Here is a 57,671-nt window from a genome sequence, read left to right on the forward strand (position 1 = left end):
GTATTAAAATTCTTTAATACTTTATAAAGATAATTTATTAGTATACTAATAAATTATCTTTATAAAGATAATTTATTAGTATACTAATAAAGTATCTTTATAAAGTATTAAAGAATTTTAATGCACATGATATTAGTATAATATATATAATTTAAAGTATGTTGATCTATATAAATATCGGAATATTAACAAAACTTCTTAATAAAATCTCAAACTTTTATTTTTTAATAATTTTAAAAATATTCATTTTTTTAATAAAAAAATGAATATAAACATTAATTTGAATTAATAATTAAAAATCACATGAACATAAAAACAATAATCCAATTAATGGGGATACATATTTAAAAACTTGCTTTTTAAACTTAGATTGAGCTTTTAAAAAGTCTTCTTTTACTTTAATATTTATCTTCTTAAGCTTCGAGATTTTTAAAAAATTTATTACTAAGTAAACACGCTGATATTAATTTATTATAAATTGCGCTAATATTTTACTTGTCAAAATTTGCTATTAGGAGATAATAAAAATATGAAAAAAATTTTTACATTAATATTAATTTTTGGGCTAACAATACAAATCTTTGCCACAAAAGACACACAAAATAAAATTGAAAAAGGCATTGAAAAAGATATTGAAAGTTCCAATAAAAATGATAAAGAAGATAAAAAAAATAGAATTGAAAAAGGTATTGAAAGTTTTAATACATATGATAAAGAGAAAAAAAATCCAATCGGGCCATTCCTTTTAAATTTATTTTTACCTTTTGGAATAGGATCATTTATCCAAGAAGATTATATTGGTGGAGGCTCAGTGCTTGGGTTTAATTTATTGGGAGCAATCCTCTGGGGAACTGGAATGATTCTTAACTATCGTGAAACACAATTGACCGGATACATACTAATAGGGGTAGGAGCAAGCATGATTTTAACATCCTACACAACTTCACTTATTATTCCATTTACATTTGCAAATAGGCACAATGAAAATCTTAAAAAAAGACTCAGCACTGAGCTTGTGGGCTTTGAACCCAATTTTGATATTGGAATAAATGGATTCCAATTATCGTTTAAAAAAAGTTACTAAATAAATATTGGATAACAATTTTTACGATTTAATTTAAAATTAAAAATAAATTTGCCAACAAAGAAAGTGTTAATTAATATTCTCTCTGTTGGCTTATTAATTGCACTTAAAATATCCTTAAACCACACCCTGAATACTATAAACTCTTTCAATCTTAATACCGTAATATTCAACCTAATTAAGAAATTATTCTTAATGCCAAATTGGTACAATATTTTTAAAAACTAATAATAACAATTATTAATTAAAATGTTCTAAACATATTATTAAAATGCTATAATTACTAATTATTATTAATAATTAAAATACTTTTTAAGGAGACTATTTTGAAAAAAACAATTATTGTATTTATAATATTAGCATTTATGCTTAATTGCAAAAACAAAAGTAATAATGCTGAACCAGCCAACGATCTAGATGAAAAATCTCAATCTAAATCAAATCTAGTTGATGAAGATAGGATTGAATTTAGCAAAACAACACCTTTGGAAAAATTAGTAGGCACATTAAACTTAAACAATACTGAAAAAGAAACGCTAACATTTTTAATAAACCTATTAAAAGAAAAATTAGTAGACCCAAATATTGGCTTACATTTTAAAAATACTGGTGGAGATGAAAGTAAAATAGAAGAGACTGTACAAAAATTTCTATCAGATCTAAAAGAAAATGAAATAAAAGAACTGCTTGCAAAAATTAAAGAAAATAAAGATAAAAAAGAAAAAGATCCTGAAGAGTTAAATACTTATAAAAGCATACTTGCTAGTGGATTTGATGGAATTTTTAATCAAGCAGATTTCAAAACCACACTTAATACTCTTAAAGATACTATATAGCCAAACCAAGTGAAATTTATAATTAATTTAAAAAAGCTAGTGGTTTTAAACTGCTAGCTTTTAAAATAATTTTTTAGTTAATCAACGAATTAAATGCAAAACTTGCTCTTTTTATCTTAGGATATTTTTCAATTATTTTTTTCATAGCAACATTAAAAAGCTGAGAATCAAGTGAAATTCTGTACACCTTTTCACTTTTTGGATGTTTCTTAGACTTAATGGTAATCTCGGCAATCATATCACTCCAAATTCCATTATTATAAAGAGAAACAAAAGCCTCAATCACTTTTTTAGCATCGCTAGAACCAAAAGGATATGCGGTTACAAGCCCAGATTCAACTGATTTTTCAGACATTGGAAGTCCTCCCCCAAAAAACCCACCTTTATTTTCATTAAAATTTATATCATTTCCCTTGCTTATTAATTTAAACCCAGAAACAGAATAAAGCGGATCACTCTCGCTAGTAGTTTCAAAAATTATTAAGGGCATAGCATAAGAAATATAGCTCCCATCAATAGGAGAAACAAGATAAGAATACTTAATCCCCTTAAGCTCATTAATAAAATCTCCGCGCTCCCCAAACAAATCTCTGGCTTTAATTTTCATCCAACGAATATAAACCGGCAAAAGAAAAAAATTTATTGATTTTGTTCCTTCTAAAAACTCTATTTTAGAGTAATCAATAAATTTATTTTTATTCTCAAGAGCTTTTAAAGTCTTATATTCTTGAAAATCATCAACTACACCAGAATCTCCAGAAAAAAGTCCAAAATTCACCTCTCCTAAAGCTCTTTTTTCTTGATCCAGCCTATTTAATCCACTTTCTCTAATAAGCCTACTACTACCCTCTCCCTCCATTTTTGAATTATCATCTAAATTACACCCTAGAATTAAAACCACAACAGATATAATGACTCTTTTCAAAATGCTCCCCCTTTAAAGTTTTAAAGTTTTAAACTTTTATCTAATATTTAAAGTTTTTAAATTAGAGTATTAGAAGCAAATGTAGATCAATTAACAAAAAAATCAAAATAAAAACTTTAACGTCTGCTAATCTCTTTTATCAAACTGTTTAACATGCGATTTATATAATCATAAAGTTTTTTATTCTTGCCAATATTGTTGTAATAAAGCTTAAAAATTTCTAAAAGAGAATTTCTAACTTTAAAAATCAAAACTCTTTTATTTTTATTACTAATAGAACTTAATGCTTGTTTAAAAGATTTGCCTGTTTTTTCCATTTCTTTTAAAACCCTATTAACATCGTAATTTAATATTATTTCTTCTAGCTTTCTCAATATCAACCTAGAATATTCCTTTCCAAGCCTTTTAAATAAATCGTCAAGATTCTCAAAATCTAATTCTCCATCTAACAAAACCCTACAACATTGCAAAGTTTCTTCTTCTTCGTCTGTTAAATTTCGCTTCCAATTCAAATACCAATCAAGCTCTGACTTTGTAGTAAGAGAAAAATTTTTAAATTCAAGAAGCTCTTTACTAACACTACTAATTTGTTGATCGATTGTTTTTTCAAGGGCCACAAGAATGTCTGTGCTTGAACCACCAGCATTAATTTTGGTTAGATAAAATTGTTGACACAGATTCATATCTAGAAGAGAAATTTCATCTTCTCTATCACTTTTATCAGAATAATTTTCAATCAATCGCACTAAAGTGCTCATTTTAGAAGACAAATCTCCCCACCGCTTTTTCCCTATATCAATCAAAAAATGATTAACGTCTTTTTCGCTGTACCTATATTTTGCCAGCACTTCATCATTATTTAAAAGCCACCCACCAAGAGCATATCTATTCTCATCATTTTGCAAAGATTTCTTGAAAAACTCAAAATTTTTGACCTCTTCCAAATTTAAATGGGAAATCCAAATCTCATCATGAGTATTTTTCAGCAAAGCTTTGCCGTATTTTGACTTGTTAATATTCTGATTTGAAGAGGGTTTTTGCAAAGACCCTGAATTATCTAAATTGTCAAAATTATTACTCGACTGATCCGGATTTTTAGACATTAAATTTTCAGAATTCTTTAAAGTTTGCAAATCCTTTTTGGTGCCCTTAGATTCTCTTAAGCTTATTTGAACATTCTTTTTGCTTTTTAAATTACTTAAACTAGAATCTTTAAGTCTATTGTTACTAGAATCTAAAGATTTTTTTTCATTGCTTATTAAATTTTGCTTATTGCCAGAATTGGTACTTTTTAAATCTTCTTCTAAAGATTTGCTATTACAATTAACAATTAACATAAAGCTAATAAATGCAATTCCTATTTTATTCATAAATTAAATTTCCCCTATTTAATTATTGGTTTAAATAAAAATATAGCTCACTTTACATACACTAAATGTATACATTACATTATTTCTTATTACAAAAAGAATTAGGCTTGATGTTGTTTTAATAATTTATTTTTTAAAACAAAAAACCTAGTTAAAATAACTTAAATAAGTTATTAAGCATAAATTAACCAAACCAATGCCTTTTAAAGCAAAAAGTATTAATAATCTGAGTTATTTAACAATATATAAATTACACATATAAATTAAAATTATTAACATCGGCCTAAATCACAGAAATTTAAATTTTCAAATCCAGATATATTTGCAACAAAATAAATAAACATAAACAAAAAGATTAACTCTTAACATAAGAGCTAATCTAGGGTTAATTAAAATATAAAAAAGTTAAAACGAAGCAGATGCATCGTAATTTTTAACAAGATTACAAGCCTCTTCAATGTTTTTAGTAGTCATAAAAGATTGTCGCAAATTATCTATGTAAGTTTTTTCAACCTGTAACAGCTGATGCTTAGCATTGGCAACATTTGGATCATTTGATTTCTCAAGATCCATTTTGGCCTTTCTTTTGGCCTGTAAACACTTAACAACAGTAGCAAGCATTTCTTTTATTTTCTTTTCATTTAAATTAAAAATTTGATTAAACTTACCTGGATTACTATCAAGAACTACCTGCTCAAGAAAAAACAAAGCTTCTTTTTGGTCATCATTTAAAGAATCTACAAAAGACATTTTAAGTTCTTGATTTGCTATGCTATTAGAAGAATTTAAAAGCTTTGAAGACCTTCTCCTAATATCAGAATAATTAAATTCTTTACAAGAAAAGAATAATAAAATAATAAATAATAAAATATTTTTCATACAGTCTCCCACACTGCGATTACGCAAATATTTAAATTAAAAAATTAAATAACCTTTTTTAAAAAAAATATAAATTATAATATATCTCAACATTTAAAATAATAAACATTTTGTAAAACTTTATAGAAATATCAAATAAAATATGTTAAAATTATTTTGGTAGTTAAAAATGGAAATTAAAATTGATGAAAAATTTAATATAGTATTTAACAACGATCTTAAATTAATAGAAAACATTGAAGAGCAAAAACAGCGTTTGTTTTTTTACCTTAAGACCCCAAAAGGCAGCTTAAAAGAAAATCCAAATTATGGGCTTGACTACGGCTTTTACTTTAAGCTTTGCAAAGCTAATAAACTAGAATCTATTAAAACCTTTTTTTTAAACCTTTCAAGAGAGCTTAAAATAGACCTTATTAACGTAAAACCAAGCATTAAAAATAAAACGATAACAATAAATTTTTTCTTTTTAGGAAAAGACACTTTAAAAATGGATTTTAAAATATGAGTATAATTTTTGATAAAAACTTAGGAATATTGGAAAAAACAATAGAAGAAATTCAAAATGAAAAAAAACATATACTTAGAACAAAATACGGCATAAACATTAAAGATAATTCAATTTACGACATAATAAACTTTCCAAGCTCAAGTATTGACAAGCAAATATCAGAAGTCTTAAAAGAACTTTTTTCCAAAATTAAAGAAAATGGAAGCTATTTTAATGCACTCAAAGAAGACCTAAGCACACCCAAAAGCTCAACTTATGAAGCAATAAGAAAAGCTCTACTAAATGTTGAAGGGGTTAAGCACATAAACATTTTAAGTGGGCCTGGAACAATTAATCTCTACTTAATACTACAAGACGATTGCTTTCAAGACCAAGAAAAAAAGCAAATCAAAATTGAAACTAAACAAAATATCTGGCAAGCAATTTACTATACAGCACCAAGCGGAACAGTTTTTAAAGGTGACATTGGGATTGAGTTTTTAAACAAACACAACCAAAAAAAAACATACAAATTCAGCTTAGGTAAAAAGAAATATGCATATCTTAAAGTAGCCTACAAAACAGAAGCAAAAGACGCAATCTACAAAGATATCGATGCTCAAATTAGAGACATTTACAACAAAATATTAGCCGATAAATACATTGAAATGGGAACATCTCTTAGATATCAAGACTTTCTTGCACCAGTTAGTATTATCAAGGGAATAAAAGAGCTTAAAATCGGGGCTTGTATTAAAAATGACAAGACAACAAAAATCACCCAACTTAGTGACAGTGATTTCACATTTAATAAAGACGAAAACACCAAAGAGGATGAAATTATTATTTTTGATACAAACAAAAGACTGCTTATTAACAGAGAATAAAAATGAACAAAGAAATACCAAAATTTTTAGAAAATACCCAAATTGAAAAATTCATTTACAATGAGCTTGATTACAAAAAAGAGATATTAAAAGAACTAAAAGAACTGCTTGAAAACTTTAACACAATCAACGTTAAAAAGAGCATTAACTCTAAATACATTGTATTACTAATGCTTTCAATATTTAACGCATTTCACTTTAAAAAAGAGCTAGATAAAAATCTTGTTACCTCTCTAGATGCCATTATTTTTGCAATCAAGTCTATTGGCACTGACGAGAGCTTTATTGTACTCTTTAAAGCCTTTTTACACGCAAATGTAGAAGTCAGCTCAAACGAAAACGCTCCAGGCGAAATAATAATAAAATTGCTTGGAAACATTAAGTCCCCGATTGAATTTAATATTGCAGCAAAAAATCAAAACAAACTAAAAAAAATAACAGCAAAGCACTCTGGATTTAAGAAAGCTCTAACTTCTAACTATATGCCCAAAGATTACAAAAACTCAGTATATGAATTTATCAAAATATTAATTCCTACAGGCAGGATAGTTAAAATCATAGACAAAAAACAAATAGAAATAAAAGGCACAAGAATAAAAAACTTTAGCACAAAAGAGCATTTTTTTTGATTTGCCGCCTACTAAATTGTAAATAAAAAGTTAAAACTTAAAAAATTAAAAAGGAGAATTTATGAATACCAACGAACCACAAGAGAGTGTGCAAATAAAAGACTTAAACAGAAAAACAAAAGTTAATCCAAGCGATCTTATTCCTATTGATGACATAGTAGAAGACACTTGCGCAATTACATATCAACATCTCCTAGAACAAATACAAAACGATACATTTTATAACAACGAATTTGGATGCTTTAAAAAAGCAATAAAAGACGTAATTAGTAAGGAACTTTTAGAAAACAAAGAATATATAAAAAGCATTTATATCAAAGTAATCTCAAAGCTTTTAGAACTAAGCACACCATTTGAAAACATAGATTTTGATACTGTTTTTAGAAAAGTTAAATCTACGTTTATTGAGAGTTTAAAGCACACAAACACAAAACCATCTTCAAAAAAAATTTCAATTTATAACTCAGACACAAAAGACATTGAACTTATTCAATTTGAACTCTTGGTTGAAAGTTTAAAAGAAGTTCTTGCAGAAAAATCTGAAGTAAATCAACTTAAAAGCGACCTAACAAGTTGCTTGCAAATAAACGATTTTACAGATACATTTCAAAACTCTTTTAAATCAATACCCAAACAAACTCTTGATACAAAAAATGAACATCTTGTAAGCTGTTATCAAAACGGAATTCCACAAATTGTAGACATTCCTATTTGGTGGCAAGGAAAACCACACGGCTTTGGGGGACTTCACACAATAGTTGATGATGCTAGAATATTAGAATTCCAATATAAAAATAAAGCTACAACTGTTGTACTTAAAAACAGAAATAGCACATCAATTGTAATAAACGAATCATATAAAGATAATTACATTTACTTACAAATAGATGCAGAAATTAGGTATTCAAGCTCAACAGATGATCACAATAAACAATTTTACCTTCAATTTGAAAAAAGCTCTGAAAAAATTCTAATAGCTTCATTTTCTTCTCAAAACATGCCCACGCTTAAAACACCAATTTATAATGGCTGGTACTACGTTGGATCAGGCAAACTAGGCAGGGGAGAAGAAATGCCAATACTAAACAAAGCATAAAAAATAAATAAAAGGAGATATTTATGGATACAATACTTATTTTTTTGTCAACAATTGACAATACAAAACTAATTATATTGGGGGGATTTATTTTGCTGGCAATATTGCCAATGATTTTGGCAATAAAACCACAGTTTAGAGAAAATTTAAATTCTCTTATCAAAAAACTTTTAAAAAATATAAATAAAAAGGACATAAAATGAACAGTAAAATGAATATCAACTCTGGCATTGAGGCTTTAAATAATTTATATGATTTTCTAAAAAGCAGCGATTCTCCAACAGAAGTCAAAGTGGAAAAAGGTATATATTTAGGGCTTAATCTTTACAACCTAATAATGAGCATCTATAAAGATAAAATCACAACCCTTGAGAAGGAAGAATCAATAAAAATATTAAATGAAATTGAAAATGTTAACAATAAAATTACTCAACTTATATCAAGCATTAATGATGAGAGAGATTTAAGTATTATTGAACATTTAAGAGAAGAGAGAAATGAACTAATGACAATCAAAACCCAAGCACTCCAAGAACAAATAAAAGAGTTCTCAGAAAATCCAAACACTACTAGTAACAAAACCCAAAACTTAAAAGAAGATAAAGGAGATAAAATTGCAAATTAAAAATTTCCATTTTTTGTTTTTATTAAACATTCTTATAATCTTTTCATGCTCTACAATAGCAAGCCTTCCAGAAGAGCCATCATCCCCAAAAGAATCAACATTAAAGGCTTTAAGTTTATATGAAGCGCATCTTTCAAGCTATATTATGTATTTACAAACATTTCTTGTGAAGACTAAACAAAAAGTAAATAACAAAAATTATCCTGAGTTTAAGCTTTTTGACACAAGTAAATTAGAAAAAGATCAAACTCTAAAATCAATCAAAACAAACATTACTGCTTTAAAGAATCATATTGACAAAATAAAACCAATTGCAATGCAAATTTACAAAAAATACTCAAAAAATATACCTTAATACCTTAAAGACATTTAATTTTTCTTTTTCCTGAAAGTCCCAATTGTGGGACTTTTTTTTTAAAAAAAATAAAAGTCTACATTTAATTTAAACTTAATTAATATTAAAACTATTTGATATTGAAACTATTTTAAAATTATTATCATTTTATTTTTTTTCAATTTTCTATTTGTTATTTATTAATCTTATACTATAATTATAGTTGTATTAAGTTATATTAATATAAAAGGAGAATATATTATGAAAAAATATTTATTGGGAATAGGTCTAATATTAGCCTTAATAGCATGTAAGCAAAATGTTAGCGGCCTTGATGAGAAAAACAGCGTTTCAGTAGATTTACCTGGTGAAATGAAAGTTCTTGTAAGCAAAGAAAAAGACAAAGACGGCAAGTACAGTCTAATGGCAACAGTAGACAAGCTTGAGCTTAAAGGAACTTCCGACAAAAACAATGGATCTGGAGTACTTGAAGGCGTAAAAGATGACAAAAGTAAAGTAAAATTAACAGTTTCTGACGATCTAAGCACAACCACACTTGAAGTTTTAAAAGAAGATGGAAAAACATTAGTATCAAGAAAAGAAACTTCCAAAGATAAGTCATCAACAGAAGAAAAATTCAATGAAAAAGGTGAATTAACTGAAAAAATAATGGAAAGATCAAACGGAACCAGACTTGAATACACAGAAATTAAAACCGATGGATCCGGAAAAGCTAAAGAAACTTTAAAGGACTTTGTTCTTGAAGGAACTCTAACTACTGAAAAAGCAATATTGACAGTTAAAGAGGGAACCGTTACTTTAAATAAGAACATTTCAAAATCCGGAGAAGTAACAGTTGATCTTAATGACACTTCAACAACTGCTGCTACTAAAAAAACTGGAAAATGGGATTCAAGCACTTCAACTTTAACAGTTAGTGTAAACAGCAAAAAAACTAAAGATCTTGTATTTACAAAACAAGACACAATTACAGTACAAAAATACGACTCAGCAGGTACCAACTTAGAAGGCACAGCAGTCGAAATTAAAACACTTGATGAACTTAAAAACGCTTTAAAATAAGGAGAATTTATGAGACTATATTTAATAGGATTTGCTTTAGTGTTAGCTTTAATAGGATGTGCACAAAAAGGTGCTGAGCCAAAAAATACTTCTCAAAAGTACAATGATCAAGAAATTATTGACTCAAACAAAGCACCAAAAGACGCTAAACAAGACCTTCCTACAGTGACAGAAAACTCAGTGTCTCTATTCAGTGGTAATGAAATTTTCGTAAGCAAAGAAAAAAACAGCTCTGGTAAATATGATTTAAGAACAACAATTGATCAGGTTGAGCTTAAAGGAACTTCCGATAAAAACAATGGTTCTGGAAGCCTTGAAGGCGTAAAATCTGACAAGAGTAAGGTAAAATTAACAGTTGCTGACGATCTAAATACAATAACTGTAGAAACATTTGATACTAGCAACCAAAAAATTTCAAGCAAAGTTACTAAAAAACATGGGTCAATAACAGAGGAAACTCTCAAAGCTAATAAATTAGACTCAAAAAAAATAACAAGATCAAACGACACTGTGCTTGAATACTCACAAATGACAGATGCTGACAATGCTACAAAAGCAGTAGAAACTCTAAAAAATGGCATTAAGTTCGAAGGAAATCTTGTAGGCGGTAAAACAACATTGAAGCTAGTAGAAGGTACTGTTACTCTTACAAGAGAAATTGAAAAAGATGGAAAAGTAAAAGTCTTTTTGAATGACACTGCAAGTGGTTCTACTAAAAAAACAGCTACTTGGCAAGAAGCTACTAACACCTTAACAATTAGTGCTGACAGCAAAAAAACTAAAGATCTAGTGTTCTTAACAGACGGTACAATTACAGTACAAAAATATAACACAGCTGGCACTGCACTTGAAGGATCAGCAGCTGAAATTAAAGACCTTTCAGAACTTAAAAGTGCTTTAAAATAAAAAATAATAAGTAAACCCCCACCCTACAAGGCAGCAGCTAATGTAGGAAGGGTTTATTACAACCTAAAAATTGAATTTATATATTTTTCAATTTGTTACTTCTAGAAAAAGTCTCTTAGGAGACTTTTTCTCTATAAAAAAAGAGAAAACATAACAATATACAAGTCAAACTATTTAGGTCTTCAACCTTTAACTTTAATCTTTAAGTTTTTAAAATCAAAATAAAAACGATAATAACCTGAATACCCACAATTTAAAAAAATCAATAGGGCTAATTCCTTCACTCAAGCCTAACTCTTGAATGAAGGATAAATAATAAAATAATCTAAATTCTTAATAAAATTAAACCCATCGCTAATCAGCTCACTATTTTAAATAAAAATTAACGCGTAAAAATAATTTACTCCTAATATAAGTTTATTACTCATTACATTTTATTACAAAAACTTACTTTTGTAAAGCATATTTAACAAATTTGAATTAAATATACTTTTTTTATATTTTTTATATAAAAATACTTTACTTTTTTAAGAAACTGTACTATTAATTAAGTTATAATTAAAGAAACTACTTATATTAGGAGTATAAAATTGAAAACATTAAAACAAAAATCACCAAACACTACAAAAAAGGCAAAAAAAACTACAATAAATTTCCAACACAACTTGATTGTCTTAATCTCTACTCTTAACTTTATCAACTTAAACTTTAAAAAATACACACAAAAAAACATACTTTATTTCCTAAATAAAAACCTTGAAAGAAATAAACAAAAACCCATAAAACTAAAAACACTACAAAACTATTTATATATACTAGATAAAAAATTTAAAGTCACTCTAAACTACTGTAAACATTTGGGAAGAAATTCAGGAAGTGAAACTTACTATAAACTTAAATACGAAAAAGAAAAATGCTATTTAATAATTAACACATACTTTAAAGAAAAAATAATCAATAAAATTGACGAATTTACGCAAAGAATAAAAAAATTTAATCAAATAAATAGTAGTGTAAAATGGGAGTGTATTAATAATACTAATAATATATATAAATATAAAGAGTATAGAAATATACACAAAAATTCTAAAAAAACAACAAATAACGAAATGATAAAAAAGTATTTGAGTAAATGTAACTTCAAAACAAAAATTCCATCTTTAATATTGAATTTAAAAACAACAAACATCATTAAAATATATCATTTAAGAAACTTAAAACACATTGAAAATGACCTTAAAGAAATAGATTCTAGAAACATTGAAAAATACCTTTCAAATATAATAAGAGAAAATGTAAACAATCCAGGATATCTTTGTAAGTTTTTCAAAAACAGCGGATATAAAAAAATAATAGATAAAATAAAAAAGACAGAAAAGAAATACAAAACTAAGAAAGAAATTTTAAAAAAAATAATTGAAAAAAAAATAAAAGAATTAGAAAATGAACAATATAAAAAGGAAGATCTTGAAAAGTTTTTTAACAAAACATACGAAATTTATAAAACAAAACCTCATTTCATAATAGAACACAAAAAATATTCAGATTTAGATAACTTAATCCAAAGAGCAAAAACAGAAATCCCCAAAATTCAAGACAAAATGATGAAGCTAAAAAGTATAAAAAACAACATTTTTAGTATATTATTAGAACAGTTAAGGTACAAAGTAGATGAAGATAAGTTAATTCCTACTTTAAAAAAATTCATTGAAAATGAGCCTGATCTTAGATATAGCAAGGTATTTGACAATTCCTACTATAATAATTTGATTGAAATAGTGAGCTAGTGAACTAGTAAGCTATTGAGCTAAAGAGAAAATGTACAGGATAGCTTTACTATTAAGGAAAAAGGAAAAAAATGACGGCTTTACTTGAACGATTAAAGCAAAAACAAAAAGAATTAAAATTAAACACAGACAACAAACAAAATTCCAAAAAAGGAAAAAAAGCTAATGTCTTTTCTAAGATTGAGGAAGTTAAAGGCAGAAAGATATACCATACCAAAATCTTTAATGACTTCTATACATTTGGGATAAGTAAAAATGAACCTACAAAGTTTTTCATTTCTTTAAGGGGAATCTTTAATATAGAAGACATAAGCATGTTTCATTTATTTTCTTTAAGAGAAGATGATGAATTTATGGGAATTTATTACGGAATAAGAAAGCTTGATAAAGCTTTTATTGTAAAGAATTTCAATAAGAAAGAAACATATACACTTAGAAAATGTGAATATATTGAATTTAAGTATAAAAAAGGATCTGTTTTTTGTTATTTAAACGGTCTTCATATTTTGCTTAAAAAGGATAGAGTCAACAGCCCCTATTACAACACGCTTTTAAATATCATTTTAGAACTAGAAACTGAACTCCATACTTTTTATAATAAAAAATTGTCAGAAGGGGGAATTATTCCTGAATGGATAAAAAAGAGACAAAAGTAATAACAGTTGCAAGCATAAAAGGTGGTGTTGGTAAAAGCACAACAAGTTTAATTTTTGCCACATTGCTTTCAATCAAATACAAGGTTCTTTTAATAGACATTGACACTCAAGCCTCAACAACAAGTTATTTCTTTAGTAAAATTAAAGATAATAATGTAGATTTAATAAATAAAAATATATATGAGGTATTAATATCAAATTTACATATAGACAATGCACTAATAACAATTAACGAAAATTTAGATTTAATTCCAAGTTATTTAACATTACATAAATTCAATTCAGAATCTATTCCATATAAAGAATTTAAATTAAAAGAACAGCTAAAGCTAATAAGCAATCATTACGATTATATAATACTTGATACAAATCCCAGCTTAGATTTTACCCTAACAAATGCTCTTGTGTGCAGCAATTATATAATAATACCAATAACAGCAGAGAAATGGGCTGTTGAAAGTTTAGATTTGTTTAATTTTTTTATGAATAAGCTATTATTAACTTTGCCGACGTATTTAATCAATACTAAATTTAAAAAAAACAACACTCACAGAGAACTTTTAAGGGTTTTGGAGAAAAATAGTAATTTCTTAGGCACAATATCTGAGAGAGAAGATTTAAATAAAAGAATAGCAAAAAATGACAGATTTGATTTGACGAAGGATTACATAATAGAGTACCAAAATACGCTTACTGCGTTTTTAAATAAATCAAGTTACGTACACTAAGTGTACTCAGATTGTAAAGGAGGAGATAGGTGGATATAAAGATAAATAAAAGAAATTTATCTGAGAGTGTTATAGAAGAAGAACAGGCTCTTGTTCATTATAATAAACTTAAAGAAAAATTAAACATTAATTTCCAAAAAGAAATTTATTGCAAACTAGAAGCAATGAAAGTTTTAAAGGAAATTAAAGACAAAGAATATTATAAGCTTGATAATTATTCTAGTTTTGATGATTTTGCAAAAGATTATAGACTTGCCAGAACTCAAACGTATAAGTATCTTAAAATTGCAACAGCAATAGAAGAAGGCTTAATTGAAGAAAAGTATGTGGTTAAAAACGGGATCAATGATACAATTTGTCTTCTTAAAACAAAAGAGAGTTCAAGTTTAAAAAAATCTAATGAAAACCCAATAAAACCACTAAGATTTCAGCTTAAAAAGGAGGAATCTTATTCTTTTTATAAAAAAAATGCCAAACTTACAAGTTTTCTTTTGGAAAAAATTTTTTTTGAGGAAAAAGATTTTTTATTAAAAATAATTAAAGAATTTGAAACTTTAAGAAATAAACGAAAATGAAATATTTATTTGCAAAACTTGAAAAGTTAGTGTATACTTTATAGGTACAGACTGACACGCAATGTGTCGCTCTTAATATAAGGACCTGTTACCTTAAAGGGTTTATTGGGGGATTCTTTTGAAAGAAATTCCAATAAACCCTTTAACTTTTAATATAAAGCCGTTATTTTTAACAATAATTTTGAAAAAATTTAGAAAAGTATTTACAAAACATAAATTTTTTTATACTATATTATTAGTAAAAAACTTATATTAGGAGTTAAGATGAAAAGGCTTAATAAGATCAAAAGGAAAGAATACTACAAATTTTTAATTAAAACTTTTGCCATTAAAAACAATGGGTTTGAGTGGCTTGGTTTTAACAATATTAAAGATTTTTAAACCTAAATGTTTTCTTATTAAGCTTTTGGATTCTAAAGTTTAAATAAAAATTGGTCAGGAATGTTTGATTATTTGAAAATTATATTTAAAAATTGTTTATTTAAAAATGTTTATTGAGAAAATATTACAAAGTAATGCAGAATTGTTTAAAGATATTCAAAAGTCTGGATGTTATTTTTTATCTTTGCACTATTGGATATTTGTTTTAACAGGTTTTGATTTTACAGTAAAAGATGTTAATTTTAATTATCAGCGGTTTTTAAAATTAGGCTACATTAGAAACGATTGTTATATTTTAAATCCATGTGAAATTCTTGGTTATTATAAAGTATTTTCTAAGGTTAGATATGAAAGTCCGCTTTATTTACCCAAGGCTGGCAGAGAGTTTGAAATAACACAGGTTAAGCTGAAAGATAAAGCGTTTATTCATTTTCTTGTAATGGATAACAATAAGGTAATTTACGATAGTCTTGACTTAAATTCCAAAGGAAAGAAATTCCAAATAATATCAAAAAGAATATTTAATTATTTTGTTTAAAAATAATTAAACCATTTTTAAATTCTAAATCCTTTAAGTCAGTTGTTTTAACTGTGATTTATTTTGTTTTTTGGCTGTTGGGTAAAAAGCTTGTTATTTGTTGATATGCATTGCAAAGCTAAAACTTAAATTATAAGACCAAACCTAAATGGGTTTGGTCTTATAATTTAAGTTACATATAAAAATAGCGGTTAATTGGTTTTGCTGCAGTCGTTAGAAGTATTATTAGTGTTAGTTTTCCTTTCGAGGGCGCATTTGTTTTTCTTATGAACTTTTTGTAATTTTGTTTTCATTGCTTTTGCGATTTCAAGTATTCCTTCAGCTGTAGTTGTAGAGTTTTCTTCGGCCGTACCTGTAACTGTTTTTTTCATGTCTTGTATTCCAATTTCTTCTAGTGGGGCTGAGACCTCAAGCATTAAGTTATACATTGCTGAGAATTCGCCGCTACTTCCAGTTTCTTTAAGTTTAGTAGCTTCTTCTTCGATTGCTGTTACAAATTTTTCTGCCACGTCAGTAGCTTGCATCTTTGCTTTTAATATGAATTCAGGTTTTTCTGATACCTGGCTACCTGTTTGTTTTTCTCTAAAGTTTTCAAATTTTACGCCGCTAGCAGCGGCCTTTTTTTTAATTTCATTTATTGCGTCTGTAATATCTTTAGCGCTTCGTTCTAATCTAATTTTTGTTTCTCCTGTTAAGCCGCATGATATAAACAAGCTAATAAGTAAAGGTAGTTTAAATAAATTTTTAAAATTAAAATTTTTAAAAGTTTTTTTATATTTAATCATAACAATATCCTTTTTTTGAACTTTAATAAAAGCAATAAATCAATATTAATATTGTTAAATTGTAAATATTAGGACGAGCTAAAAATTTTATTTTTAGTCCATTCTAATTAAAATATTTTTAATATTTATTTCTTTTTTTTGCTTTTATTATTTTTTTTCTCCTCATTTTCAATATTTTGTTTTGCCTTAATTGCTTCTAGTTGAGTTTCTATTTGAACTTTAACCTCAAGCAATCTTTCGGCTGTGTTTATAGGATTACTTTTAGCGTCCTCTAAAACACGGGGTTTTACGTCTTTTATTCCAACTTCTTCTAGTGATTCTACGACGTCAAGCATTAAGTCAGACATTGCCAAGAATTGACTACTTTTGCCAGTTTCTTTAATTTTCAAAGTCTCTTCTTCTATTATCTTGAGAAACTTTTCTGTTTCACCAATAGCTTGTACTTTTGCTTCTCTTAAAGCAAGCCCGCCATCTGACACTTTAGAGCCAGTTTTGTTGTCTGTAAAAGCTGCAAAACGCACACCTTTTTTAGCGGCCTCTTCTTTTATTTTTAAAATTTTGTTTTTTAAATCCCTAGAGGATGATTCAAGCGCGAGCTTTGTTTTTTCTATTAATCCAAGATTACATGCAAGCAATGGAGTGAAAAATAAAGCTATAACGATTAAATTTAATCTTTTCATTTTTGTTACCTCCTTTCTATATTAAATTTAATTTTTCCATTTTTGTTATCTCCTTTCTATATTAAATTTAGTTAAGTCTAAATTTTAGCCCAGTTTATTGAAAATAAAATAAAATAAAATAAAATAAATGAGTCAATAAGGTTAATACAATTATACAATTATTGTATTTGTACTGAATTGCAAAACCTTTTATTTGAAAGCCTTACCAATTTTAATTTTATTTTTATTAGGGAGCATAAATTTGTTTTATGCAAATATAGCAGTAACATTGTTTGGAGTTATAAGTTGGCCTTTTAAGCGAGCTTGTAATTTTGAGATTTATTTCCAGTTTGTCAAAATATTGCAAATTGGTTATTTTGTAATATTTTGTAAATTAAAACAAAGATCTAAAAGAATTTAGGTCTTAAAAATAAAAGAGAAGCCATGCTCCCGCAATTTGTTGGCTTCTCTTTTGAGTATTTTGACTATTTTGACACTGTTTTAATTAAGGAGCAGGAACGGGATTGGCAGGCTTTAGAGGGCATAACAACATCTTTTGGGCCTATAGAATTGTCCTGTTTTACTTGCTCCAGAGACTATTTTATTTTTTCCGTTAATTATGTGTCTAGTAAACTTTCATTAGTTGTATTGTTTCCAGCAGCCTTTATTGAGCGTTTTAATCCTTCAGCTTATTCGTTAACAACGATTTTCTGATTTTTGTTTCTTGCTCTCTAGTAAAACCCTGCTGTACATATTGCAAGACAATATCATAGCTGGCAACAAAATATATTTTATTTTAAACGGTTCTTTCTCCTTGTACCATTTATTTTTATTAATTTTGTTCTATATAAAAAATATATCTCGTTAATTAAATTATTCACAATAAAAAACATTAATTTTTCTTGAGTTTTTAAAAGAACTTAATTAAAATAAAATAATGATATTTAAAAATAGAAAAGAAGAATATATTTTTTTATTTAAAAAAGGTTTAAAAGATTTAGACATTGCTCAAATTTTAGGTGTTAGTGAATCTTTTGTAGCAAAAGCCCGAAACAAATATTTTAAATCTAGTGATTCTGTTTGCAAAAAGAACCCTTTTCCTATCGACTCAGCAGGAGAAAATATTGCTAACGTGTCTTTCAATGAGGATAATTTTAACAATTTAGTGCTACTTGCTACAAAAAAGGCTTGTGAGCTTGAAAATGCTAAAAACGAATCCGAAAAACTGTTTTATGAGATAGTTTGTTCTTTTATTGATTCTCACAATAAATATAAAAATCTCAGTTTAGCGTCAATAAAAAAGGAATCATTAATCTTGGATTTAAAAATTAGCAAACTTCAAGGCGAGATTAGTTTTAATAAAAAAAGAGGCCTTAATAGCCAAGAAAGCCTTGAGAGAGAGCTTGCCGATAGGATTCAAGAAAGAGAAGAGATTGAAAAAAAGATTATTACTATTTGCATGAGAGAGGATTTTGATGCTCTTGTTAAGCTTAAATCTGTTTTAAGTAGTAAGAATTTAAAATTGGAGTAAGATTTGAAATTTTTCAGATCCTTAATATTTTTTAATCTTCAGAAAAAGTTTAAAAATAAGTTTAATATTAACATTTTGGATTATATTAAGCCAAAATCAACCAACATTTGTTTTAAAGATTTTGAAAACAAATACTTAACTGCTAAGCAAAAGGAAGTTCTTTTTGACATAGAAAGTAACAACTATTCAAAAGTAATATTTAGCGGAGGGATTTCAAGTGGCAAGACTTTTTTAGCCTCATATTTGCTTATTAAAAAGCTTATTGAAAACAAATCTTTTTATGAGCAAGATACCAATAATTTTATTATAGGTAATTCTATTGGTTTATTGATGACAAATACCCTAAAGCAAATAGAGAAAATTTGCAGCTTGCTAGGAATTGATTATCAGAAAAAGAAAAGTGGGCAGTCTTTTTGCAAAATAGCAGGTCTTAAGCTTAATATTTACGGAGGTAAAAATAGAGATGCTTTTTCTAAGATTCGTGGGGGCAATAGTGCAATAATTTATGTAAATGAAGCAACAGTAATTCACAGAGAAACTTTGCTTGAGGTAATAAAAAGGCTTAGAAAAGGCAAAGAGATTATTATTTTTGATACAAATCCGGAAAGTCCGGTGCATTATTTTAAAACAGACTATATTGAAAATACAGATGTTTTTAAAACATATAATTTTACAACGTACGATAACCCCTTAAATTCAGCAGATTTTATTCAAACCCAGGAGAGACTTTACAGGCGTTTTCCCGCTTATAAGGCTCGTGTGCTTTACGGAGAGTGGATTTTAAATGAATCTACACTATTTAATGAGATGATTTTCAATCAAGATTATGAATTTAAAAGCCCAATAATGTACATTGATCCCGCATTCTCAGTAGGTGGAGACAATACAGCTGTTTGTGTTTTAGAGCGTACTTTTGAAAAGTTTTATGCATATATTTATCAAGATCAAAAACCAGTAAGTGATAGTTTAATGCTTTCCTCCATTCAAGTTTTAATAGAAAATTTTAATGTAAATACTGTTTACATTGAGGAGAGAGACAGTATCAAAGGGGATGGAATTTTAACCAAAACAATTCTTTTTTTAAGAAACAAAAGCATTCACTATTTTAAAGTTGCACCAATAAAGCCTTTGAGCAATAAATTTAAAAGAATATGTGCTCTTGTTCCTTTATTTGAAAGCCGCAAGATAGAATTTTTAAAAATAATAAATAAAAATGTAGTATCTGATATTTACAGCTACAAAGGAGACGGCAAAACAAAAGATGATGCACTTGATTCTCTTGCAAATGCATATCTTCTTTTAACGCTAAATTATAAAGAAAAATTATTTCATTTCGGCAAGTTTAAATATTTATAATTTGATCTAAATTGATATTTATCAATTTAAGTTTATTATGATTGATAATTATTTAAAAAGTTTTTGTCTTTTGTGCTGATTTTGTTAAAAATTCCTTTTTGCCTTAAAGGCCAAGGCAATATTAAATAAATTTTTAAAGCAATTAAAATATTTGATTAAAAAATACAATTTTTTATAAAAAATAAAAAGTTAATATTCAATCTTTTAAAAGTTTTGAAAAATTATTTTTAAAGGTTATTATTTTGGGAAATATTGTTGATATGATTTATAATATAATTTTTATTATTTTTTACGTTAAAGGAGATTTTATGAAAAGCATATTTTTTTTATTTTTCTTTCAAGAGTCTTAGAATTGAAGATATTTTAAGCAAGTTGATTTTTTAAAAAAGAGAGTTTATTTTACATCAAATTTGATTAGATTTTGATTGAATTTTATTAGATTAGCATTAGAAGAATTTGCCAAGTTTGCCAAATTTGTCTAGTGCAAGGTATTTTTAAAATTTATCTATTCAAATGTATTTCAAGGAGAGAGAAATATGAGAATTGCCAGTTTTCTTTTTTTTTTAATGTGTCTTTTGAGTTGTAGTTCTTTTAATAAATCAAGCAATAAAAGTTTATTATCCAAAAATAAGCAGAAAGCTTCAGATTATAATAGAGAATATTATCAGAAAAACAGAGAAAAACTTAAATTAAGAGCTAGAGAGCGATATCGTAGAAACAAAAAAACTTAAAATTAACTATAAAGAATTAAACTTATTAAGCTTAATAAACTTATTAAAAATTTAAAATCAATTTTAATATTAAGTAATATATTTAAATTGAATGGTGAATTTATGCAAAAGATGTATGTTTTTTAGTTATTTAAAATAATTTTGTGCTTTTGAAATAAATTAAATTTTAATTAGGAGAATATACATGAAGAGATATATTTATGTATATATATTTGCAGTAATAGCAAGTTCTTGTTATTTAAATGATTTTTCTAGTATGAAAAAAAGCAATTCTAATAATAAATATGACTTAAATTTTTCTAAGCTTTCTTTATCTGAAAGAGAAAGTGCTATTTTAAAAATTCAAAGAAAATTCAAAAGTTTAACTGATAAAATAAACTCCCGAATCACTAATTATAATGAGATTAAAGTTAGTAATTTTTTTAGTGAATTTAGTGAACAAAAAATTAATCTTTTAAACAAAATATTAGAGATTTTAAAAGTACAGCATGGGCTAATGGAAAAAAGTAGCAGTAGCTTAAGCAAACTTAATATGTTAAGCGGGGGTAGTTATGCCGTTCATGATCCACAGCCAGAATTGAAACTTTTAAATCAGAAATATTCAGATATAGATGAAAAATTAAGAGAAATATGTAGTTGCATTCTTAGCAACAGTGTTGACTTTGATAAGGCTTTAAAGGATTTGATTTCTTTAAAAGAAGGCTCTTTAGTGTTAATACAAAAATAAAGTTTTTATAAATAGAATCAAAAATTTTTGACTCTATTTATAAAAAAGCATTTATTCCTCTAAAGGTTTTATTTCTGATAAGGCAAATCTTTCTGAATTGTTTGTACTCCACCCCGTCCATTTATCATTTTTAAAAAGATAGTTTCCTGCAACACTGTATATTGGAATTATTGGATAATCATTTTCAATAATTATTTCTTCTATCTTTTTTAATATTTCTAATCTAAGTTTTTCATCCCCTTCAAGATCAGATTTTATTATAAGCTCATCAAGTTCAGGATTTGAATATCCGTAAGATACAAAATGTGAGCTTTTAGTTTCAAATATGTTGAAGAATGTCATGGGATCTAAATAATCTCCTTGCCAGGAATTTACTGAGATCTCATATTGACCTTTTAGAATGTTTGATATGTGATTAGTCCACGTCTCAGGCTCAATTTCTACATCAATATTTAAAACTTTTTTCCATTGGCTTTGAATAAAATTGGCAACTTCTTTTTCAAGGTCATTTTTATTGTATTTTAGTGTAAGCGTTGGAAAATTTTTTCCATCAGGATATCCAGCTTCGGCTAAAAGTTTTTCTGCTTTTCGTGGGTTGTATGGCTTTAGCTTTTTCCCATAATTATAGTTGTTAATATTGGGACTTATTTTTCTTGTTGCTTTAAAGTTGTTATCAAGCACCCTGTAGACTAGAGTTTCTCTGTCAACCGCAAGAGCCAATGCTTCTCTTACTTTTGGATTGTTAAGAGGTTTAGCATTTGTATTTAATGATAAAAACCCAATTTGATTAATGTCAGCTGAATAAAAATCTTCTCTTAAAATAAGTTCATTAATAAGGGTTAAGGGGATGTTGTTAAAAATAGCATCTATTTCATTGTGCTCATACATGCTGTAAATTCTGCGGGCATCGTTTATAGTAACAAATATAAGCTCATTAATAGCAACGGTTTTAGCATCATAAAATTTGATATTCTTTTCAAGAGATATTTCTTCGTTTAAGATGTTTCTTTTTAGTTTAAAAGGCCCACTTGTAACCATGTTTTCAGGGTTTGTCCATTTATTTCCAAACTTTTTAACAACGTGAGTAGGAATAGGCATAAATATTGGGTTTGTAAGCATATCAAGAAAATATATTGTTGGGCGAGAGAGAGTTATTTCTAAAGTTTGCTCATTAATAACCCTTATTCCAACTTCATCTGCATTGAATTTTGTTTCGTGAAATTCTTTTGCATTTTTTATCTTTGATACTAGTAGGCTAATATTTGGCACATCAAGTTCATTTTCTAATGCCATTATGTAGGAATCTCTAATAGTACTTGCTGTTATTTTAACGCCGTCACTCCAATAAATGTCGTCTCTTAAATGGAATGTGTAGCAAGTGTTATCGTAAGAAATGTCCCAATTTTTTGCAAGTCCTGGCCTGTAACCACCCGTTTTAGGATCCCCCCTTAAAAGTCCTACAAATAGTTCGTTTATAATTAAATTGCCTATTTTATCGCTGGAAAATTGTGGATCAAGTGATGTTGGGCTCTTTCCAATTCCAACGCCAAAGATAATATCATCTTTTTCTTTAGAAATTGTACACGAGATTATAGCAGCAATGTTTAGTATTAAAAATAGTCTTTTTTTTATTATCATATCCTTTGCACCTCCTTTATATTTGCAATATTTAATAGCAAAATATATTGCAATATAATTTTTTAAAATATTTTATGTTTTTGTTAGCACTCTAAAGCTTTGTTATTTTTTGGTTATTTGATAAATTAAATATTTTTTATTCAAAGGAAATTCAAAGGAAAAAACTAAAAAAGGGTACATTTTTTGTTTTAAAACTACAAATAAGGCCTTGAGACCCTATTTGTAGTTTTAAAGAAGTTTTCAATGAATTGTTGATTTATAACAATAGACAAGTATATATCTCTCTTTGTTTTTTTCAAATAAAAATAAACCTTTATTTGTATGTCTTGAGAATGCTAGAAAATGAACTATAATGACGTCTTATTTCAGCGGAGGTTGTGATGCAAAGAATAAGTATTTTATTATTGTTATTAGCGGTGTTTTCTTGTAAACAGTTTGGCGATGTTAGGGGGCTTACAGAAATTGAATCTGAGAATGGCATTCCTCTTGTTGTTAGCGATGTAGTTAAAGATCTAATTCCTAAAGAGATTTCTTTAACACCCGAGGAGTCTGAAAAGTTAGAGACTTTAAAAATCTTTTTAAAAGATGCGATGGACGTTAATGGTAGAGAAGATAGTCTAAAAGCTGAATACGAGAAATCTTATAAAGAATTTTTTGATTGGCTTTCTAAGGATGTTGACAGACAAAAAGAGTTTGTAAGTTTTTTTGACAATGTTTGCGGTATTGTATCTAAAGCAGTAGATGCAAGTAAAAGGCAAAGACCTACTGAGCAGAAATCTTTAGGCTTTAAAGAATATGTTTGTTACAAGATTAAAAAGAGTACTGGCGAGGCTTTAAGTTTATTTTTCCAGAAGGTAGCTGATGCGTTTGGTGTTGATGAGTACAAAAAAGGTACTGATGAGAGCGTTCAAAAGCCTGAGAAATGCAATGAAGAGATTTTTAAAGTAATCAAAAGAGTGTTTACCCAAAGCGAGAGTAACAACGAATTGAAAAATTTAAAAAATTTCGGAAATGTTTAAATATTTGGGATATACTTTTTATAAAGACAGGTTCTATTGTGAACGTGTCTTTATATTTTCTTTAAAAGACTTTTAAGCATCTTTTAAGGCTAGATCTTTATTGGGGCATGAGTGATAACAATAACGCAAAGAGCAATTTTCAAGATTTTAAATTTAGTAATGTGGAATTTGCCAAGGAATTATCAACTCAAATTATCAATTCTGCTCTAGAAGTAGAGACCAATTTAAATAAAATTTTAAATACAAATAATTTACATGATGCTCATTTAAGGGTTCAAAAATTAAAGTCAAGACTTGTTTCTACAGTCAGGCTAGCCAAAAAGCTAAACAACCACCTGCTTTTAGAATTTGATAAAATTTCTGATTTTGATATTCCTGTAACATTAAGGATTGTTGACAAGATTTTAAAAGTATTTTATTGGACAATAGTCAATTTTGATTCTCATACAGTAAGTGAAATTGACTCAGTGGGGTTAAAAGAAATTAATTTTTTACATGAAGATGAAGAAGGAATAAAATCAGCTGAAGAAGAGATTAGCAGTATTAAAAATTCAAAGAAAAGAGAATTTCTCTTTGGGTTGCTTTTGGTTATTAAATCCACATTTCAAGCAGACAAAGCTTTAATAAAAGCAATAAGAGCATCTCTTTTAGCGTCAGCTTTTATTGCCCAACAGGGAATAGAAGGTAAGCAGATTTTATTTTTTTATGTTTAGTTTTAGGCAATTGGGTTTTCTGTATTTCAATATTAAAAGGTAGAGAAACAGCTCTCTACCTTTTTAATATTTATTGGGATTGGATAAAGTATTAATTTAATTTTCTTTTTAATATCATTTTACAATGTTTATCTTTTAACAAAGCGAGCAAAAGTAAGCAGAATATTTTATAAGTTTTACTTATATTCTTTAATTAATATTAGCATAAATACTCTAAAACGTATTAGTTTTTTTATAAAAATTTAAATGAATTTTAATATTTACATTTTGTATATCAGTATTATTTGATAATTTATATTAAATAATATCAATTTGCATAAAATACTGTTTTTGATATAATAATATATAATGATATTTAAAAAAATGATTAACGAATTTAAAATGGAAATAAAAAACAATAAATCCAAAATTAATCCTATTGATGTTTACAGATATTCGATTTTTTTCAGGAATTACATAGAAAGTACAGCAGAAGATGCACTTAAGAATGGGATTAATTTAAGCTTGCTTGAAAAGTCTTGTTTGGAAGAGGGGAGCAACTCTCTTTTAAGTTTAAAGGTAGAGCTAAAAGAAGCTCTACTTGAAGCAATGATAAGCTATAGATTTAATGGAGCAGGTTATATTTTAGTAAAATCCAAAAGCGAAGATGAAGATTTAAGCAAAAAGGTTAACAGCGAATTACCCATAGGTTTTAAATATTTAGATTTTCAAAAAATTATTAACAAAAGAGATTCTAATTACATAGAGTACCTTTCTAATTCAAAAGACCTGGATGGTTTTGAGAAAGCAAGAGTTGTAAGAATAGATAAAAGCAGAGTAATAATTTATGAAAATTATGATTATGTTTTAGGCGTGCAAGAACCTGCTTACACGCAAAGTTTGCTACTTAACATTTGTCTTTTAGAACAAATTTATTTAGAAATAGAAAAAAGAATAAGAAATTATAATTTTTTGTTTTACAAAGACGAACATTTAGTAGGACTTGTTGAATCATTAGAAATTGCAAAAGAAGAAATTAATGCTTTAACAAACAGTAAAGGCAAAATATTTTCTACCTTTTTTAAAGCTCAAGGGCCAAACAAAAGTTTTCAAGAATTAAGTAGTGTTTCTGATCAGCTTAGCAGAGAGCTTAGCAAGATTAAAAGCGCTCTAAACAATGATGGAATTTTTTATACAGCATCAGAGAATGCTCGTCTAGAGGTAATAAAATATGATTTAGAGTTTTTAAAAGACGCATTTGAACTTGTTAAAGCAAAAATTGGTGCTGATACTAAAGAGCCTTTAACTAGAAGCTTTAATGAGCAAGTCAAAGGACTTGGTAGCAGTGGCAAGGGAGACAAAAGTAATTATTATGATTATTTAAAAGGTGTACAAGAATCTGTTGCTAATGCGTGTAATCTCAAGCTTAACAAATATTATAGATTAAATATGAAGTTTAATGAGCTTGAAGCTTTAAGCTATGAGCAAAGACTTGAGAGAGACAATTTGCTTCTTGATGTTTATTTTAAATATTTAAAGCTAATTAAAAATGAAAATCTAAGCGACAAGGCAAAAGAAAATTTAAAAGAACAATTAAGTTTGGTTATTTAAAGGAGTAATTATGGAAAAAATGGCATCAAATGCAGACAAAGACAGCCAAGAAGATTTAAAAGAGTCTAGAAACAAAAACAATGAAGTTTTAAGCGATACTTTGGTTAAGGAGTTCTTAGAATATAAAAATCTCAAAAGTGCAAGTAATAACTTGGCCATTAATTTTTCTCACAATGACTTAAGAGAATCTGTTGAGATAAATAAACTTGCAAATGATAATTTAAGTTTTGAGTATAATACAGAAAATCTTTTAGCAAAAGGGTATTCTTTTAAAGAGGTTGTAAAAGGACAAGCCGAAGAGCTTATTAGAAAGTATGTAAAGTCAGCCCAAATATTTGCAATAGCTGGAACTTGCAAGCTTGATGAGATTGACTCATCTTCTCGTGCAATACTAATAAGGCTTGCAAAGACCAATATTGATCAGAATAAGAATTTAGAAAATTCATACAAAGTGATAAATTTTCAAAGAATAAACCTAGATCAAAAAAATAATTTAAGATCCAGAAATGGTTTTTTTAACACGTATAATGATTTAAGAGAGGCAATGCTTAATGAATGGGAAGAGGTTAAGAATGAATTTTATTGTAATAAAAAAGCATTAGCTTAAATTTTATTAAATTTGTTTGAATTTTTGTAATTTAAGCTTTTAATGAAAAATTTAAATAAAAATTAAATAAAAAATTAATTTAAAAAAGGAGATTATTAATGAGTGATTCAATTGATTTTCAAAAAGAGATAGAAAAACTAAAAGCATCAAAAGTAGAACTTGAGAGTCAGCTTGAAAGTTTAAAGAAAAATCAAGCTCAAAAAATTGTTTTAGACAAGCTGCAAAGCGTTGCTGCTAGTAGTTACCCAGTATTTGAGAGCAGTTCCAAATTTCAAGACGAAGGGTTTTATTTTTCTCAAAAAGGCGGACTTAAAAGCTCTCCTGCTGATAAGTTTGAAAATTACCAGGCGCAAGATTTTTGCTATAAATATGGGGTTAAGCTTATTGTTAACGGTTCACATTTACAAATAGCAAGAGGCGGCGGTAGCGAGCTTTATGGGGTTTGTGTAGACTTTGACGATTTTTCAAGAACTGGTACGGTTGTTCCAATAACTTGTAGTTTTGAATGTGTTTTGATTACTAAAGATAAAACTATCAAAGCAGAAGACAAATTAATAATAAACAGCGAAGGTGTTTTAGAAAAATCTAGCAAGAATGCATCATTTATTCATGCTTTAGCATTAGGTCCTGCTTTAGAATTTAAAGACAGAAGAGATGTTTATGGTGTTAGGGTTCTTTTTTTAGTCAAGCAAATAAAAGATGTAATTTAAAATAGGAGAATTTGAAATGGACGAGAGCATATTAAATAACGAAGAGTATGTAAACACAGTAAGGGATGTTTTGGTTAAGGAGTGCCCAATTCCGGAATATTATCATTTTTTAGATTCACAGCAAATACAAAGTAGTAATATTTCTCTTGGAAGTGATAGAATTATCAAGTGGTATTCTAATTTAACAGACATTCCCACATTAAAGGTTAATGATTTTAACACAGTATCAACAATAAAGTTCCAAAGACAAATAGTAAAAATTAATTATTTGCCTTTTCAGTATGCATTTACGTACTATGCACCAGATGGAAAAGTTAGTGTAGAGGCAAACACAAATATTAACATGAGAGAAGGTCTCTTAGGTGCAATAATTGAGATACAAAAGCTAATGAGTGTGCACTATTTAAGAGGCGGGCTTACACTCTCAAGAGGCAGCAAAAGAACTCTTCTTGTTGATGAGTTTAACAATGAAACTATGTACGGACTTTTGAATCTCCCAAACCAAATAGACAAAACAGTTAAACAGACAAACATATTAGATCAAATAAAATCAATAAATGATGATCTTTCAAAGATTAATTTAGAAGACGAGAGAAAGGTGCCTTTTAAAATACTTACAACTAGCAAAATTAAAGGTCGTCTTCTTGAAAGGCTTCCAAACAACAATTATTCATACAAAGACATGCTTTTTGATTTTATAAGCGCAATTAATAATGATGCAGATATTGAGCTTGAGACTACAAATTTACTAGACGATGAAATTTTAATATATCCAAGAAGCAGCAAACTACTGCTTTTAAAAGACGGTCATCAGCCGATATTAAATTCATACACAGAAGTTTCAAGTAGTAATTTCAGAACAAGTTTTCTTGACTTTTCTATTGGAACAATTTTGGCAACAAAAAATTCAATCTTAAGAATAAAATTGAGCTAAAAATGAATGACAACAAAGTAGATACCAATCAGGTCTTAAATGCAAATTTTAAAACTCTAGAGAGTGAAAATCCAGAGTCATTGCAAACAGTGTATGAGCAAATACTTAGTCTTTTAATGCTTGATTTTAAAGATCTAAGCATTAAAGAATTTTCTTTATATTTAAATTTACTTGAGAATATTTTAATTTTTAAGAGAATAAGAATTAAAAATTTAAATGATTCTACAATGTTTGTTTTAATTTATTATTTTATTGGTTGCGAGCTAAAAAAACGAAACAGATTAAAAGGTTTTAATTTAAATAACATCAAGTCCGAAAAATTCAAAGAGATATCATTAGAATATTTCCCCACAAATGTTGATTCTAGCAGCTGTGGGGGGGATTTTTGTAAATGTTTGGATAGTTTAATAAAAGATTTAAGAGCAAAGGGCGCTCTAATAGGAGTAGTTAAATGAAATCTTTAGAGATGATTAATACAAGTTTAAGTAATATTATAAGTATATATTCACAAGAACTTTTTTTCTGTAAGTTTAGAACAATCAAAGATCCAATAAATGCATCTTATGAAACTAGATTTAAAAGTTCTGATACTGTTGTTTTTAAAGGGATGTTATTATTAATAAATCCAGAAGAAGTAGTTGAGATTGAAGGTGTAAATATTTTTGACAAAAATAGTTACGCCAAGGTTTATACTCTTGAGAATTTGGAATTTGAGTACGGAGATTTGGTTAAGGTTTTTGATGATGTTTATTCTATCTTAGGGGTGCAAAAGAGCTACAAAGAAGGCCTAAATTACAATACTCTGGTTTTAAGGAGCTCTTGTTGAGTGTAAGAATTAAATTTAAAGACAGTACTTTTAATGCAGAAAATAGCATTAATATCAAATCTGAAGAACTTAAAAGAGAGCTTGATTTTAAACTAGCAAAAGCTGCTTACAAAGAATTTTATTCTAATGTTTTTTCAAACAAAGGAATAAAAACAGCTTTTAGAAAATCTATTCAAAAAGGGCTTGTTGAAATAAAAGATCAGTTTAAGATTTTTTATAAAAATTATTCACTTAGCTTGCAAATAAATCCAAGCTTAAAAAAAGCTTTTAAAGCTAAAGAGGCCAAAGAGGCTAAAAAATCCAAAGAATTTAAAAGCTTTATTAATGGCATTAAAACCCCAAGTCTTTTAAAGGCAAAAGAAAAGGATAATCATGATTGTAGGACTAAATGAATCTGTACAGTTTTTAATAAAAATACTTACAAATTTTAAAAAATATTTAGATATTAAAGAAATAGAATTAGAAATCTTAAATACCTATAACCACCCATATTTGGAAAAGTTTGCTACAAATACTAGTAATTTACTTGTATTAAAAAGTGAGTCTTTCGAAGGGCTTACTCCTAGAAATCTAGGGGGTAGAAATTCTTTTAAAGAGTTTAATGAGTTTAGATTAAGGTTTTCGCTTTATTTTTTAAGTTTTGTTTTGTTTAAAGCTTACAGAGATGCTTATGAGAACATTTGCAAAGTGTATGAGCACTTTTTAGAATTTTTACACGAGAATAGATTTAGGTTTGAGTTTACAAAAGAGCTTGAGGATGGTTCTTCTTTGTTTTTAACTTATTATCTGTGCTCGATTAGCAATTTAAATAATGATGGATTACTTGGCGTTTCTAATATGCATGCCAATATGTGTTTTAGTTTTAATCAGATTTTTGTTGCAAATATACAGGTTTTAAAACAAGAGAGGTAAATTTTTTGAGAAAATAAAAGGAAATAAAAAGAAATAAAAAGAAATAAAATAAAAATTTAAAAAAAATAAAATAAAAATTAAATAAAGAAATTTAAAAAGGAGGATAAATGCCAAAAGATACAATAAGCATTAGTTTGGTGCAAAACAGATTAGATTTCAATAATATTAATTATTACAATCCGCTTTTAATTTACAAAAGCAATGTTTTGGCAAGCAAGCACTTGGCATTAAGTGTTACAAATTTACAGGATCTGCTTGAAAAACTTGAGATGCAAAAGACCCAGGAGTCTGATTCTTCTAAGAAAAAAATAGCAGAAGAGCAAATAAGCGTTTTAAAAAAATCAATGCAAGATTTTTTTGGGCAAGACGGACTTAGGTCTGTTGATTTTTATGTTTACAATCAGATTAAAGAGATTAAAGATTTTTTAAAATCCAATTTACATCCGTTTGTAGTTTTTGTAAATCAAGCAGAAGATACTATTAGTAGTGATTTTGAAGAGATTAGAAAAGTTTGCAATTTTATTATAATTTCCACTAAAGATGGCAACTTACCAAATTTTTTAAAAGGCAAAGACAAAAGTGAGCTTAAAAATGTTATTGCTGTTTACGGTGGCGGAGGCAGTCAAGATTTGCACCTTAAGTTTGCAGCAGTTTATTTACATCAAGCAAGCATTTTTCACGCGGTTAATCCTTATGGTATGATTTTAAACTCTTCTCCTATTTACGATGACTTTCTAATTGATTCTCTTAGAAAATCCAATATTAATTTTTACTCTCTTTTAAATGAAACCAGCAATGACGGCATTTTAGCTTTCAAAGAAGGAGTTAGTCTTTCGGGTGATCCTATTGATGAGGCTTTTACGCTTTTTTACATTAAAAATGAAGCAACAAAAGAGCTTATTAGGGTTTGGAATAAAAACAATAGAGCCAACAGCAAGCTTGGCGCTTTAAATTTGGACGGCAATTTGCCAAACGAATACACAGCAGGGCTTGAATGTTTTTTCCATGAACTTAAACAAAAAGGTCTTATTATCTCTTATAAACAGATTAAACTTAAAGTTAATTCTTCTAAAGGCTTAAGCTTAAGCTTAGAAGTTGCACTTAAGTACAATGACAGCTTTAATAGTGTTAATTTAGTAATAACAGCACAAGAGATAAGCGAATATTTAAGGAGAGCATCATAATGAGAGAATATTATTCACTTGATTTAATATTTTTTAGCTTTAATGACAATTTAATAGATACAGGCACTCTTGAGTACAGTACAGAGCCCAATGTAATGGCTAAGGCAAGCACAGAAGACAGAAATTTTCCAATTCCAAGCTTTCGAGATCCAAGAACCGTTGTTCATATTTTTGATTTAGAAGTAAGTAAAGGATCTCTTGATTACAAACTCTTAACAAAGCTAAGCAACGAACAATTTTACGAGAATGTACCAAAATCTAAAAAATTAAAAAGATTAGTGTTTAATGATCAGATGGGACTTAAAATTATTTCAAATAGTGCTTTTTTTGCAGAAATTCCAACTAGAAAGTATTCAGCTGATAATGATACTGTTAAGTTTACAATTCATGCAATCAATTGTGATGTTGAGAAAGCAAGTTAAAAGCAATTTGATTGAACAATAAAAATGTTTTAAAAATGTTTTAATTAAAGGATAAGAATTTAAAATGAGATACAAGTTAAAAATATTAACCAAGGCCAAAATACACACATACGTTTTAAAAGATATTCCCATGTATGAGTGGGACAGTGTTTTAGGATTTGATATTGAAAGAGACGAACTTATTAGCAAACTTAATGATCTGCGAACATTAAAAGAGATAACCAAACTAATGATTTCAAGAGGGTTTTTAGATGAATTTTACGAAATCTTAAACCAAGAGAGAAGATATTCAGAGCTTTACAAGTATGCTCTTCCTACAATTCTTTTTTCAGTACAGTATTCACTTTTTGAAACAATAGAAGGGTTTAAAAAGCCCAGTTTAGTTTACATTGAAAGCTTTCAAGATAAAAACGGAGATTACATTAAGTATGACTACATTGATGATCGCTGGAGTTATGATTTTTTAATTACAAGCAATTTTGCAGGTTTAGATCAAAAAGATTCTTTAGAAACCGGTTTTGAGTCTTTAATTCAAGAAGGTGTCAATGAATAAGCAAGAGATTGCGACCAATTATTTTAAATATATAGACTATTTAACAAGAGAAGCTAATAAGTATTATTTCCCTATTGTAATGGGCATTTGTACATATAAAGACGTTAAAAAAATGAGCTACAAAGAGCTTGTAGAGGTTAACCGAGTAGCCAGCCTAAAGCTTAACAAGGAAATATACGAGTGGTTTTTGTTTTAGTAGTATGTGTTAAAGTTTGTTTTAAAGGTTTTTATGTACGAAGAAAACAATAATGAGAATAAATTCACAATTACATTAGAAGGTGTTCTTGATAAGAATGCTACTAAGAGTAATTTAAAAAAAGAGTTTTTAAGCCTAAAAAGGGAAAATTTTTTCAGTCAAATGGGTTTTTATGGTTTGAGTGGAAAAAGTAGTAAGGATTTTTTATCTTTAAGTCTTTCAAGACTTAAGGGGCTTAATAGACCCAAAAGTGACAATCTTCAAAAATCATCAAGTTTTAAATCTTTGAATGTTTTTGGCAAAAGTAATTCTTTTAAGGATTTTCTAAGCTTTGATGATTCTCGGGAAAACACTCCTAAGAGTGTTTTAAAAGATTTTAGTGTTTTTGATTTTGATTTAAAAGACAAAAGTGATTTGACTGCTGGATTCTTAAATGAGAATAAAAGCAGTCCAAGTCCATATTTAAAGCCAAAGGTAGATAAATTGGATCTTGGTGCTAGCCAGGATTTATATTTTAAGACTGAAAATATTAAAAACATTTTTAAGCAAAATTTTATTAATAATTTTGGTAAAAATCAAACTAATGTGCCAAAAGACTTTAGATTAAATTCCAATTTTAACAAGATTCCTTTTAAGGATTTACAAAATCTGGAGGGTTTTAAAAACAAAAACAGTAGTCAGATCATTGGGGAAAATTTGATGACTTTTAGAGGGTTTTTAAAAGATCCAAATCCTGTTGATTTTTTTGATATAAAAAATGGGTTTAATGATTTAAATTCTTCTTTAAGAGAATTTAAAAATTTAAAAGACAAAAAGACTAAGCTAAGTCTTGAAAATTTTCTTTACAAAGATAGTCAAAAAGAAAGTGTAAATAAAATACTAAAAAGAGAAAGATCTTTTGAAACAGAGCTTGAGAGAAATGATTTTTTAAGAAAACTTTATATTCTTCAAAATTCACAAAATTCAAATTCAAATTCAAATGATTTCTCTTTTATGGTTGAGCTTGCACAAAAATTAAAAAACAAAGGGCATGCTAAAAATGATTCAAAAGCCATTAGTCTGGTAAGTGATTTCCTAAAGGGTGAGAATGGTTTAGAAAAAGTTTTAAGTTTGAAAATGCCAACAATTTCTTTAAAAAGTCCAAGTGAGCCTGAGGTTTTAAATAGTAAAATAATAAGTGCTGCTTTTGAGCCTGGATTAGAGTTGCTCTTAGAAAAAACTTTAGAACTTTTAGAGTGGGCTAAAAATTACGATTTTACTAGTAGTGTGCTAGACCCTTTAAAAAGTACTTTTTCAAATCTTGGCATTATTTTGGCGCAAGCTTTTGAAAGTTTGCCTTTGGTTGAGAACATTACAAGTTTACTAAATAGTGTTAGTGAATTTAATTCAAGAGGAATTGATGATGATTCTAGAATGCCTTAAGTGCAAAAGAGGTTTCAAGTGATTAAAGAGCAAGCCAGTAATTTAATAAAAGATATTGTAAATCAAATCTCAAGTTTGGCAAGCATTTCTAATTTTGTTTTACTTTTTCCAAGGCTTGATTTTAAAGGTCTTGGGTACATTCCCCAACTGTTTTTTATTTTTGTAAAGCACGATTTAATAGAAGAAAATCTCTCAAGTATAAGCTCAGACCGTGCGGTAATTGATTTTACCAATACAAAAAGTGAATATGTGAACTTTAACATTACTCCAAGGCCTGAGATTATAACAATTAATAAAGGAATTTTGTCCTCTATTTATGACCAAACTTTGCTAAGAGCTTTAAGAGAAACCCCTTTTATGAACAGTGTTTTAGAATTTAATAGTAATTTTATAAAAATGCAATTCAGGCAAAGGTTTAACCTAGGGGTTTACTACAGTATGTACAGCCCTTCAGTAGGATTTCACGAGGCAGTAAGTATTAGTTCATTAAAGCTTAAGGACACAGTCTATCTAGAGGAGGTGGAAATTAGTTTGCAAGTAAAAATTTGCAAAACGTTTAATATTTTAACTTATAAAGGTTAAAATATTAATTAAAAACATCTAAATATTAGGAGAATATTAATGAGACAATTTAAGTTTATTTTAATATTTTTTTTATTTATTGTTTCAACAACATATGCAAGCGAGGCAAGACCATTTGATTTTAAAAAGTGGAATTTCAAAAGAGACATAGATTTGGCATATGTATTAATGCATGACATCGACAATGGAATTTTAATTAAATCTCAAGATAAAGCCGGTAGCATTAAAAGGCAAGAAATACTAACCAAGCTTAATGCGCTAAATGCTTATTGTAATAATTTGCAGAAAATAATAAAAAAAAGACTTACTTTAAGCAGATTTAAAAAAGAGGTGGAATTACCATTGCTTAAGATTTTTAAAAAATATAAATATTTAACAAGAAATTACAAAAATAAAAGCCTTATTGAAAATCCAGAATATACAAAGCTTATTGCAGAGAGAATTATTAAAAAAGCTTTTTTTTTAGAAAACTATTTTCAATCTAGTAGTAGGCTTAAAAATGTAAAATCTCTTGAAAATATTAAAAAAAGAATTGATAATCAGAGCAACTTAAAGTCTTTAAAGGGTAAAACTAAAAGATTTGTTGGTTCAAAGGCTTCAAGCTTTAAACCTTCCAAAAGACCACAAGGTGAAAAAAAATGTAACAAAAGACGAATCTTAAGCAAGCATGATCTTAACCGTGCAGAAGGTGAGTTTTTGGCCGATCCAGACCAAGACTTAGACGAACTAGAAAGCAGCTTCCAAGATGAGAGCGAGAGTGAATACCAAGATGAGAGCGAGAGTGAATATCAAGATGAGAGTGAGAATGAATATCAAGATGAGAGTGAGAATGAATATCAAGATGAGAGTGAGAATGAATATGATGTGTTTAAGGAAGATCAAAGCGAAGATGAGTTTTTTGATTCTCTTGAAGGTCAGTTTAGTTAAATTTTTTAATTTGATTTTTAATTTGAATATTTTTTTGATTTACTTTAAAAGATTTTTAAGGTTTAATCTTTATTCTTACTGCCTTCAAAATGCAATTAATAAAATAGGATCTGAGAATATTTTAAACATTGAGCATAATGTAACTTTTAATGGTTTACTGTAATGGTGATTTATAATTAATTTTTAATTCAATTAATAGTTTGTTAATTTAAAAAGGAGTTTTATTTAAAAAAGATGTTAATATTTCAGTACGATTTTAAAGTTGAGTTTTACAATACAATTGATTCTAAAAATAGCATTGACGGCAAACTTGCAGGCTCAAGGCCTAAAGTTGTTATTATTACTCAAAATGGTGTGCCTGATTTGAATATTTTTATTCAAAATACATATTCTGAGAATAATTTAATAATTAGTAAAAAGGCCAAACTTCAAATTTTTAATGTACCTTTAGATTTTTCTAATTTTAAGACGGCAGATATTGTAAAAATTTATTATAAGAAGTTTTCAGATCAGCAAGATTACGAGTTTATTATGGCTGGGTATTTGGGAGCGCCTGTTGAGAGAATTGGTGGGCTTGAGAATTTTAGTTTTGAGTGTGAATTGTATCTTTTGTCCAGAGCGACATTTTTAGAGAGAAAATTTGAGTATAAAAATTTCAAAGGCAGCACTATTGCTGATGCAATAAACTATGTGTTTAAGGACAAGGCAATCTTTTGTATGAATGAACTTGAAAAAACAAAAGTGATCAAAGAGAGCTTTGCTTGCAACTCGCCAAAAGGATTAATAGAATACCTAAGGCGACAAGGATACGTTGACTTTGTCATTGTTGAGATTGGAGATCCCGGGCAAGATGTTGATTCAAAGTTTATTTTTATGAATTTTGGACAATTTGTTTCTAGTGAGTACAAAAGACTTGAAGATTATGGGCTTTTTTTTGTACCCCAAAAAGATGCTTTAAGCTTTAAGTCTGGGTTAAGCTTATATCAAGCGCAAGTGATGTTTACTCACAATATTAAGATTGCAGATAATCTAAGCTTTAAAGATAGACATGGAAATACCTTAAACTGCAAGGTTAAAACCACCAGCGCCAGATTAAGCAGTACCAGAGAGTGTGTTTTAAATCTAGAGCTTTACTCAGAGAATAAAAAAGGAATCTATTGTGCAAAATAATAATTTTAGCTTTGAGCCAGGCAGCCTAAAGGCCTCTTCTGCTGGTTTGTTAAAGCAGTTTCTTTTTGAGAATGTTTTTATTTGCAGAATAGGTGTTATTAAAAGCTTTGACTTTAAAACTCAAACGGGTGTTGTTGCCATTAAAGAATACGAAGGGTTAGAGATTAGTACTTGCAGTATATCTAACTTTAATCTTGATTTAGCAGCAGAAGATGAGGTGGTTTTACTTCAAAGTAATTTTAATATTTTCCAAGAAAACGATAATAATCATTTTGATAAAAATTATTTTTACATTCTAAGTGTTCTTAATCCCAAGAAAATTGGTATTAAGCTTGATCAGTTTAAATTGAGCGTGCAAGAGTTTGATTCACAAAGCGAGAATATAAAATTTAAAGCAAAAAAATTGATTATTGATGTAGACAATATTGAAATTAAAGGCAATTTAAAGATTAATGGAACTAAGTTTGAAAATCATACGCACAGTTCTGGTACTTTAACTTATGTGAATAGTAGTGGTGCGCCAACAACCACAACCGGAAAAACAGGCCCGATTTCTTGAAGTAGTTTTTTTATTTTTGCTTTTTCTTTTCTTAATATAACTTTGCTATCAAAGGTCTATTGATGATTGTTTTCTACTAATAAGATTAAGTTTCTCACTTGGTTTGCAAACTCTTTTGTTGCGTCAATTATTTTGCTGATGCTATTGGTTGTTAATTTAGACTCAGCTTTTAGTTGTTCTTTTGTGTTTTTGTATTCATTTTTTACTTTAGTAAATTTTTCGGCTAGAATTTTATATTCTTGAGCTATTAATTTATTGTAAAGTTTTGGGTTTGGATGAAACTTAAAGCCTAAGTTCCAGTCTATTTGACTTGTGTTTTCTTTTTCTCCCCATTTCTTAGCAGCGTCCATTACTCTTTTTATTGTGCTTGTTCCTAGGGGATCTTTAGTATCTTCAAAAACAAGCTCACTGTTTTTTAACTCCTCGAGCAATCTATTTTTTGTTGTTTCTATATTCTTGGTATTAATGTTGTCAATGTTGCTTTCAATTGAGTTTTTTGATTTGTTTAGAGAGCTTTCCAGATCCTTTGGTAAATTTTCAAGCTCTTTAAATTCTTTAGATGTTTCTAGATTTTTTATTGCATTTAGTGCTTTATCTAGAGAGTCTCTAACTTGATTTGCGTATTCTTTTGTTATGAAGTTGTCATTGTTTCTTAAGTGAATGCTGTGTTTTTGGAATTGATTTTGTTGATTTTGTGTAGGGTTTATTTTGCTTTTGTTAAAGGCGTCATTTTTTAAAGTGTCATTTTCTTCTTTTTGATCAAAAATTTTGTCTTTATCATTATTAATTTTTTCTTCTTCAATTGGGGTAAGTATTACCTCATTGTCGCTTGTTGAAATTTTAAATTCTATTGTAGTTGGGTGTAAAGATTTTTGGATATTTTCGCCTAATTCTTGACCTGTAATTTCATCAGAAGCCCCGATTAACAATAATTGTTCTTGTATTTTTGCAATTTCTTCTTCTGATTTTGCCATATTTGCTTCTTCTAGTACTTCTAGGGGTATTGGGCCTTCGCTGTCAAATTCAGATTGTAGGGCAATCTCTTGTTTCCCGGGTTCAATTTTTTCAATTTCTAAAATAGGAGGTGTACTTTGATTTATTTTTGATTCAAGTTCTTTTTTAAACTTAGTGTCTGATTCAAGCTGCAAGCTGTTCTTAATGACTTCTGAGATATTTTGTAATTTATATTCGTTTAAGGCTTTGTTTTTATCATTTGTATCCATGTTTGCATTACAGCTAATAACTAGTAGCAATGGTGCAAATGTTAAAATTTTTATAGCTTTTCTAAGCTTGCTTTTCAAAGCCTTACGCTCCTTTAAAACAAGAATATTGAGAAACATTATACCACATTTTTTGGATTTTGATTTTATTTTAAATATAAAATCCCCTGTTAAGGGGATTTAAGGGGGTATCATAGATTTTGTGTTATTATTTTTAAATGTTTATTCTTCCTGTTTTGCAGGAATTAAAATTTTAATAATTTGTAATTGTCGCCTTTGGTCCGTTTGTAATTTGGTGTTGAAGTGGTGGTGCTGGTTTTTATTTTATAAATTTTTCTAAAATTATCAGCACCATTCTTCTTTATTTTATTTTTATACAAAAGATTTGCTTTGTACTAAGTGTATAGCATACTTTGAATTTTTCAGATTACTAATAAAGGAGAACATCGGGTGTAATTCGATGTTCCTTTGAATATATTAATATATTTAAATGTAGACTTGAGATTTTAACTATTAGCTAATAAAATGTTTCCAAAGTAAAATGATCTGATTACCCTACTCAATCTCTTCATTTTGATCATCATCTTCTTCAGGATTGTTTTCAGTATTTTCTTCTATTGCGGGCTTTGATTGTGAATTTTGTTTTTTTTCATTTTCATCTTTTTTTTCTTGTTCTAATTCTTTATGCACATTTCGAAGAATTGAATCTATTAAAATTCCACGTCCAATTGCGCTGCAAGACATAATAAATACTGAAAATGAAATAAATATTATTTTTTTAACCATTTAATCATTCCTTTAACCTAAGCAATTCAAACATAATTATATATCATTAAATTATATTAATCAAATAAATGTAATTTATTTTTAAAGTCTAATTTAATTTTTAGATATATTCTTTTTGAATTACTGATTTTAGATTATTTATGTCTGTTATCACATCTAAAATTTGAGTGAAATTTTTATTCATTTGAAAGACTTGATTGTGTGGTAGCAGGTCTAATTCTATTATTTTTTCACTAATAGTCACTTTGTTGTAATCTATTGAATGGTAATCTTTTTTATTTTTTATTTGAAATCTATAGATAGGATTTAAGTATTTCTCACTTAACCCCTTTTTAATCGTTTCTTTAAGGTCCTGTAAAACATAATTTTTGGGTTTTTTGGTATCGTTTGGGGGATTGAGCATAATGTTAATAATGTTGTCATCATTTTCATTTTTAAGGTTTAAGACAAATAATAAATCTTGATTTTGGAAAAAATTCTCAATATTTTCAATATCTTTGAGATTTTTTAAAGTTGAGTTTTTTGAGTTTTTTGGATTTTTAAAGTCCAACAATGGTTTATTTATTAAGATGCTCAAAGATACCACTTTCCCCTTAGCAGATAAGATTTTATCTTCTGCTTGTTGGAATTCTTTTTCTCTTTTGATGCTAAAATCAAGAGTGAATGTTTGAATTGGATAAGCTTGTTTGTAGTATTTTTGAGTACTTATTGGGACTTGATTTGATTGTCTTATTTCTACTGTTTGAATTGATACCGCAGGGATTATTTTTATTGCAGGTTTTTGTTCTTTGTGTTTTTCCTGTTTTTCAGGAGTTTGTTCTTTATTTATAAATAAATCACAAGACAAGATTAAAATTTCTAGTAGTATTAAAATTACTCTTTTACTCATTTATTTCTCCTTAGCCTTTTTGACTTGTTTATTATATATTAATATTAATAATTAATAAGTTGTTTTAAAGCTTATTTGATTAAAAATATTAAAAATATAAAAAATTGATTTTTGCAAAAAGAAGTTCTCTAATGCAAAAAAGAACTTCTTTGGAGGTAGTTTAAAAGCAGTATTATTTCTTGCTTGAATAAGCTACGCTTTGATTTTGAGTATATAGCTACTTTAAAGTATAGCTCACATTTTAAAATATGAATTTTACTTGTTTTTAAAATTTACAAAGAGGACTCCATCTGAGAGCCTCTTTGAAACATGTGTGGGAAGTGTTTAATTTGATTTTAATAAATAAAATTATTTAATGAATTCTTTTAGATTTGAAGCATTAGTTAATATTTTTAGTGTATTGTAAATGTTTTGGCTTACTTTAATGTAATAATTTTTATTAGAATAAGGGGAATAGATAAGTTTAACTTTATTTAGGCTTTTTTGAAATTTGGCAAAGCTTAGATATTTCCAGCTGTGATTGGTTGATACGTAAAATGAGCTTCCAAATTGTAAATCGCCATATTTATCTTTGTTTAGAATTGCCTTGTTGATGCTTAATAAACTGTGATAATGAAACAAGGGCATTAAATTTATTTCTCTTTTGTGTTTATCTTCGAAATTTAAACAACATCTTATGAAGTTATTTTCATAAAAATAATTAAAATCTTTGTGATTTTTTAATTGAAGCAGGTTTTTTAAACCTTTTTTATCCAAACTGTCTTTGTGGGCTAATATACTAATTGATTTTAGCTTGCCTTTTGTTAGTGTAATTTTATCGTAATGTTCTAAATATTGAGCTTCTGATTTTATTTCAATTGTTGCGTTTGAATCTACAGCGTAATTTCTAATGTAAAACTGTGCACAAAGAATAGGGTTTAAAGGTTTTATATGTTCGCTTTTGTAAATTAGATTGTTTTTAACTGCATTCATATTTATCTCTTGTAATATTAAATTTATTTAAATTATTTTTTAAATATTTAAAGTTGTATACATATAAATATTTAATTATTCCTCAGTCCAAATTTATTTATATAAGATATCATTTTATACGGATTTTATCAATAGTTTGTGAATTATTTAATACTTTTTTTATTTAGAATAAAAAACCAATTAATATTGATTATTTCAAGATTATATTTTAATATAATATAAGTTCTAAAGAAGGAGAATAAACAATGATAAAATTAATGTACGCTATATTTTTAAGCGCAATATTATTTGTTGCTTGCGAAACTACAAGAATTTCAGATGAGATGGAAAATACTAGCGATGAAGATTCAAAAGTTACAGCTCCAATGTCAGACAAAAATATGATGAAGTCAATGCCAGACAAAAGCATGAAACCGATGACAAAGCCAATGAAAAAGTAACAATATTTGCTTTTAAATTAATTTAAATAAGTTAAATACAATACTAGTAACTATTTTAAAAAACTTTTTTAATAAATTTTATTAAAAAAGTTTTTGGATTTTAATCTTCAATAAAAGTTAAGCATTTTTATTTATTATTTATTATTGTTATTTAGAAAAATTAAAATAATATATTAAAATTAAATATAAAAAGGGGAGAGAGGGCTTTAAAACCCCTATCCCTTTTTGAATGCAAAACCAATATTACTGAATTGGGGCAAGAATGTTGGTAGTTGTGTTTATTAAATTCAAAATTATATCGTGAATGTCTGCAAATTGAGCTCTTGAATTTTTTAATCTTAAGGTGGCATTTAATTTTGAAATGTCAGTTTGTAAGGCATGGTTAGTATTGTACTCATTAATAAGGTCATCTGTGTCTTTTAGCCATTTTTCTTTAAGTGTTGTAAGTTTCTCAAAATCGTAGTAGAGTGCTTTCAAATTAGTTTTGTTTAGTTGTTGTAGTTTGTCTTTTACATCTAGTATTTTTGCACTTATTTCTTCCATTGCTAATTGAATGCCAAAACCTCTGTTTATAATGGTTTCTTTAACCAAGTTTCTGTAGTTTGAGTCTTGAGAGAGTTTTGATAAAATTTTTCCAAGATCTACAATTTTTCCTTCGTTGAAGTTTAAAGATGTGTAAAACATTCTTCTTTCACTTACAAATTCATTTTCGTCAAAATGCGCTGTTGAGGTTGCATTGAAAAATATTTTGCTAAATATTTCTGCTTTCATTCCAAATTGGTCATCAGGCTCGCCCTTGTAAGAATCAATTTCGCTTATTTGAATAATATTCTCAGATCTATCTAATATTTTTTGTATTAGCTCTGTGGCTTCTGGATCTACTGTTTGCTTTGGAGCAGTATTATTAGCATTGGGACTGTTTTTTTGCTTTAAGGCTGCTGAATTTGGGTTTTTTTTATTGTTTGCTGCGATTTTTGGCGGATTTTTTAAAGTATTAATGGCAATAAGCAGATTGTCTATTTTTGATTTGCCGTTTTTAGACACCTTTTTATTTTTCAATGAATTATTTTCGTTTTTTGTGATATTTGATTTTTCTTTTTTATGCTTTTTATTTTCATTACTGTCTTTGACCTCTAGAGAGCAAGAAAGCAAAATTAGCACAGTTAATATATGCAATAAAAATATTGCAATTAATTTATTTTTTTTCAAAATGTTACCCTTCAATAAAAATTTTAAGTAATTAATTATTAATTAATAATTTTAATTACCCAATTAATAACTTTAATTCAAAATTGTTATTGTGCAATAAGAATTCAAAAAAAAAGAGAGCGCAAGCTCTCTTTGGGTAAAAGGTTTTATTTTTTAATAATTTTTAATTATTATTCAATTTAAATAATGTATCTAAAGAAATTAATGTTTGCTCGGATTTCAAACAAAGAGAAATCATAGTGTCTTTATATAGTTGCTCGATGTGGTCGTTTAGCTTTTCTGTATTGTATTGTAGCTCCAAGGTAGCATTTGAGCTTTTAATCAATGTTTCTATTGTGCTAAGCCATTCTTTTTTTATTAAGATTAAATCAACAATTAAATTATAAATTTTTTCTAAAGTTTTTTTATTAAAATCTTTTTCTTTTAGCTTGTCCATGTTAATTGCCAAGTCTTCAAGCGCAACTTCAAATCCTTGCTGAATTCGTATGCCCCCTGATATTTTTTTTATTGTATCGTGGGCTTTTGGGTCTTTGTAAAGCTTGTTTACAATCTCTGCTAAATTAAAAATATCAGTGGTGTTGTAGCTTAGTGATGAATAAAATTGTCTTCTCATTTTTTGAGATTCTGCAAGCCCTGAGTTCATTTTTTCTTGAAGCCTTGTGCCATTTTGGGTGTCAATTTTGTAAACATTAAGTAATTCAAACATACTATTTTTTAGTCCAAATTGGCTAGGTATTTCCGTTTGAAGTTTTTCTTTTTTTATTATTGTCATTTCTCTTGCTAAAATCTCAAAGAGCTTGTCAATTAGATCTGCTTCTCCTTTGTTTGAAACTTTTAATTCTTTTGTTGATCGTTGAGGTTCTTGTTTTTTTGTTTCTTTTTTTTCGTCTTTTTGAGGATTTAATTTATCGTATTTTGTTTCTGTAAAGCTTGCTACTTTGGTTTTATTGTCTTTATTGTTTAGATCGCAAGAGAAAAGTGTCATTATCCCTAATGTTATAAATATTGATAATTTCGTTTTATTCAAAATTTAATCCTTTAATAAAAATTTTAAGTAATTTTAATTATTTAAAATTAATACTTAATGATTTAAATTTAGTTCAAATTTAAAATAGAACAATAAAAAAAAAAGAAGAGTCCAGATCTCTTCTTTTGATTAAATAGTTGTAAAATAGTTTATTTTAGTTTTTTAAATAAACTATTTGAGCTCTGTTATGCTAATGTATGTTTCAAGAACAGACTGTCGAGCATTTTGCATGTTATCTAGATACTTGTTTTGAATGTACTCTGCTAAAGATTTAGAATCGCTTAAGTTTGAATTAGAGTTTGCATTAGCAATAAGCCCATCAGCTTGTCTTGACCATTCGTCTCTTTTAGATAAAATTTGATTTAGCTTTGATTTAAGCTCTTTTAGCTTAAAGGTAAAATCAAAGCTGTTAATTTTAGTGTTTAAGTAGTCCTGGTTAAAGAGTTTAATTTTGTTATCTATTTCTTCTAGTGCAAGCTCAAGAGAAATTTGTATTCCAAGTCCTGATATTATTAATTCTCTTATTAAGCTATGATTTTGATTCTCATTGTAAAGAGTTTCCATTATTGATCCAAATTGTTCAGTTTTGTTTTGATCAAAATCCATAAGTGCGTAGAATTTATTTCTTTCATTTTCTGCTTCTGGTGTGTTGGAGTTAAGCTGCGGTGCGTAACTTCTGTCAAAAACTTTAGCACTTGAAATAACATCTAGTAGCTCAAATGCAGAATCTTTCATTTTAAATTGATCATAAGTTTCTCTAAATCCAAAGTTGTTTTGTGTTTTATTTTTTTCTACAGAAACTGTTCTAATAAGTTCATTTTTTAATGTTTGTAATTTACTGCTATTGCCAGAAGATGTTGTTGTTTGTACAGCAAGGCTTGAATTTGTTGGTTGACTAAAGCTGTAACTTAAGGCAAATGTTGGTATACTGCTATTTTTGTTGTTAAAAGTTCTTGTACTCTTGGGCACATTTTTAACCACTTGAATAGGTTTTATTTGTTTTGGCGGTGCAACGGTTGCGGCTGTTGTTGTCACTACCTTTGTTTGAGGTAGGTTTATGTTTGTATTTGTTGGTTTTGGCAGATGTGATAAATCTACTTTAAGCCCGAAGGATTGTAATTGCAGAGTTTGTTCTGCTTCTGTTTGATTTTGCAATCCTTTGGCTGCTGTAGCTTGTGCTGCTGCTTGTTCTTGTTTTTTCAGCTCCGCTGCTACTGTATCAGCTATTGGTATATTTTTTGCAGTATTTGATTTTGTATTAACATCTGCTGTTTCTTGATCATCTGTTGTTCTATTGAGCATTCCTTTTACTTTGCTTTTATAATCTTCATTTAGATTAGCATCAATTGTGCAAGAAAACAAAAACAATCCCAGGAGCTTTAAAGGCATTAATGATTTGATTTTCAAAATAATTCCTCGATTTCTTTTTAATGAATTTTAATAATCAAAATTAATTAAAATTTAAAATTAATTATTAATTATTAAAAACTTAGTTCAAATTATAGAATAATCAATAAATATAAATAAAAAAGATCAAAGTCTTTCACTCTTTTTTATTTTTCTGCTGCTTGATCTTGTTATTTTACATATTACAAATGTATATCAAATTATTTAAAGTATAAATTTAAACTCTTATAAAAATAGAAAAATATCGTTGTGTTTTAGTTTAGATTTATTTAGATTTAGATTATGAGCCTAAAAAAAAAGAGAAGAATTAACTTCTCTTTTAAAATATCAAGTGCAACATATTATTTTTTTCTTAAGATTATTAGGAGATAGGTTTTAAAGAATAATATTCTTTGTAATATTGATTCACGTGTTCTGCTAGCATTTCCACATCATTTTTAATCTTGTTAGTATTGTTGTAAATCTCAAGAGTTTCGTTTAAGGTTTTTTTAAACCTTTCTTTTAGCTGTAGGTTAGATTTTGCTTCCATTAGTAATAATGTGGATTCTTTTTGGTTTAAATTGTTTACTCTATTTTGTATTGATGCCAAATGATTTTCTATTTTGAATTGAATGCTCCATGGTAGAGTAACCAATCTTAAAGCTGTGTTTTGGTGTTTGGGATTATCTCTAAGTGTTTCAAGAATTTCTTTTAATGTCTCTATTTTTTCTTTATTGTAATCTAAAGATGAATAAATTATTCTTTTTGTTTGCATTTGTTGATCTTCAACAATAATGTCGTAGGGACCAACTTTAAAAGTTTCTAGGAAATCAACTTCATTAGCAATTTTAGCTATTTGTGTACTTTCTTCATTTTTTTGGTTTTCCAGATTCTTGCCCATTGCTTTTAATTCTGAGATTGTAGTTTCAAAATTTTGATAGGAAGACTTTGGATTTCTAGGGTCATCTTCAAAATTTTGGGTATTTTCTTCTAGATTGTTGGGTTTTTTTGTATTAATGTTGTTTTTTGATATAGTGTTTTCATTGGCTTTGGAGGCAATTGGATTAGCAGTGCATGAGATGCAAATTAAAGTTAATATCATTGCAATGGTATTAAGCTTAATTAAATTTAGTTTAGATATTGTCAAAATACTCTCCTTATAAATTAGAATTATTATTAATTAATTCTAGTACAAAATAATAATATAACTATATTTCAATAATTGTAAAATAACAACATTATTAATTAATAATTAAAGATTAAATTTATTGTTGTATTTTGTTTGGATTTATTTAGATTTATTTAGATTTAGATTATGAGCCTAAAAAAAAAGAGAAGAATTAACTTCTCTTTTAAAATATCAAGTGCAACATATTATTTTTTTCTTAAGATTATTAGGAGATAGGTTTTAAAGAATTAGAGTTTTCGTAATATTTATTCACGTGTTCTGCTAGCATTTTCACATCATTTTTAATCTTGTTAGTATTGTTATTGTAAGCTTCAATAGTTTCGTTTAAGGTTTTTTTAAACCTTTCTTTTAGCTGTAGGTTATATTTTACTTCCATTAGTAATAATGTGGATTTTTCTTGGTTTAAATTGTTTATTTTATTTTGTATTGATGCTAAATGATTTTCTATTTTGAATTGAAGATTTTCTATTTTGAATTGAATGCTCCATGGTAGAGTAACCAATCTTACAGCTGTGTTTTGGTGTTCGGGATTTTCTCTAAGTGTTTCAAGAATTTTTTTTAATGTCTCTATATTTTCTTTTTTATAATCTAAAGATGAATAAATCATTCTTTTTGTTTGCATTCGTTGATTTTTATCAATACACTCGCGGGAACTAACTTTAAAAGTGTCTAGGAAATCAAGTTCTTCATTAGCAATTTTAGCTATTTGTGTACTTTCTTCATTTTTTTGATCTTCCAGACTCTTGCTCATTGTTTTTAATTCTGAGATTGTAGTTTCAAAATTTTGGGTATTTTCTTCTAGATTGGTGTTGTTTTTTGATATAGTGTTTTCATTTGCTTTGGAGGCAATTGGATTAGCAGTGCACGAGATGCAAATTAAAGTTAATATCATTGTAATGATATTAAGCTTAATTAAATTTAGTTTAGATATTGTCAAAATACTCTCCTTATAAATTAGAATTATTATTAATTAATTCTAGTACAAAATAATAATATAACTATATTTCAATAATTGTAAAATAACAACATTATTATTTAATAATTAAAGATTAAATTTATTGTTGTGTTTTAGTTTGGATTTATTTAGATTTAGATTGTGAGCGTAAAAAAAAAGAGAAGAATTAACTTCTCTTTTAAAATATCAAGTGCAACATATTATTTTTTTTCTTAACGATTATTAAGAGATAGCTTTTAAAGCATTAAAGTCTTTGTAATATTGATGAAAATGTTCTGCTAGTATTTTCACATCATTTTGAATGTTGCTAGTATTTTTATTGTAAGCTTCAATAGTTTCGTTTAAGTTTTTTTTAAACCTTTCTTTTAGCTGTAAGCTAGATTCTGTTTGTACTAGCAATGCTTTTAAATCTTCTTTTGAATCTTCTTTGCTTTGAGTGTCTAGTTTTTCATTTATTAATTTTAAGTGACTTTCTAGTTGTTGTTGAATGCCCAGAGCTGTGCGATAAAGGAAGTTTGCAGCAATTTTAGAGTCGATTTTGATATTACATATAAGTATTTCAAGAATTTCTTTTAATGTCTCTATATTTTCTTTTTTATAATCTAAAGATGAATAAAGGATTCTTTTTAAAAGTATTTTTTCATCTTCGTTAGCTAGTGCAGAATTAGCACCAATATAAGGATCTAAGAGACTGGATTCTTCTTTAGTCATTGTATCAATTTGTGTACTTTCTTTATTGTTTTGATCTTTTAGCTTCTTTCCCATTTCTTTTAATTTTGAGTCTATAGTTTCCATAAATTTTTGATCAGAAGGGCTAAAGTCTTCAGATTCGTCTTTAAAAAAATTTTGAATATTTTCCCCCGGATTGGTGGTGTTTTTTAAATTAGCAACTTTGTTTAGCTTAGCGGTTTTTTTAAGCTTAGTGTTTTCAGTTGCTTTGGGATCTATTTTGTTAAAAGGTGCACATGAGATGCAAATTAAAGTTAATATCATTGTAATAATATTAAGTTTGGTTATGTTTAGTTTAGCTTTTGTCAAAATACTCTCCTTATAAATTAGAACTATTATTAATTAATTCTAATATAAAATAATAATAATAACTATATTTCAATAATTGTCAAATAACAACATTATTATTTAAGAATTAAAGATTAAATTTATTGTTGTGTTTTAGTTTAGATTTATTTAGATTTATTTGTATTTAGATTGTGAGCCTAAAAAAAAAGAGAAGAATTAACTTCTCTTTTTCAAAAAAATATCAAGTGCAACATCTATTGTTGCTTATATTATTTTTTTAATTCATTAAATTAGCTTAGTTTTTGTCAAAATAATCCCCTTATACATATTTATAAGTTAAAATTAATGTTATTGATTTTAATACAAAATAATATAGTCGTATTACAGATCCGCCGAATAACAATATTATTATTTAATATTAAAAAATTAAATTTCTATTTTACGTTTTTAATTTTTTAAAGGTTTTTCAATATTTTTAATCCCCCTTTAATTCACACCAATACATACACCACTAATTAGTAGTGTATGTGGTCACAACAGGTTTTTAGCATCGTTTCAATATTGTATAAAATTTGCATACTTTCATGTGGATTGAAGTTATATTCGTATCCAAGCCTTATTATTTCTCCTAGAATGTTTCCATCAGCTTTGGCTCCCCCCGTATTGTTGTCATATTCCCAAATAATGTTATCTATGGTTTTTATCCAAGAATTTCTCTCTTGTATTAGTTTTTCAAAATTTTCTTGAATCTCTTTTACTGTTTTTGTTCTAAAGTTGAACATTAGGTGTCTTTGCTCGTCTTTGGTTAAAATCTTAACAGTTTTTTCGAATGATTCTTGGATTTTAAATCCTGTCCAAAAAATTGAGTTAATAAGTCTATAATGGTATCCAGATGAGCTTGATGTTTGTGCAAGTATTTTTGCTATTTTTTTGATTTTATTTTCATCATAATTTAAAGATGAGTAAAATAATTTTCTAAATCGACTGTCTTTTAACATAAAATCAATATACGTCTCTTTGTTTTCTGGGAATGTGGTTTTGTTTATTCCAAATTGATCAATAGGTTCGATTTTTGGAATATCTGAGTTTATTTTTTGAGTAAATATCTCTATATTTGGCCCTATTTTGTTAATTAATTTTTCATTCTCATCAAATTCTTGTGCAATTTTTTTAATTATCGTTTCTTTTTCATCTTTTAGGTGCTGGCTTTGTTGTAAATTTTGGATATCGATCTTTTTAAGATTTTCTGCTTTCTCATCAGTGCCAAAGCTTTTAACTCCAATGGGGGGTGGTTGCAATTCACCTGTTGCTTCTGTGTTGTTTGATTTAGAATAAAAAGAACATGAGACCAGTAAAGTTATTTGAAACAGTTTTAATATTTTCCAAATTGTGTTTTTTTTCAAAACGTAATCCTTAAAAAAAATTATCATTAGTTTTATTTGGCAAGCTCAATATTTTTGATTTCTAATATAAATGTATTTCAATTTTTTTAATTTTCAATGTTTGTTTTATTTATTTTAAATAAAATTTAATAAGTAAAACGTTTAAAATATTCTTAAAAGAAGCCTAAAATGTTTCCGTTTGGTTTTTAAATTTGTTAGCAATTGTAATTAAATTGATGTTATACTTTCTATGTTTTTTGAATTTTAAAGATATTTATCAATAGTCTTGTTTTTGCTGATGATTGCATTATATTTTTCATGTGTTATTTTATAATAAATAATAAATCTAAATATTATAAAATAACACCATTCTCCCCATTTTAATCTAAATTCTAGGTGTTAATCTTTGTTAAAAGTCTTTTGCTTTTAAAGCCATTCTTAATTAAAAAAGTTAATTATATGTTTTTATACAAATATATATTGATTCTAATTTAGTTATGTTTTAAAATATTAAAAATAAATGTTTAAATAAGGAGAATTAACAATGGCTAAAATATTTAGCAATTTAATAATTAACGGATTATTGTTTGGATTTGTAAATTTAAATGTGTTTGCAGATTCTAACAATGTAAATATTTTCAATCCCCAACCCAATGTTTTAGAACAACCAGATCAAAAGGATGACAAAAGCTTGGATCAAAAAGATGACAAAAGCTTGGATCAAAAGGATGGCAAAAAATTAGATCAAAAAGATCAGGTTAATCAAGCTCTAGATACTATTAGCAAGGTAAGCGAAGATGTTTCTAGTAAATTAGAGGGAGTTAGAGAGTCATCTCTTGAGTTGGTAGAATCAAATGATGCAGCGGTAGTTAAAAAGTTTGTAGGGTCAATGTCTTTAATCTCAGATGTTGCCAAGGGAGTTGTTGTAGCATCACAAGAAGCAACTATTGTGGCAAAGTGTTCAGGAATAGTTGCTGAGGATGCAAACAAGGTTGTTGAAATGTCTAAAAAGGCCGTTCAAGAAACTCAAAAGGCTGTTTCTGTTGCCGGTGAAGCAACATTTTTAATAGAGAAACAAATAATGTCAAATAAATCTCCAAATAATAAGGATTTAGAATTGACAAAAGAAGAATTTGCCAAAGTAGAGCAAGTTAAAGAAACTTTAATGGCTTCTGAAAGGGCTTTAGATGAAACAGTTCAAGAGGCTCAAAAAGTTCTCAATATGGTTAATGGTTTAAATCCAGCAAATAAGGATCAAGCAGTAGCAAAAAAAGATGTTGCAAAGGCTATTTCTAATGTTGTTAAGGTAGTTCAAGGTGCAAGAGATCTTACAAAAGTAATGACCATTTCTTTATATATGAGATAGTTAGATTATACAAATTTTATAAATAATTAGGGGTTAGAGCAAAAAGGTTTGAAGCTAATTATATAGTTTCTGCCTTTTTTTTATTTTTTTGCTAAGTCAATATTAAGCCCTCCTTATTAAGACCGTTTATGATATAATATTTATATTCTAAATATTCGCTTGAATAATTACATTCTTAAAAAGTTAATAAATTTGCTTTAAACAAGGAGATCAATTTTTGAATAAAGAATATAAAATTTTGGATAATGGGTTTTTAAAGCTTATTGATTTTATGGGAGATGATAAGAGAATAGTTAAGGCAGCAAGGATTTCTTATCGAGGAGAGAGCGTTAAAAGAAAAGATGAGGAACTTATTGATTATTTAATAAGAAATGGGCACACAAGCCCATTGGAGCAGGTAGTTTTTACATTTCATGTGAAAGCCCCAATATTTATTGCAAGGCAATGGATGAGGCATAGAACCGCAAGGATTAATGAAGTTTCTGGATGCTACAGCTTGGCAAGAGAGGAATTTTATGTTCCTTTAGAAGAAGATTTAAAGTGCCAAATTTTTGGTGGTAATAAATCCAAAAGAGAATTTAAGTCTTTGGAAAAAAGTTTATCAGATAAAATAAAACATCATCAAAAACATTCTTATGAGCTTTATCAAGATATGATCAATTCTAATATTCCAAAAGAACTCTCAAGAATAGTTTTGCCCTTAAGTTTATATACTGAATGGTATTGGCAAATTGATTTAAATAATCTTTTTCATTTTATTAAATTGAGATTGGCCTTAGACAGTCCAAAAGAAATTAAAGAGAATTCACCAAAAGAAATGCGAGAATATGCTAAAGCATTGATAAGTATAGTAAAAGAAATTGTACCTATGTCCTTTAACAGTTTTGAAAATCATTTTTTAAGGGGAAAGAGATTTTCTGGTGAAGAGATAGCAGTAATTATTAATGCTTTGGATTTAAATAAGCTTAGTATGAATTCTGAAAAATTGGAGTTATTGAAAGATAAACTAGGAATTGATTGATTTTAAAGCGTTTATTTCTTTTAGAAAGACAAGATAAATTAAGTTTATTAGTATACTAATAAACTCTTATTATAATAAGAGTTTATTAGTATACTAATAAACTTAATTTATCTTGTCTTTCTAAAAGAAATAAACGCTTTAAAATCAATCAATTCCTAGTTTATCTTTCAATAACTCCAATTTTTCAGAATTCATACTAAGCTTATTTAAATCCAAAGCATTAATAATTACTGCTATCTCTTCACCAGAAAATCTCTTTCCCCTTAAAAAATGATTTTCAAAACTGTTAAAGGACATAGGTACAATTTCTTTTACTATACTTATCAATGCTTTAGCATATTCTCGCATTTCTTTTGGTGAATTCTCTTTAATTTCTTTTGGACTGTCTAAGGCCAATCTCAATTTAATAAAATGAAAAAGATTATTTAAATCAATTTGCCAATACCATTCAGTATATAAACTTAAGGGCAAAACTATTCTTGAGAGTTCTTTTGGAATATTAGAATTGATCATATCTTGATAAAGCTCATAAGAATGTTTTTGATGATGTTTTATTTTATCTGATAAACTTTTTTCCAAAGACTTAAATTCTCTTTTGGATTTATTACCACCAAAAATTTGGCACTTTAAATCTTCTTCTAAAGGAACATAAAATTCCTCTCTTGCCAAGCTGTAGCATCCAGAAACTTCATTAATCCTTGCGGTTCTATGCCTCATCCATTGCCTTGCAATAAATATTGGGGCTTTCACATGAAATGTAAAAACTACCTGCTCCAATGGGCTTGTGTGCCCATTTCTTATTAAATAATCAATAAGTTCCTCATCTTTTCTTTTAACGCTCTCTCCTCGATAAGAAATCCTTGCTGCCTTAACTATTCTCTTATCATCTCCCATAAAATCAATAAGCTTTAAAAACCCATTATCCAAAATTTTATATTCTTTATTCAAAAATTGATCTCCTTGTTTAAAGCAAATTTATTAACTTTTTAAGAATGTAATTATTCAAGCGAATATTTAGAATATAAATATTATATCATAAACGGTCTTAATAAGGAGGGCTTAATATTGACTTAGCAAAAAAATAAAAAAAAGGCAGAAACTATATAATTAGCTTCAAACCTTTTTGCTCTAACCCCTAATTATTTATAAAATTTGTATAATCTAACTATCTCATATATAAAGAAATGGTCATTACTTTTGTAAGATCTCTTGCACCTTGAACTACCTTAACAACATTAGAAATAGCCTTTGCAACATCTTTTTTTGCTACTGCTTGATCCTTATTTGCTGGATTTAAACCATTAACCATATTGAGAACTTTTTGAGCCTCTTGAACTGTTTCATCTAAAGCCCTTTCAGAAGCCATTAAAGTTTCTTTAACTTGCTCTACTTTGGCAAATTCTTCTTTTGTCAATTCTAAATCCTTATTATTTGGAGATTTATTTGACATTATTTGTTTCTCTATTAAAAATGTTGCTTCACCGGCAACAGAAACAGCCTTTTGAGTTTCTTGAACGGCCTTTTTAGACATTTCAACAACCTTGTTTGCATCCTCAGCAACTATTCCTGAACACTTTGCCACAATAGTTGCTTCTTGTGATGCTACAACAACTCCCTTGGCAACATCTGAGATTAAAGACATTGACCCTACAAACTTTTTAACTACCGCTGCATCATTTGATTCTACCAACTCAAGAGATGACTCTCTAACTCCCTCTAATTTACTAGAAACATCTTCGCTTACCTTGCTAATAGTATCTAGAGCTTGATTAACCTGATCTTTTTGATCTAATTTTTTGCCATCCTTTTGATCCAAGCTTTTGTCATCTTTTTGATCCAAGCTTTTGTCATCCTTTTGATCTGGTTGTTCTAAAACATTGGGTTGGGGATTGAAAATATTTACATTGTTAGAATCTGCAAACACATTTAAATTTACAAATCCAAACAATAATCCGTTAATTATTAAATTGCTAAATATTTTAGCCATTGTTAATTCTCCTTATTTAAACATTTATTTTTAATATTTTAAAACATAACTAAATTAGAATCAATATATATTTGTATAAAAACATATAATTAACTTTTTTAATTAAGAATGGCTTTAAAAGCAAAAGACTTTTAACAAAGATTAACACCTAGAATTTAGATTAAAATGGGGAGAATGGTGTTATTTTATAATATTTAGATTTATTATTTATTATAAAATAACACATGAAAAATATAATGCAATCATCAGCAAAAACAAGACTATTGATAAATATCTTTAAAATTCAAAAAACATAGAAAGTATAACATCAATTTAATTACAATTGCTAACAAATTTAAAAACCAAACGGAAACATTTTAGGCTTCTTTTAAGAATATTTTAAACGTTTTACTTATTAAATTTTATTTAAAATAAATAAAACAAACATTGAAAATTAAAAAAATTGAAATACATTTATATTAGAAATCAAAAATATTGAGCTTGCCAAATAAAACTAATGATAATTTTTTTTAAGGATTACGTTTTGAAAAAAAACACAATTTGGAAAATATTAAAACTGTTTCAAATAACTTTACTGGTCTCATGTTCTTTTTATTCTAAATCAAACAACACAGAAGCAACAGGTGAATTGCAACCACCCCCCATTGGAGTTAAAAGCTTTGGCACTGATGAGAAAGCAGAAAATCTTAAAAAGATCGATATCCAAAATTTACAACAAAGCCAGCACCTAAAAGATGAAAAAGAAACGATAATTAAAAAAATTGCACAAGAATTTGATGAGAATGAAAAATTAATTAACAAAATAGGGCCAAATATAGAGATATTTACTCAAAAAATAAACTCAGATATTCCAAAAATCGAACCTATTGATCAATTTGGAATAAACAAAACCACATTCCCAGAAAACAAAGAGACGTATATTGATTTTATGTTAAAAGACAGTCGATTTAGAAAATTATTTTACTCATCTTTAAATTATGATGAAAATAAAATCAAAAAAATAGCAAAAATACTTGCACAAACATCAAGCTCATCTGGATACCATTATAGACTTATTAACTCAATTTTTTGGACAGGATTTAAAATCCAAGAATCATTCGAAAAAACTGTTAAGATTTTAACCAAAGACGAGCAAAGACACCTAATGTTCAACTTTAGAACAAAAACAGTAAAAGAGATTCAAGAAAATTTTGAAAAACTAATACAAGAGAGAAATTCTTGGATAAAAACCATAGATAACATTATTTGGGAATATGACAACAATACGGGGGGAGCCAAAGCTGATGGAAACATTCTAGGAGAAATAATAAGGCTTGGATACGAATATAACTTCAATCCACATGAAAGTATGCAAATTTTATACAATATTGAAACGATGCTAAAAACCTGTTGTGACCACATACACTACTAATTAGTGGTGTATGTATTGGTGTGAATTAAAGGGGGATTAAAAATATTGAAAAACCTTTAAAAAATTAAAAACGTAAAATAGAAATTTAATTTTTTAATATTAAATAATAATATTGTTATTCGGCGGATCTGTAATACGACTATATTATTTTGTATTAAAATCAATAACATTAATTTTAACTTATAAATATGTATAAGGGGATTATTTTGACAAAAACTAAGCTAATTTAATGAATTAAAAAAATAATATAAGCAACAATAGATGTTGCACTTGATATTTTTTTGAAAAAGAGAAGTTAATTCTTCTCTTTTTTTTTAGGCTCACAATCTAAATACAAATAAATCTAAATAAATCTAAACTAAAACACAACAATAAATTTAATCTTTAATTCTTAAATAATAATGTTGTTATTTGACAATTATTGAAATATAGTTATTATTATTATTTTATATTAGAATTAATTAATAATAGTTCTAATTTATAAGGAGAGTATTTTGACAAAAGCTAAACTAAACATAACCAAACTTAATATTATTACAATGATATTAACTTTAATTTGCATCTCATGTGCACCTTTTAACAAAATAGATCCCAAAGCAACTGAAAACACTAAGCTTAAAAAAACCGCTAAGCTAAACAAAGTTGCTAATTTAAAAAACACCACCAATCCGGGGGAAAATATTCAAAATTTTTTTAAAGACGAATCTGAAGACTTTAGCCCTTCTGATCAAAAATTTATGGAAACTATAGACTCAAAATTAAAAGAAATGGGAAAGAAGCTAAAAGATCAAAACAATAAAGAAAGTACACAAATTGATACAATGACTAAAGAAGAATCCAGTCTCTTAGATCCTTATATTGGTGCTAATTCTGCACTAGCTAACGAAGATGAAAAAATACTTTTAAAAAGAATCCTTTATTCATCTTTAGATTATAAAAAAGAAAATATAGAGACATTAAAAGAAATTCTTGAAATACTTATATGTAATATCAAAATCGACTCTAAAATTGCTGCAAACTTCCTTTATCGCACAGCTCTGGGCATTCAACAACAACTAGAAAGTCACTTAAAATTAATAAATGAAAAACTAGACACTCAAAGCAAAGAAGATTCAAAAGAAGATTTAAAAGCATTGCTAGTACAAACAGAATCTAGCTTACAGCTAAAAGAAAGGTTTAAAAAAAACTTAAACGAAACTATTGAAGCTTACAATAAAAATACTAGCAACATTCAAAATGATGTGAAAATACTAGCAGAACATTTTCATCAATATTACAAAGACTTTAATGCTTTAAAAGCTATCTCTTAATAATCGTTAAGAAAAAAAATAATATGTTGCACTTGATATTTTAAAAGAGAAGTTAATTCTTCTCTTTTTTTTTACGCTCACAATCTAAATCTAAATAAATCCAAACTAAAACACAACAATAAATTTAATCTTTAATTATTAAATAATAATGTTGTTATTTTACAATTATTGAAATATAGTTATATTATTATTTTGTACTAGAATTAATTAATAATAATTCTAATTTATAAGGAGAGTATTTTGACAATATCTAAACTAAATTTAATTAAGCTTAATATCATTACAATGATATTAACTTTAATTTGCATCTCGTGCACTGCTAATCCAATTGCCTCCAAAGCAAATGAAAACACTATATCAAAAAACAACACCAATCTAGAAGAAAATACCCAAAATTTTGAAACTACAATCTCAGAATTAAAAACAATGAGCAAGAGTCTGGAAGATCAAAAAAATGAAGAAAGTACACAAATAGCTAAAATTGCTAATGAAGAACTTGATTTCCTAGACACTTTTAAAGTTAGTTCCCGCGAGTGTATTGATAA

The 57,671-nt window shown here is 27.3% G+C and carries 65 protein-coding genes (1 of these 65 running past the window's edge); 46 read left to right on the forward strand and 19 right to left on the reverse strand.

Annotated features, from left to right (window positions below):
* Positions 1-529 precede the first annotated feature (529 nt).
* Together HNP67_RS04845 and HNP67_RS04840 are read left to right on the forward strand one after the other, a co-directional pair.
* Positions 530-1,084, forward strand: coding sequence for a P13 family porin (locus HNP67_RS04845; protein WP_184125289.1), 555 nt, complete (start codon positions 530-532; stop codon positions 1,082-1,084).
* A 326-nt stretch (positions 1,085-1,410) separates the two neighbouring features.
* Positions 1,411-1,920, forward strand: a complete 510-nt coding sequence (locus HNP67_RS04840; RefSeq protein WP_184125291.1) for a BBA03 family outer surface lipoprotein — start codon at positions 1,411-1,413, stop codon at positions 1,918-1,920.
* A gap of 73 nt (positions 1,921-1,993) precedes the next feature.
* Here the strand turns inward: HNP67_RS04840 and HNP67_RS04835 are convergent, their stop codons facing one another.
* The 3 genes from HNP67_RS04835 to HNP67_RS04825 form a co-directional block, all read right to left on the reverse strand.
* Positions 1,994-2,845 carry a S2/P23 family protein gene (locus tag HNP67_RS04835; protein WP_184125293.1) on the reverse strand — a complete coding sequence of 284 codons (852 nt, stop codon included), beginning with the start codon at positions 2,843-2,845 and terminating at the stop codon, positions 1,994-1,996.
* Between the two features lie 116 nt (positions 2,846-2,961).
* Complete coding sequence (locus HNP67_RS04830) at positions 2,962-4,215, reverse strand: hypothetical protein (protein ID WP_184125295.1); 1,254 nt, start codon at positions 4,213-4,215, stop codon at positions 2,962-2,964.
* Between the two features lie 405 nt (positions 4,216-4,620).
* Positions 4,621-5,094 (reverse strand): BBA07 family lipoprotein, encoded by a 474-nt coding sequence (locus tag HNP67_RS04825; protein ID WP_184125297.1) that lies wholly within the window; start codon positions 5,092-5,094, stop codon positions 4,621-4,623.
* 169 nt (positions 5,095-5,263) lie between these two features.
* On the opposite strand from HNP67_RS04825, the gene HNP67_RS04820 reads away from it, so the two are divergent.
* The 14 genes from HNP67_RS04820 (at position 5,264) to HNP67_RS04755 (ending at position 15,806) form a co-directional block, all read left to right on the forward strand.
* Complete coding sequence (locus HNP67_RS04820) at positions 5,264-5,599, forward strand: DUF2634 domain-containing protein (protein WP_184125299.1); 336 nt, start codon at positions 5,264-5,266, stop codon at positions 5,597-5,599.
* Positions 5,596-6,468: a DUF276 domain-containing protein gene (locus tag HNP67_RS04815; protein ID WP_184125301.1), complete on the forward strand. Its 873-nt coding sequence runs from the start codon at positions 5,596-5,598 to the stop codon at positions 6,466-6,468. The genes HNP67_RS04820 and HNP67_RS04815 overlap by 4 nt, the downstream gene beginning before the upstream one ends.
* A gap of 2 nt (positions 6,469-6,470) precedes the next feature.
* Positions 6,471-7,097 (forward strand): DUF735 family protein, encoded by a 627-nt coding sequence (locus tag HNP67_RS04810; protein WP_184125303.1) that lies wholly within the window; start codon positions 6,471-6,473, stop codon positions 7,095-7,097.
* Positions 7,098-7,158: 61 nt separating this feature from the next.
* Positions 7,159-8,193: a DUF685 domain-containing protein gene (locus tag HNP67_RS04805; protein ID WP_184125304.1), complete on the forward strand. Its 1,035-nt coding sequence runs from the start codon at positions 7,159-7,161 to the stop codon at positions 8,191-8,193.
* A gap of 23 nt (positions 8,194-8,216) precedes the next feature.
* The gene (locus tag HNP67_RS04800) at positions 8,217-8,396 is read left to right on the forward strand and encodes a BlyA family holin (protein WP_184125306.1); all 180 of its coding nucleotides are present in this window, start codon (positions 8,217-8,219) and stop codon (positions 8,394-8,396) included.
* A complete protein-coding gene (locus tag HNP67_RS04795; RefSeq protein ID WP_184125308.1) occupies positions 8,393-8,818 on the forward strand; it encodes a BlyB family putative holin accessory protein in 426 nt (141 codons plus the stop codon). Before HNP67_RS04800 ends, HNP67_RS04795 begins: the two co-directional genes overlap by 4 nt.
* On the forward strand, positions 8,808-9,173 hold the full coding sequence (locus HNP67_RS04790) for a BBA14 family lipoprotein (RefSeq protein ID WP_184125310.1): 366 nt from the start codon (positions 8,808-8,810) through the stop codon (positions 9,171-9,173). Before HNP67_RS04795 ends, HNP67_RS04790 begins: the two co-directional genes overlap by 11 nt.
* Before the next feature lie 240 nt (positions 9,174-9,413).
* Positions 9,414-10,235 (forward strand): outer surface lipoprotein OspA, encoded by an 822-nt coding sequence (gene ospA, locus HNP67_RS04785; protein WP_184125312.1) that lies wholly within the window; start codon positions 9,414-9,416, stop codon positions 10,233-10,235.
* Positions 10,236-10,244: 9 nt separating this feature from the next.
* Positions 10,245-11,141 (forward strand): outer surface lipoprotein OspB, encoded by an 897-nt coding sequence (gene ospB / locus HNP67_RS04780; RefSeq protein ID WP_184125314.1) that lies wholly within the window; start codon positions 10,245-10,247, stop codon positions 11,139-11,141.
* Positions 11,142-11,731: 590 nt separating this feature from the next.
* Positions 11,732-12,928, forward strand: a complete 1,197-nt coding sequence (locus tag HNP67_RS04775) for a plasmid maintenance protein (RefSeq protein ID WP_184125316.1) — start codon at positions 11,732-11,734, stop codon at positions 12,926-12,928.
* A gap of 71 nt (positions 12,929-12,999) precedes the next feature.
* The gene (locus HNP67_RS04770) at positions 13,000-13,584 is read left to right on the forward strand and encodes a DUF226 domain-containing protein (RefSeq protein ID WP_184125318.1); all 585 of its coding nucleotides are present in this window, start codon (positions 13,000-13,002) and stop codon (positions 13,582-13,584) included.
* On the forward strand, positions 13,560-14,312 hold the full coding sequence (locus tag HNP67_RS04765; protein WP_184125320.1) for a ParA family protein: 753 nt from the start codon (positions 13,560-13,562) through the stop codon (positions 14,310-14,312). The genes HNP67_RS04770 and HNP67_RS04765 overlap by 25 nt, the downstream gene beginning before the upstream one ends.
* Positions 14,313-14,341: 29 nt before the next feature.
* Entirely contained in the window at positions 14,342-14,887 is a 546-nt protein-coding gene (locus tag HNP67_RS04760) for a chromosome replication/partitioning protein (protein WP_184125322.1), read from the forward strand.
* A gap of 487 nt (positions 14,888-15,374) precedes the next feature.
* Entirely contained in the window at positions 15,375-15,806 is a 432-nt protein-coding gene (locus HNP67_RS04755) for a DUF261 domain-containing protein (protein ID WP_184125324.1), read from the forward strand.
* Between the two features lie 191 nt (positions 15,807-15,997).
* Here HNP67_RS04755 and dbpA read toward each other — a convergent pair whose 3' ends face one another.
* Positions 15,998-16,591, reverse strand: a complete 594-nt coding sequence (dbpA, locus tag HNP67_RS04750) for a decorin-binding protein DbpA (protein ID WP_184125326.1) — start codon at positions 16,589-16,591, stop codon at positions 15,998-16,000.
* 125 nt (positions 16,592-16,716) lie between these two features.
* Positions 16,717-17,271: a decorin-binding protein DbpB gene (gene dbpB, locus HNP67_RS04745; RefSeq protein ID WP_184125328.1), complete on the reverse strand. Its 555-nt coding sequence runs from the start codon at positions 17,269-17,271 to the stop codon at positions 16,717-16,719.
* A gap of 423 nt (positions 17,272-17,694) precedes the next feature.
* Between dbpB and HNP67_RS04740 the strand changes: the two genes are divergently transcribed.
* The 5 genes from HNP67_RS04740 (at position 17,695) to HNP67_RS04720 (ending at position 21,595) form a co-directional block, all read left to right on the forward strand.
* Positions 17,695-17,964: a hypothetical protein gene (locus HNP67_RS04740; RefSeq protein WP_184125330.1), complete on the forward strand. Its 270-nt coding sequence runs from the start codon at positions 17,695-17,697 to the stop codon at positions 17,962-17,964.
* 223 nt (positions 17,965-18,187) lie between these two features.
* Positions 18,188-18,781: a hypothetical protein gene (locus HNP67_RS04735; RefSeq protein ID WP_184125332.1), complete on the forward strand. Its 594-nt coding sequence runs from the start codon at positions 18,188-18,190 to the stop codon at positions 18,779-18,781.
* 3 nt (positions 18,782-18,784) lie between these two features.
* On the forward strand, positions 18,785-20,137 hold the full coding sequence (locus HNP67_RS04730) for a PBSX family phage terminase large subunit (RefSeq protein ID WP_184125334.1): 1,353 nt from the start codon (positions 18,785-18,787) through the stop codon (positions 20,135-20,137).
* A 536-nt stretch (positions 20,138-20,673) separates the two neighbouring features.
* Positions 20,674-20,868: a hypothetical protein gene (locus HNP67_RS04725; protein ID WP_184125335.1), complete on the forward strand. Its 195-nt coding sequence runs from the start codon at positions 20,674-20,676 to the stop codon at positions 20,866-20,868.
* A 184-nt stretch (positions 20,869-21,052) separates the two neighbouring features.
* Positions 21,053-21,595 carry a hypothetical protein gene (locus HNP67_RS04720; RefSeq protein ID WP_184125337.1) on the forward strand — a complete coding sequence of 181 codons (543 nt, stop codon included), beginning with the start codon at positions 21,053-21,055 and terminating at the stop codon, positions 21,593-21,595.
* Positions 21,596-21,646: 51 nt separating this feature from the next.
* On the opposite strand, the gene HNP67_RS04715 is transcribed toward HNP67_RS04720, so the two are convergent.
* Positions 21,647-23,233 carry a peptide ABC transporter substrate-binding protein gene (locus tag HNP67_RS04715; protein ID WP_184125338.1) on the reverse strand — a complete coding sequence of 529 codons (1,587 nt, stop codon included), beginning with the start codon at positions 23,231-23,233 and terminating at the stop codon, positions 21,647-21,649.
* 380 nt (positions 23,234-23,613) lie between these two features.
* On the opposite strand from HNP67_RS04715, the gene HNP67_RS04710 reads away from it, so the two are divergent.
* The 19 genes from HNP67_RS04710 (at position 23,614) to HNP67_RS04620 (ending at position 37,559) form a co-directional block, all read left to right on the forward strand.
* A complete protein-coding gene (locus tag HNP67_RS04710; protein ID WP_184125339.1) occupies positions 23,614-24,252 on the forward strand; it encodes a hypothetical protein in 639 nt (212 codons plus the stop codon).
* 107 nt (positions 24,253-24,359) lie between these two features.
* Positions 24,360-24,965, forward strand: coding sequence for a hypothetical protein (locus HNP67_RS04705; RefSeq protein WP_184125340.1), 606 nt, complete (start codon positions 24,360-24,362; stop codon positions 24,963-24,965).
* A gap of 348 nt (positions 24,966-25,313) precedes the next feature.
* Entirely contained in the window at positions 25,314-26,555 is a 1,242-nt protein-coding gene (locus tag HNP67_RS04700) for an anti-CBASS protein Acb1 family protein (protein WP_236845729.1), read from the forward strand.
* A 10-nt stretch (positions 26,556-26,565) separates the two neighbouring features.
* The gene (locus HNP67_RS04695; RefSeq protein ID WP_184125341.1) at positions 26,566-27,162 is read left to right on the forward strand and encodes a DUF1357 family protein; all 597 of its coding nucleotides are present in this window, start codon (positions 26,566-26,568) and stop codon (positions 27,160-27,162) included.
* A gap of 98 nt (positions 27,163-27,260) precedes the next feature.
* Positions 27,261-27,872 (forward strand): DUF228 domain-containing protein, encoded by a 612-nt coding sequence (locus HNP67_RS04690; protein ID WP_184125342.1) that lies wholly within the window; start codon positions 27,261-27,263, stop codon positions 27,870-27,872.
* 16 nt (positions 27,873-27,888) lie between these two features.
* The gene (locus HNP67_RS04685; protein WP_184125343.1) at positions 27,889-28,806 is read left to right on the forward strand and encodes a hypothetical protein; all 918 of its coding nucleotides are present in this window, start codon (positions 27,889-27,891) and stop codon (positions 28,804-28,806) included.
* 2 nt (positions 28,807-28,808) lie between these two features.
* On the forward strand, positions 28,809-29,261 hold the full coding sequence (locus HNP67_RS04680; RefSeq protein WP_184125344.1) for a DUF3890 domain-containing protein: 453 nt from the start codon (positions 28,809-28,811) through the stop codon (positions 29,259-29,261).
* Positions 29,258-29,632 (forward strand): DUF1506 family protein, encoded by a 375-nt coding sequence (locus tag HNP67_RS04675; RefSeq protein WP_184125345.1) that lies wholly within the window; start codon positions 29,258-29,260, stop codon positions 29,630-29,632. Before HNP67_RS04680 ends, HNP67_RS04675 begins: the two co-directional genes overlap by 4 nt.
* Positions 29,629-30,024, forward strand: a complete 396-nt coding sequence (locus HNP67_RS04670; RefSeq protein ID WP_184125346.1) for a hypothetical protein — start codon at positions 29,629-29,631, stop codon at positions 30,022-30,024. The genes HNP67_RS04675 and HNP67_RS04670 overlap by 4 nt, the downstream gene beginning before the upstream one ends.
* The gene (locus tag HNP67_RS04665) at positions 30,005-30,544 is read left to right on the forward strand and encodes a DUF764 family protein (RefSeq protein WP_184125348.1); all 540 of its coding nucleotides are present in this window, start codon (positions 30,005-30,007) and stop codon (positions 30,542-30,544) included. Before HNP67_RS04670 ends, HNP67_RS04665 begins: the two co-directional genes overlap by 20 nt.
* 107 nt (positions 30,545-30,651) lie before the next feature.
* A complete protein-coding gene (locus HNP67_RS04660) occupies positions 30,652-31,728 on the forward strand; it encodes a DUF787 family protein (protein ID WP_184125350.1) in 1,077 nt (358 codons plus the stop codon).
* Positions 31,728-32,150, forward strand: coding sequence for a DUF1463 domain-containing protein (locus HNP67_RS04655; protein ID WP_010257097.1), 423 nt, complete (start codon positions 31,728-31,730; stop codon positions 32,148-32,150). Before HNP67_RS04660 ends, HNP67_RS04655 begins: the two co-directional genes overlap by 1 nt.
* A 64-nt stretch (positions 32,151-32,214) precedes the next feature.
* Positions 32,215-32,703, forward strand: coding sequence for a DUF1473 family protein (locus tag HNP67_RS04650; protein ID WP_184125352.1), 489 nt, complete (start codon positions 32,215-32,217; stop codon positions 32,701-32,703).
* A complete protein-coding gene (locus HNP67_RS04645) occupies positions 32,696-32,899 on the forward strand; it encodes a DUF1322 family protein (RefSeq protein ID WP_184125354.1) in 204 nt (67 codons plus the stop codon). Before HNP67_RS04650 ends, HNP67_RS04645 begins: the two co-directional genes overlap by 8 nt.
* A 6-nt stretch (positions 32,900-32,905) precedes the next feature.
* Complete coding sequence (locus tag HNP67_RS04640; protein WP_301366274.1) at positions 32,906-34,321, forward strand: hypothetical protein; 1,416 nt, start codon at positions 32,906-32,908, stop codon at positions 34,319-34,321.
* Entirely contained in the window at positions 34,322-34,903 is a 582-nt protein-coding gene (locus HNP67_RS04635; protein WP_336509675.1) for a DUF792 family protein, read from the forward strand. It abuts the gene before it with no gap.
* Positions 34,904-34,942: 39 nt separating this feature from the next.
* A complete protein-coding gene (locus HNP67_RS04630; protein ID WP_184125356.1) occupies positions 34,943-35,830 on the forward strand; it encodes a hypothetical protein in 888 nt (295 codons plus the stop codon).
* 234 nt (positions 35,831-36,064) lie between these two features.
* On the forward strand, positions 36,065-37,000 hold the full coding sequence (locus HNP67_RS04625) for a DUF693 family protein (protein WP_184125358.1): 936 nt from the start codon (positions 36,065-36,067) through the stop codon (positions 36,998-37,000).
* The gene (locus HNP67_RS04620; protein ID WP_184125360.1) at positions 36,990-37,559 is read left to right on the forward strand and encodes a DUF777 family protein; all 570 of its coding nucleotides are present in this window, start codon (positions 36,990-36,992) and stop codon (positions 37,557-37,559) included. The genes HNP67_RS04625 and HNP67_RS04620 overlap by 11 nt, the downstream gene beginning before the upstream one ends.
* 56 nt (positions 37,560-37,615) lie before the next feature.
* Here HNP67_RS04620 and HNP67_RS04615 read toward each other — a convergent pair whose 3' ends face one another.
* From HNP67_RS04615 to HNP67_RS04600, 4 genes are all read right to left on the reverse strand, one after another.
* Positions 37,616-38,860, reverse strand: a complete 1,245-nt coding sequence (locus HNP67_RS04615) for a hypothetical protein (RefSeq protein WP_184125394.1) — start codon at positions 38,858-38,860, stop codon at positions 37,616-37,618.
* 474 nt (positions 38,861-39,334) lie between these two features.
* Complete coding sequence (locus tag HNP67_RS04610; protein ID WP_184125362.1) at positions 39,335-39,565, reverse strand: hypothetical protein; 231 nt, start codon at positions 39,563-39,565, stop codon at positions 39,335-39,337.
* 100 nt (positions 39,566-39,665) lie between these two features.
* Positions 39,666-40,454 carry a hypothetical protein gene (locus tag HNP67_RS04605; RefSeq protein ID WP_184125364.1) on the reverse strand — a complete coding sequence of 263 codons (789 nt, stop codon included), beginning with the start codon at positions 40,452-40,454 and terminating at the stop codon, positions 39,666-39,668.
* 348 nt (positions 40,455-40,802) lie between these two features.
* Entirely contained in the window at positions 40,803-41,426 is a 624-nt protein-coding gene (locus tag HNP67_RS04600) for a hypothetical protein (RefSeq protein WP_184125366.1), read from the reverse strand.
* Positions 41,427-41,671: 245 nt separating this feature from the next.
* On the opposite strand from HNP67_RS04600, the gene HNP67_RS04595 reads away from it, so the two are divergent.
* Positions 41,672-41,866 (forward strand): Lp6.6 family lipoprotein, encoded by a 195-nt coding sequence (locus HNP67_RS04595; protein WP_184125368.1) that lies wholly within the window; start codon positions 41,672-41,674, stop codon positions 41,864-41,866.
* A gap of 243 nt (positions 41,867-42,109) precedes the next feature.
* On the opposite strand, the gene HNP67_RS04590 is transcribed toward HNP67_RS04595, so the two are convergent.
* From HNP67_RS04590 to HNP67_RS04560, 7 genes are all read right to left on the reverse strand, one after another.
* Positions 42,110-43,075, reverse strand: a complete 966-nt coding sequence (locus HNP67_RS04590) for a complement regulator-acquiring protein (RefSeq protein WP_184125370.1) — start codon at positions 43,073-43,075, stop codon at positions 42,110-42,112.
* A 163-nt stretch (positions 43,076-43,238) separates the two neighbouring features.
* A complete protein-coding gene (locus HNP67_RS04585; protein WP_184125372.1) occupies positions 43,239-44,102 on the reverse strand; it encodes a complement regulator-acquiring protein in 864 nt (287 codons plus the stop codon).
* Positions 44,103-44,273: 171 nt separating this feature from the next.
* Entirely contained in the window at positions 44,274-45,509 is a 1,236-nt protein-coding gene (locus HNP67_RS04580; protein WP_184125374.1) for a complement regulator-acquiring protein, read from the reverse strand.
* A gap of 361 nt (positions 45,510-45,870) precedes the next feature.
* Positions 45,871-46,635 (reverse strand): complement regulator-acquiring protein, encoded by a 765-nt coding sequence (locus tag HNP67_RS04575; protein WP_184125376.1) that lies wholly within the window; start codon positions 46,633-46,635, stop codon positions 45,871-45,873.
* Positions 46,636-46,882: 247 nt separating this feature from the next.
* Positions 46,883-47,614, reverse strand: a complete 732-nt coding sequence (locus HNP67_RS04570) for a complement regulator-acquiring protein (protein WP_184125378.1) — start codon at positions 47,612-47,614, stop codon at positions 46,883-46,885.
* 240 nt (positions 47,615-47,854) lie between these two features.
* Positions 47,855-48,670 (reverse strand): complement regulator-acquiring protein, encoded by an 816-nt coding sequence (locus HNP67_RS04565; protein WP_184125380.1) that lies wholly within the window; start codon positions 48,668-48,670, stop codon positions 47,855-47,857.
* Between the two features lie 494 nt (positions 48,671-49,164).
* Positions 49,165-50,052, reverse strand: coding sequence for a complement regulator-acquiring protein (locus tag HNP67_RS04560; RefSeq protein ID WP_184125382.1), 888 nt, complete (start codon positions 50,050-50,052; stop codon positions 49,165-49,167).
* Between the two features lie 523 nt (positions 50,053-50,575).
* On the opposite strand from HNP67_RS04560, the gene HNP67_RS04555 reads away from it, so the two are divergent.
* Positions 50,576-51,397 carry an OMS28 family porin gene (locus HNP67_RS04555; protein ID WP_184125384.1) on the forward strand — a complete coding sequence of 274 codons (822 nt, stop codon included), beginning with the start codon at positions 50,576-50,578 and terminating at the stop codon, positions 51,395-51,397.
* Between the two features lie 217 nt (positions 51,398-51,614).
* On the forward strand, positions 51,615-52,418 hold the full coding sequence (gene thyX / locus HNP67_RS04550) for an FAD-dependent thymidylate synthase (protein ID WP_184125386.1): 804 nt from the start codon (positions 51,615-51,617) through the stop codon (positions 52,416-52,418).
* A 144-nt stretch (positions 52,419-52,562) separates the two neighbouring features.
* On the opposite strand, the gene thyX (HNP67_RS04545) is transcribed toward thyX (HNP67_RS04550), so the two are convergent.
* Complete coding sequence (gene thyX, locus HNP67_RS04545) at positions 52,563-53,366, reverse strand: FAD-dependent thymidylate synthase (protein ID WP_184125386.1); 804 nt, start codon at positions 53,364-53,366, stop codon at positions 52,563-52,565.
* A 217-nt stretch (positions 53,367-53,583) separates the two neighbouring features.
* The gene (locus tag HNP67_RS04540) at positions 53,584-54,405 is read right to left on the reverse strand and encodes an OMS28 family porin (RefSeq protein WP_184125384.1); all 822 of its coding nucleotides are present in this window, start codon (positions 54,403-54,405) and stop codon (positions 53,584-53,586) included.
* A gap of 523 nt (positions 54,406-54,928) precedes the next feature.
* Between HNP67_RS04540 and HNP67_RS04535 the strand changes: the two genes are divergently transcribed.
* The 3 genes from HNP67_RS04535 to HNP67_RS04525 all read left to right on the forward strand — a co-directional run.
* Complete coding sequence (locus HNP67_RS04535; protein WP_184125382.1) at positions 54,929-55,816, forward strand: complement regulator-acquiring protein; 888 nt, start codon at positions 54,929-54,931, stop codon at positions 55,814-55,816.
* Between the two features lie 494 nt (positions 55,817-56,310).
* Positions 56,311-57,126, forward strand: coding sequence for a complement regulator-acquiring protein (locus HNP67_RS04530; RefSeq protein WP_184125380.1), 816 nt, complete (start codon positions 56,311-56,313; stop codon positions 57,124-57,126).
* A gap of 240 nt (positions 57,127-57,366) precedes the next feature.
* Positions 57,367-57,671: the beginning of a complement regulator-acquiring protein gene (locus HNP67_RS04525; RefSeq protein WP_184125378.1), read on the forward strand. The gene runs 427 nt beyond the window's last position; the window shows 305 of its 732 coding nt (coding positions 1-305); the start codon lies at positions 57,367-57,369; the stop codon falls past the right edge of the window.

It is taken from the genome of Borreliella californiensis, from assembly GCF_014205885.1.
Lineage (GTDB): Bacteria > Spirochaetota > Spirochaetia > Borreliales > Borreliaceae > Borreliella > Borreliella californiensis.

Bases quoted from the DNA above. Each gene is read 5' to 3' on its own strand.
- HNP67_RS04845 (WP_184125289.1), top strand. From the start codon at position 530: ATGAAAAAAATTTTTACATTAATATTAATTTTTGGGCTAACAATACAA.
- HNP67_RS04645 (WP_184125354.1), top strand. From the start codon at position 32,696: ATGAATAAGCAAGAGATTGCGACCAATTATTTTAAATATATAGACTAT.
- HNP67_RS04705 (WP_184125340.1), top strand. From the start codon at position 24,360: ATGAGTGATAACAATAACGCAAAGAGCAATTTTCAAGATTTTAAATTT.
- HNP67_RS04800 (WP_184125306.1), top strand. From the start codon at position 8,217: ATGGATACAATACTTATTTTTTTGTCAACAATTGACAATACAAAACTA.
- HNP67_RS04600 (WP_184125366.1), bottom strand. From the start codon at position 41,426: ATGAATGCAGTTAAAAACAATCTAATTTACAAAAGCGAACATATAAAA.
- ospA (WP_184125312.1), top strand. From the start codon at position 9,414: ATGAAAAAATATTTATTGGGAATAGGTCTAATATTAGCCTTAATAGCA.
- HNP67_RS04665 (WP_184125348.1), top strand. From the start codon at position 30,005: ATGATTGTAGGACTAAATGAATCTGTACAGTTTTTAATAAAAATACTT.
- HNP67_RS04595 (WP_184125368.1), top strand. From the start codon at position 41,672: ATGATAAAATTAATGTACGCTATATTTTTAAGCGCAATATTATTTGTT.
- HNP67_RS04765 (WP_184125320.1), top strand. From the start codon at position 13,560: ATGGATAAAAAAGAGACAAAAGTAATAACAGTTGCAAGCATAAAAGGT.
- HNP67_RS04610 (WP_184125362.1), bottom strand. From the start codon at position 39,565: ATGGTTAAAAAAATAATATTTATTTCATTTTCAGTATTTATTATGTCT.
- ospB (WP_184125314.1), top strand. From the start codon at position 10,245: ATGAGACTATATTTAATAGGATTTGCTTTAGTGTTAGCTTTAATAGGA.
- HNP67_RS04770 (WP_184125318.1), top strand. From the start codon at position 13,000: ATGACGGCTTTACTTGAACGATTAAAGCAAAAACAAAAAGAATTAAAA.
- HNP67_RS04735 (WP_184125332.1), top strand. From the start codon at position 18,188: ATGATATTTAAAAATAGAAAAGAAGAATATATTTTTTTATTTAAAAAA.
- HNP67_RS04680 (WP_184125344.1), top strand. From the start codon at position 28,809: ATGAATGACAACAAAGTAGATACCAATCAGGTCTTAAATGCAAATTTT.
- HNP67_RS04725 (WP_184125335.1), top strand. From the start codon at position 20,674: ATGAGAATTGCCAGTTTTCTTTTTTTTTTAATGTGTCTTTTGAGTTGT.
- HNP67_RS04710 (WP_184125339.1), top strand. From the start codon at position 23,614: ATGCAAAGAATAAGTATTTTATTATTGTTATTAGCGGTGTTTTCTTGT.
- HNP67_RS04825 (WP_184125297.1), bottom strand. From the start codon at position 5,094: ATGAAAAATATTTTATTATTTATTATTTTATTATTCTTTTCTTGTAAA.
- HNP67_RS04540 (WP_184125384.1), bottom strand. From the start codon at position 54,405: ATGGCTAAAATATTTAGCAATTTAATAATTAACGGATTATTGTTTGGA.
- HNP67_RS04810 (WP_184125303.1), top strand. From the start codon at position 6,471: ATGAACAAAGAAATACCAAAATTTTTAGAAAATACCCAAATTGAAAAA.
- HNP67_RS04675 (WP_184125345.1), top strand. From the start codon at position 29,258: ATGAAATCTTTAGAGATGATTAATACAAGTTTAAGTAATATTATAAGT.
- HNP67_RS04630 (WP_184125356.1), top strand. From the start codon at position 34,943: ATGAGACAATTTAAGTTTATTTTAATATTTTTTTTATTTATTGTTTCA.
- HNP67_RS04650 (WP_184125352.1), top strand. From the start codon at position 32,215: ATGAGATACAAGTTAAAAATATTAACCAAGGCCAAAATACACACATAC.
- HNP67_RS04720 (WP_184125337.1), top strand. From the start codon at position 21,053: ATGAAGAGATATATTTATGTATATATATTTGCAGTAATAGCAAGTTCT.
- HNP67_RS04805 (WP_184125304.1), top strand. From the start codon at position 7,159: ATGAATACCAACGAACCACAAGAGAGTGTGCAAATAAAAGACTTAAAC.
- HNP67_RS04555 (WP_184125384.1), top strand. From the start codon at position 50,576: ATGGCTAAAATATTTAGCAATTTAATAATTAACGGATTATTGTTTGGA.
- HNP67_RS04815 (WP_184125301.1), top strand. From the start codon at position 5,596: ATGAGTATAATTTTTGATAAAAACTTAGGAATATTGGAAAAAACAATA.
- HNP67_RS04820 (WP_184125299.1), top strand. From the start codon at position 5,264: ATGGAAATTAAAATTGATGAAAAATTTAATATAGTATTTAACAACGAT.
- HNP67_RS04795 (WP_184125308.1), top strand. From the start codon at position 8,393: ATGAACAGTAAAATGAATATCAACTCTGGCATTGAGGCTTTAAATAAT.
- HNP67_RS04740 (WP_184125330.1), top strand. From the start codon at position 17,695: ATGCTCCCGCAATTTGTTGGCTTCTCTTTTGAGTATTTTGACTATTTT.
- HNP67_RS04755 (WP_184125324.1), top strand. From the start codon at position 15,375: ATGTTTATTGAGAAAATATTACAAAGTAATGCAGAATTGTTTAAAGAT.
- HNP67_RS04700 (WP_236845729.1), top strand. From the start codon at position 25,314: ATGATATTTAAAAAAATGATTAACGAATTTAAAATGGAAATAAAAAAC.
- HNP67_RS04625 (WP_184125358.1), top strand. From the start codon at position 36,065: ATGTTAATATTTCAGTACGATTTTAAAGTTGAGTTTTACAATACAATT.
- HNP67_RS04830 (WP_184125295.1), bottom strand. From the start codon at position 4,215: ATGAATAAAATAGGAATTGCATTTATTAGCTTTATGTTAATTGTTAAT.
- HNP67_RS04690 (WP_184125342.1), top strand. From the start codon at position 27,261: ATGAGTGATTCAATTGATTTTCAAAAAGAGATAGAAAAACTAAAAGCA.
- HNP67_RS04685 (WP_184125343.1), top strand. From the start codon at position 27,889: ATGGACGAGAGCATATTAAATAACGAAGAGTATGTAAACACAGTAAGG.
- HNP67_RS04605 (WP_184125364.1), bottom strand. From the start codon at position 40,454: ATGAGTAAAAGAGTAATTTTAATACTACTAGAAATTTTAATCTTGTCT.
- HNP67_RS04660 (WP_184125350.1), top strand. From the start codon at position 30,652: ATGCCAAAAGATACAATAAGCATTAGTTTGGTGCAAAACAGATTAGAT.
- HNP67_RS04695 (WP_184125341.1), top strand. From the start codon at position 26,566: ATGGAAAAAATGGCATCAAATGCAGACAAAGACAGCCAAGAAGATTTA.
- HNP67_RS04715 (WP_184125338.1), bottom strand. From the start codon at position 23,233: ATGATAATAAAAAAAAGACTATTTTTAATACTAAACATTGCTGCTATA.
- HNP67_RS04655 (WP_010257097.1), top strand. From the start codon at position 31,728: ATGAGAGAATATTATTCACTTGATTTAATATTTTTTAGCTTTAATGAC.
- dbpA (WP_184125326.1), bottom strand. From the start codon at position 16,591: ATGATTAAATATAAAAAAACTTTTAAAAATTTTAATTTTAAAAATTTA.
- dbpB (WP_184125328.1), bottom strand. From the start codon at position 17,271: ATGAAAAGATTAAATTTAATCGTTATAGCTTTATTTTTCACTCCATTG.